Source organism: Catenulispora subtropica, assembly GCF_039531675.1.
Taxonomy (GTDB): Bacteria; Actinomycetota; Actinomycetes; order Streptomycetales; family Catenulisporaceae; genus Catenulispora; species Catenulispora subtropica.
The window spans coordinates 57,672-115,342 of record NZ_BAAAQM010000031.1 but is presented as its reverse complement, the minus strand read 5'-3'; the positions used below and the strand labels follow the sequence as shown (position 1 = coordinate 115,342).

At 70.9% G+C, this 57,671-nt stretch carries 42 protein-coding genes, 1 tRNA gene and 2 pseudogenes (2 of these 45 cut by a window edge); 13 read left to right on the top strand and 32 right to left on the bottom strand.

Annotated elements, in window-relative coordinates:
- The 3 genes in view from ABD466_RS25565 to ABD466_RS25555 are tightly spaced (at most 44 nt apart) and all read right to left on the bottom strand, a layout consistent with a single transcriptional unit that may run on beyond the window.
- Nucleotides 1–82, bottom strand: the 5' end (the start) of a protein-coding gene (locus ABD466_RS25565) for a hypothetical protein (protein WP_344659701.1). 83 nt of this gene lie to the left of the window's left edge; only the first 82 of its 165 coding nucleotides appear in the window; it begins with the start codon at nt 80–82; the stop codon falls past the left edge of the window.
- Nucleotides 83–110: 28 nt separating this feature from the next.
- Nucleotides 111–455 carry a PRC-barrel domain-containing protein gene (locus ABD466_RS25560; protein WP_344659700.1) on the bottom strand — a complete coding sequence of 115 codons (345 nt, stop codon included), beginning with the start codon at nt 453–455 and terminating at the stop codon, nt 111–113.
- A gap of 44 nt (nt 456–499) precedes the next feature.
- Nucleotides 500–787: a hypothetical protein gene (locus tag ABD466_RS25555; protein ID WP_344659708.1), complete on the bottom strand. Its 288-nt coding sequence runs from the start codon at nt 785–787 to the stop codon at nt 500–502.
- Here ABD466_RS25555 and ABD466_RS25550 point away from each other — a divergent pair.
- On the top strand, nt 731–1,210 hold the full coding sequence (locus ABD466_RS25550) for a DUF5994 family protein (RefSeq protein ID WP_344659707.1): 480 nt from the start codon (nt 731–733) through the stop codon (nt 1,208–1,210). The two genes, ABD466_RS25555 and ABD466_RS25550, sit on opposite strands and share 57 nt — an antisense overlap.
- Before the next feature lie 100 nt (nt 1,211–1,310).
- Here ABD466_RS25550 and ABD466_RS25545 read toward each other — a convergent pair whose 3' ends face one another.
- Nucleotides 1,311–1,808, bottom strand: coding sequence for a hypothetical protein (locus tag ABD466_RS25545; RefSeq protein ID WP_344659699.1), 498 nt, complete (start codon nt 1,806–1,808; stop codon nt 1,311–1,313).
- 332 nt (nt 1,809–2,140) lie between these two features.
- On the opposite strand from ABD466_RS25545, the gene ABD466_RS25540 reads away from it, so the two are divergent.
- Nucleotides 2,141–3,421, top strand: a complete 1,281-nt coding sequence (locus ABD466_RS25540) for an ATP-binding protein (RefSeq protein WP_344659698.1) — start codon at nt 2,141–2,143, stop codon at nt 3,419–3,421.
- A 140-nt stretch (nt 3,422–3,561) separates the two neighbouring features.
- A complete protein-coding gene (locus ABD466_RS25535) occupies nt 3,562–4,539 on the top strand; it encodes a recombinase family protein (protein WP_344659697.1) in 978 nt (325 codons plus the stop codon).
- Nucleotides 4,540–4,740: 201 nt separating this feature from the next.
- Here ABD466_RS25535 and ABD466_RS25530 read toward each other — a convergent pair.
- Nucleotides 4,741–4,824 (bottom strand) — tRNA-Leu (locus tag ABD466_RS25530).
- A gap of 438 nt (nt 4,825–5,262) precedes the next feature.
- Here ABD466_RS25530 and ABD466_RS25525 point away from each other — a divergent pair.
- A complete protein-coding gene (locus ABD466_RS25525) occupies nt 5,263–8,442 on the top strand; it encodes a SpoIIE family protein phosphatase (protein ID WP_344659696.1) in 3,180 nt (1,059 codons plus the stop codon).
- Nucleotides 8,443–8,449: 7 nt separating this feature from the next.
- On the opposite strand, the gene ABD466_RS25520 is transcribed toward ABD466_RS25525, so the two are convergent.
- Nucleotides 8,450–9,205, bottom strand: a complete 756-nt coding sequence (locus ABD466_RS25520) for a putative hydro-lyase (protein WP_344659695.1) — start codon at nt 9,203–9,205, stop codon at nt 8,450–8,452.
- A 421-nt stretch (nt 9,206–9,626) separates the two neighbouring features.
- Here ABD466_RS25520 and ABD466_RS25515 point away from each other — a divergent pair, with 421 nt between their 5' ends.
- Nucleotides 9,627–10,064, top strand: coding sequence for a cell wall-binding repeat-containing protein (locus tag ABD466_RS25515; protein ID WP_344659694.1), 438 nt, complete (start codon nt 9,627–9,629; stop codon nt 10,062–10,064).
- 43 nt (nt 10,065–10,107) lie between these two features.
- Nucleotides 10,108–10,653 (top strand): hypothetical protein, encoded by a 546-nt coding sequence (locus ABD466_RS25510; protein WP_344659693.1) that lies wholly within the window; start codon nt 10,108–10,110, stop codon nt 10,651–10,653.
- 18 nt (nt 10,654–10,671) lie between these two features.
- On the opposite strand, the gene ABD466_RS25505 is transcribed toward ABD466_RS25510, so the two are convergent.
- A complete protein-coding gene (locus tag ABD466_RS25505) occupies nt 10,672–11,115 on the bottom strand; it encodes a VOC family protein (protein ID WP_344659692.1) in 444 nt (147 codons plus the stop codon).
- 515 nt (nt 11,116–11,630) lie between these two features.
- Between ABD466_RS25505 and ABD466_RS25500 the strand changes: the two genes are divergently transcribed.
- The 4 genes from ABD466_RS25500 (at nt 11,631) to ABD466_RS25485 (ending at nt 21,266) form a co-directional block, all read left to right on the top strand.
- Nucleotides 11,631–14,399: an RICIN domain-containing protein gene (locus ABD466_RS25500; protein WP_344659691.1), complete on the top strand. Its 2,769-nt coding sequence runs from the start codon at nt 11,631–11,633 to the stop codon at nt 14,397–14,399.
- A gap of 250 nt (nt 14,400–14,649) precedes the next feature.
- Complete coding sequence (locus tag ABD466_RS25495) at nt 14,650–17,520, top strand: RICIN domain-containing protein (protein WP_344659690.1); 2,871 nt, start codon at nt 14,650–14,652, stop codon at nt 17,518–17,520.
- 146 nt (nt 17,521–17,666) lie between these two features.
- The gene (locus tag ABD466_RS25490; protein WP_344659689.1) at nt 17,667–18,974 is read left to right on the top strand and encodes an ROK family transcriptional regulator; all 1,308 of its coding nucleotides are present in this window, start codon (nt 17,667–17,669) and stop codon (nt 18,972–18,974) included.
- A 126-nt stretch (nt 18,975–19,100) separates the two neighbouring features.
- Nucleotides 19,101–21,266, top strand: a complete 2,166-nt coding sequence (locus ABD466_RS25485; protein ID WP_344659706.1) for a discoidin domain-containing protein — start codon at nt 19,101–19,103, stop codon at nt 21,264–21,266.
- A gap of 65 nt (nt 21,267–21,331) precedes the next feature.
- Here ABD466_RS25485 and pntB read toward each other — a convergent pair whose 3' ends face one another.
- From pntB to ABD466_RS25470, 3 genes and pseudogenes are all read right to left on the bottom strand, one after another.
- The gene (pntB, locus tag ABD466_RS25480; RefSeq protein ID WP_344659688.1) at nt 21,332–22,723 is read right to left on the bottom strand and encodes a Re/Si-specific NAD(P)(+) transhydrogenase subunit beta; all 1,392 of its coding nucleotides are present in this window, start codon (nt 22,721–22,723) and stop codon (nt 21,332–21,334) included.
- A gap of 1 nt (nt 22,724) precedes the next feature.
- Nucleotides 22,725–24,254 carry a Re/Si-specific NAD(P)(+) transhydrogenase subunit alpha gene (locus tag ABD466_RS25475; protein ID WP_344659687.1) on the bottom strand — a complete coding sequence of 510 codons (1,530 nt, stop codon included), beginning with the start codon at nt 24,252–24,254 and terminating at the stop codon, nt 22,725–22,727.
- A pseudogene (locus tag ABD466_RS25470) lies at nt 24,248–24,370 on the bottom strand (acyl-CoA dehydrogenase family protein); the annotation flags it as partial. The gene ABD466_RS25475 and the pseudogene ABD466_RS25470, both read right to left, overlap by 7 nt.
- A 194-nt stretch (nt 24,371–24,564) precedes the next feature.
- On the opposite strand from ABD466_RS25470, the pseudogene ABD466_RS44460 reads away from it, so the two are divergent.
- Nucleotides 24,565–24,909, top strand: a pseudogene (locus tag ABD466_RS44460) (N-acetylmuramoyl-L-alanine amidase); the annotation flags it as partial.
- Between the two features lie 253 nt (nt 24,910–25,162).
- The gene (locus ABD466_RS25465) at nt 25,163–25,510 is read left to right on the top strand and encodes a hypothetical protein (protein WP_344659686.1); all 348 of its coding nucleotides are present in this window, start codon (nt 25,163–25,165) and stop codon (nt 25,508–25,510) included.
- A gap of 222 nt (nt 25,511–25,732) precedes the next feature.
- Here the strand turns inward: ABD466_RS25465 and ABD466_RS25460 are convergent, their stop codons facing one another.
- From ABD466_RS25460 to ABD466_RS25445, 4 genes are all read right to left on the bottom strand, one after another.
- Nucleotides 25,733–26,575 carry a M55 family metallopeptidase gene (locus ABD466_RS25460; protein WP_344659685.1) on the bottom strand — a complete coding sequence of 281 codons (843 nt, stop codon included), beginning with the start codon at nt 26,573–26,575 and terminating at the stop codon, nt 25,733–25,735.
- Nucleotides 26,576–26,703: 128 nt separating this feature from the next.
- Complete coding sequence (locus ABD466_RS25455; protein WP_344659684.1) at nt 26,704–27,543, bottom strand: SAM-dependent methyltransferase; 840 nt, start codon at nt 27,541–27,543, stop codon at nt 26,704–26,706.
- Nucleotides 27,544–27,647: 104 nt separating this feature from the next.
- Complete coding sequence (locus ABD466_RS25450) at nt 27,648–28,454, bottom strand: class I SAM-dependent methyltransferase (protein WP_344659683.1); 807 nt, start codon at nt 28,452–28,454, stop codon at nt 27,648–27,650.
- Between the two features lie 102 nt (nt 28,455–28,556).
- Complete coding sequence (locus tag ABD466_RS25445; protein WP_344659682.1) at nt 28,557–29,036, bottom strand: DoxX family protein; 480 nt, start codon at nt 29,034–29,036, stop codon at nt 28,557–28,559.
- 368 nt (nt 29,037–29,404) lie between these two features.
- Between ABD466_RS25445 and ABD466_RS25440 the strand changes: the two genes are divergently transcribed.
- On the top strand, nt 29,405–30,364 hold the full coding sequence (locus ABD466_RS25440) for a Gfo/Idh/MocA family protein (RefSeq protein WP_344659681.1): 960 nt from the start codon (nt 29,405–29,407) through the stop codon (nt 30,362–30,364).
- A gap of 2 nt (nt 30,365–30,366) precedes the next feature.
- Here the strand turns inward: ABD466_RS25440 and asnB are convergent, their stop codons facing one another.
- The 18 genes in view from asnB to ABD466_RS25350 are tightly spaced (at most 49 nt apart) and all read right to left on the bottom strand, a layout consistent with a single transcriptional unit that may run on beyond the window.
- Complete coding sequence (gene asnB, locus ABD466_RS25435; protein WP_344659680.1) at nt 30,367–32,202, bottom strand: asparagine synthase (glutamine-hydrolyzing); 1,836 nt, start codon at nt 32,200–32,202, stop codon at nt 30,367–30,369.
- Nucleotides 32,203–32,204: 2 nt separating this feature from the next.
- Nucleotides 32,205–33,035 (bottom strand): alpha/beta hydrolase, encoded by an 831-nt coding sequence (locus ABD466_RS25430; protein WP_344659679.1) that lies wholly within the window; start codon nt 33,033–33,035, stop codon nt 32,205–32,207.
- On the bottom strand, nt 33,032–34,576 hold the full coding sequence (locus tag ABD466_RS25425) for an amino acid adenylation domain-containing protein (RefSeq protein ID WP_344659678.1): 1,545 nt from the start codon (nt 34,574–34,576) through the stop codon (nt 33,032–33,034). Before ABD466_RS25425 ends, ABD466_RS25430 begins: the two co-directional genes overlap by 4 nt.
- 49 nt (nt 34,577–34,625) lie before the next feature.
- Nucleotides 34,626–35,738 carry an acyl-CoA dehydrogenase family protein gene (locus ABD466_RS25420; RefSeq protein WP_344659677.1) on the bottom strand — a complete coding sequence of 371 codons (1,113 nt, stop codon included), beginning with the start codon at nt 35,736–35,738 and terminating at the stop codon, nt 34,626–34,628.
- A 10-nt stretch (nt 35,739–35,748) separates the two neighbouring features.
- Nucleotides 35,749–37,074 (bottom strand): TrpB-like pyridoxal phosphate-dependent enzyme, encoded by a 1,326-nt coding sequence (locus ABD466_RS25415; protein ID WP_344659676.1) that lies wholly within the window; start codon nt 37,072–37,074, stop codon nt 35,749–35,751.
- Between the two features lie 8 nt (nt 37,075–37,082).
- Nucleotides 37,083–37,370 carry an acyl carrier protein gene (locus tag ABD466_RS25410; protein WP_344659675.1) on the bottom strand — a complete coding sequence of 96 codons (288 nt, stop codon included), beginning with the start codon at nt 37,368–37,370 and terminating at the stop codon, nt 37,083–37,085.
- Nucleotides 37,367–38,698 carry an amino acid adenylation domain-containing protein gene (locus ABD466_RS25405; protein ID WP_344659674.1) on the bottom strand — a complete coding sequence of 444 codons (1,332 nt, stop codon included), beginning with the start codon at nt 38,696–38,698 and terminating at the stop codon, nt 37,367–37,369. The genes ABD466_RS25410 and ABD466_RS25405 overlap by 4 nt, the downstream gene beginning before the upstream one ends.
- On the bottom strand, nt 38,695–38,889 hold the full coding sequence (locus ABD466_RS25400) for an MbtH family protein (RefSeq protein ID WP_344659673.1): 195 nt from the start codon (nt 38,887–38,889) through the stop codon (nt 38,695–38,697). Before ABD466_RS25400 ends, ABD466_RS25405 begins: the two co-directional genes overlap by 4 nt.
- A 2-nt stretch (nt 38,890–38,891) precedes the next feature.
- Entirely contained in the window at nt 38,892–39,731 is an 840-nt protein-coding gene (locus ABD466_RS25395; protein WP_344659672.1) for a class I SAM-dependent methyltransferase, read from the bottom strand.
- 15 nt (nt 39,732–39,746) lie between these two features.
- Nucleotides 39,747–41,000 (bottom strand): MFS transporter, encoded by a 1,254-nt coding sequence (locus tag ABD466_RS25390; protein ID WP_344659671.1) that lies wholly within the window; start codon nt 40,998–41,000, stop codon nt 39,747–39,749.
- The gene (locus ABD466_RS25385; protein ID WP_344659670.1) at nt 41,000–42,196 is read right to left on the bottom strand and encodes a pyridoxal phosphate-dependent aminotransferase; all 1,197 of its coding nucleotides are present in this window, start codon (nt 42,194–42,196) and stop codon (nt 41,000–41,002) included. Before ABD466_RS25385 ends, ABD466_RS25390 begins: the two co-directional genes overlap by 1 nt.
- Nucleotides 42,193–43,443 carry a glutamate-5-semialdehyde dehydrogenase gene (locus tag ABD466_RS25380; protein WP_344659669.1) on the bottom strand — a complete coding sequence of 417 codons (1,251 nt, stop codon included), beginning with the start codon at nt 43,441–43,443 and terminating at the stop codon, nt 42,193–42,195. The genes ABD466_RS25385 and ABD466_RS25380 overlap by 4 nt, the downstream gene beginning before the upstream one ends.
- Nucleotides 43,443–44,438 carry a glutamate 5-kinase gene (gene proB / locus ABD466_RS25375; RefSeq protein WP_344659668.1) on the bottom strand — a complete coding sequence of 332 codons (996 nt, stop codon included), beginning with the start codon at nt 44,436–44,438 and terminating at the stop codon, nt 43,443–43,445. The genes ABD466_RS25380 and proB overlap by 1 nt, the downstream gene beginning before the upstream one ends.
- A gap of 5 nt (nt 44,439–44,443) precedes the next feature.
- Nucleotides 44,444–50,356 (bottom strand): amino acid adenylation domain-containing protein, encoded by a 5,913-nt coding sequence (locus ABD466_RS25370; protein ID WP_344659667.1) that lies wholly within the window; start codon nt 50,354–50,356, stop codon nt 44,444–44,446.
- 26 nt (nt 50,357–50,382) lie between these two features.
- On the bottom strand, nt 50,383–54,027 hold the full coding sequence (locus tag ABD466_RS25365; RefSeq protein ID WP_344659666.1) for a non-ribosomal peptide synthetase: 3,645 nt from the start codon (nt 54,025–54,027) through the stop codon (nt 50,383–50,385).
- Nucleotides 54,028–54,043: 16 nt separating this feature from the next.
- A complete protein-coding gene (locus ABD466_RS25360) occupies nt 54,044–55,309 on the bottom strand; it encodes a cytochrome P450 (protein ID WP_344659665.1) in 1,266 nt (421 codons plus the stop codon).
- Nucleotides 55,306–57,099: a non-ribosomal peptide synthetase gene (locus tag ABD466_RS25355; protein ID WP_344659664.1), complete on the bottom strand. Its 1,794-nt coding sequence runs from the start codon at nt 57,097–57,099 to the stop codon at nt 55,306–55,308. Before ABD466_RS25355 ends, ABD466_RS25360 begins: the two co-directional genes overlap by 4 nt.
- A protein-coding gene (locus ABD466_RS25350) for a hypothetical protein (RefSeq protein ID WP_344659663.1) crosses the window boundary here: on the bottom strand, nt 57,096–57,671 show its 3' portion. Its footprint extends 195 nt past the window's final position; 576 of the gene's 771 nt are visible here — the last part of the coding sequence; its start codon lies off the right edge, out of view; it ends in the stop codon at nt 57,096–57,098. Before ABD466_RS25350 ends, ABD466_RS25355 begins: the two co-directional genes overlap by 4 nt.

The following is a 57,671-nucleotide window of genomic DNA, read 5'->3' as shown; positions in this document are numbered from 1 at the left end:
GGAGGTAGAACAGGCCGTTGGCGACGGCGCCGATGATGCCGAGCACCACCGCGGCCAGGATCACAACAAGGAACAGGACCATGGCGCTCCTTCCCGGTCCAGAATGCCCGTCATCGGCGGGCGAGCTGCCGCTCCCCGGAGGCACCCGGCTCGTAGGGCAGCTCGTAGTGCTTGAACACGGCCTCCTCGTCCTCGAACGGCAGAACATCGTCCGTGCCGATCGCCGGACCGCCCTTCACGAGCGACTTGGCGTAGTTGACCTTGACGTACCCGGGTCCGGCTATCACGCCGTCCAGGGAAACGAAGACCAGGCGGTGCCTGGTGGGCAGGCCCACCTGAACCGTCGCCATCGTGGGTTCGTCCGTGCTGGTGTCGACGTAGACCGCTTCCAGAGAGCCGATCTTGTGCCCGCCGACGTCGACATTGCGGAGGAAACCCGCCGGATCACCCGGCACACCGATGGCGACAAGCCACAGGAGATCAACGGCGAGGCCGACGGCTATCCACCGGCTTCAGCACCGCAGTGTGCCAGCGCCTCGCGAAGCCGGTCGGTGAGGCCCCGGACCGGGCCGACGACCAGGGTGCCCTCTGGTGCCGCGGGAGCCGACAAGTAGGGCCGGACCGGTCTGACCGACTTGCGGGCCTGGATCTTCTCGCCGAGTTCGCTCAGTTCGGCAGCAGGGCAGGATGCGGCCAGACGGGGAAACAACCGCGCTTCCTCGTCGGCGACATGGGAGCGGGTCAGCGCCATCAGCTTGATGAGTGTCCGATCGAAGACCTCATCCATGACCGAGCGAAGCCGGGAACCGCGCTCCTGCGGCTGCAGACGACCGAGTCCCGTGAGGGCGTGCTCGACGGAGCTTGGTGGCCGCGTTCGCGCGATATCGGCGCCGAGTTGCCCGCCCTGGTCAGCGCACTCAGCGAGTATCTCGGCCCGATCAGCCGCGTCGGACTGGACGCGGCAGCTTGGGAAGACCTTCCGACCCGACTGGTCATCGACGAGCAGGTGGTGCACATCGACTCCTACCCGGCCGGCGACGACACCGTCCTGATCACCAGAGGCGACCGCGACCACTTCGCGCTGATGGTGGTGCCGCCGCAGGCGACGCCGGAAGCGGCGTCCGCGGCGATGGCCCGGGCTGTCCGGGCGGACAACCTCGCCGAGGCGAAACAGATCCTCATCGACACCGGCACCGATCGGGACACCTGATTCAAGCCCGCAGGCCGCGGGCGACGAGGGATCGGGCCGATGGCTGTCGGCCCGCCCCGGTTGCACGCCCTCCCCACGCACCAGGACGCGACGGCCACGGTCACAACCGCCGGCCCGCCGCGAGCCCCGCCGCGAGCCCCGCCGTGAGGTGGACGAGCGACGACGCGACACGCTGGGAAAGCCAGCCAAGGGCGAGCAACGCCCGCACCGTTCGTCTCCTCCTTCGCCCGGACGCGGTTTCGTCCGGCTTTCCCAGCGTCCATCCGCGGCCGACGTGTTCGTCGGCCTGTCGGTACGTCACGCTGAGCTGCCAATCCAGCGCTTCGCGAGCCTGCCTGTAGGCGCGCATCGCGATGCGGGCGCCGACGAGCCCGCCTTCCAGATCGGCGTAGGCCACGGCGATGGCCCCGGGATCGCGTCCGAGAAGAGCGGCGGCCAGATTCCGCCGCGCGGCATCGCAGCGGGCTGATGCGGCTTGCATCTCGGCTGCGGTCTGTTCGCACTCACCGTGCAGCGCCCGAAGCCACGCGTCCCGGACGACATCTTCGGCCTGCGCGACGACGCCGTCGGCAGAACCCTGAGACGATGCCGGCGCCATGGTCGCCCGGATCGGCGACCGGTGCGAGCCCTCGCGGCGCTGATGAAGTCTTCGCGGGAACGGGCACATGGATTTCCCCCAGCGCTGTCGTCGACGGAGGTGTCGACTGCGCGAAGGAGGGTCCGCTGTCAGGTTCCGGACGGCTGCCTCGCACGGACGCAGTCCGCACCAACTGACACGGCGCCGGGGGCTGGAGCGTCGCGGAACTGTCTCCAGTGTAGCGCGGCTGGTGGCGCGCCGGAGTCCTCGGACGATCGGGTTCACCGGGCGCTGCGGGCCGGTTCGCGGCGAAGCGCTCCCGGTGGTAAGACGAAGAGAGATCGGAGGCGGACATGTCGGTCTGGAGGTTGCGGGACATCCATGACGACGACCTGGACCAGGTGATCCGGCTATGGGATCAGGGGCGGCCGTCCGAAGTGCGCCATCCGGTGTTCCCCGTCTCGGAGGTCATCGCCGCCGCACGCGGCGGTCAGCCCGCCGTGGTCGCCGTGGCCGGACCCGAGCTGGTGGGCCTGGCCGTGGCCCGTGCCGACGGTGAACGGGCATGGATCATGCTGGTGGCGCTGAGCAAGGCGTGGCGGAACCAAGGACTTGGCAGCGCGTTGATCGCCGAAGTGGAGCGGCGGCTGCGACAAATGGGAGTGCGCCGGATCAGCGCCGTACTTCCCCCCGGAGCCACCGGCGCCTCAGCCCTGGAGAACTCCGGCTACCGGCAGGTGAGCGGTCTGATCTATTACGAGAAGGTGGAACGCCTTGGTGCCGGCGACGCCGGATTGCTGACCGAGCTCGGCGGGCGGATCCTCCCTAGCGGGCTGTGGGCGAGCCTGGCTGGAATGCGCGAAGCCAAGGACGCGATCGAGCAACGGATCGTGCTGCCTTTGGCCGAACCGGAGGCGGCCGAGCGCCACGGGGTGCGCCCGCCGAAGGCGGTGATCCTGTTCGGGCCGCCCGGGACGGGCAAGACCAGCTTCGCCAAAGCCGTCGCCTCGCGCCTGGGCTGGCCGTTCGTGGAGCTGTTCCCGTCGCGGCTGAGCACGGAGGCCGACGGCGGTCTGGCGGCGGCGCTGCGGCAGACGTTCGCAGATCTGGCGGGGTTGGAGAGCGTGCTGTTGTTCATCGACGAGGTCGAGGAGATCGCCGCCGTCCGCTCCGGCACAGCAGTCGATCCCGGGCACGGCGTGACCAACGAGCTGCTCAAACTCATCCCGGCATTCCGGGACCACGACAACCGGCTCCTGATATGCGCGACGAACTCCCTGCGCACTCTGGACCCGGCGTTCCTGCGCCCGGGCCGGTTCGACTACATCATCCCGGTCGGGCCCCCCGACGCCGGGGCACGCGCCGCGATCTGGCGGCGCTATCTCGGCCCCGCGTCAGAGACCGCGGATCTGGAGCAACTGGTGGAGGCCACCGAGATGTTCACCCCGGCCGACATCGAGTCCGCGGCGCGCAAGGGCGCTCAGCGCGCATTCGAACGCGAAGTCAGGACCGGCGTCGACGACCCGGCCGGCACAGAGGAATACCTGAGCGCCGTGGCCGACACCCGTCCCACCCTGACCGAGGAGGCGCTGGCCGGATTCCATGAGGACATCGAACTCTACGAGCGGGGGTGACGGATCTTGCTCCCGCACGAGTAGAGCCAGCGCCGCAGGTTGTGCCAGCTGCTCTGAGGCCGCTGATCCTGCGCCTGCCGAATTGAGTTTGAGACTCTGAAATGATTCAAACCGCCGACAACGTCGAGGACCTGATGGCCATGCTCGGGATCCTGGCCCGCCGCGAGGTCATCCGGGCCAGGCACCGCGTCATCGACGCCATGGCCGCCCAGGTGAGCGAGCAGGGCCGGTACGAGGGCGGCCGGGTGCCGTATGGCCTGCCTCTGGTGGATGGCAGGCCGCACCCCAACCGGCGCTGGGCCCGGCGTGGCATCTGTCTGCGGTACTTCGCTGTCGACCCGGCCACCGGGCCGGTCGTGGAATGGATGTTCTCGATGCGGCAGGAGGGACTGAGCCTGGCAAGGATCACGCGGGCTTTGAATGACGCCGCGATCCCGTGTCCATCCGCTGAGGACCCGGAGAGCAATCCGCACCGCACCGGCAAGCAATGGACTCTGGGCACGGTCCGGGAGATCCTGCTCAACCCCGTCTACACCGGCCGCATGGTCTGGGGCCGCAGCCGCACCGACCGCGAGCTGGCCGACCCGGACAACCCCGGCCTCGGCCACATCGAAGTCCGACGGCGCAACACCCCGGACAAGTGGGCAATCTCTCCACCGGGCACCCACCAGCCGCTGGTCAGCGACGCCGGCTTCATCGCGGTGCAGAACCCGCGCGCCGAGCGCGCCGACGCCAAGCACGACTACCGGCTGCGAGGACTGCTTCGCTGCGCGCTGTGCGAGCGCACCTTCGAAGGGCATTGGGTCAACCAGACGCCCGGCTACCGCTGTCGGCACGGCCACAACAGCGCCAAGGACCCCGCCACGCCTCGGCCGAAGAGCGTCCATCTGCGCGAAGACCGCGTCCTCGCGAAGCTTCCGCTGCTGCATCGCCTGCTTACCGCCGCCGAACCGGCGACGGCTATTACCGGCGCACCTGCCAGCGCCGCCCGCCCCATCACACCCAGCCCCGAGGAGGTGATCGACCACTTGCGCGGACGCGCACTCGAGCTTCGCTACGACCCCAGAACTCGGATGCTGGAGGCCGGCAACGAGCACCCGGTGCGCATCACCACCTGAACCCTCGACCATCGACACGTCGGACACGACCGCAGGAAGGAGGAGCAGGCAACGCACGACCCGTCGTCACGCACGGCTGTCGTCAAGGAACGCATTCGCTGGGAGGTGAGAGGAGGCACGAGCAGCGCCCGGGATGGCACGAGAAGATGCCCGGGTGCCAAAAAGGGCTGCCCGAAAGCAGCCCGATATGGGGTAATTGTGTGTCCGAGGGGGGACTTGAACCCCCACACCCTTAACGGGCACTAGCACCTCAAGCTAGCGCGTCTGCCATTCCGCCACTCGGACGAGTGAACTCGAGCCGGCCGGGGGTTTCGCCCTGGTCCCGCTCGCGTTGGGTCAACCATATCAAAAGTTGGGGGTCGTGTTTCAACACGGTTCGGGTGGCGGCGGGTGGGGTTGGTGGGCTCACTCTGACGGGTGATTGTTCGGACCTTTGGGGCGGGGGTGGGGGGTGTGGGGGTGGGGGCGGGGTTAGCTTCGGGTGGGTGCCGCTTACTTTCGGTGCAGGGACGGTGCGTCATTCGGAGTGTGTGGGAGTCGGAGTGGGGGCCCGCTCGGGCCCGGGAACGGTTCTTCGCCGGCGAGGGGGTCGGTGGGTGGGCCGCGGCCTCGGTGGGGGCCGGTGGTGGGCTGCGGGTGCGGTCCGCGATTCTGGAGTCGTGGGAGCGGTGCCAGGCGCGGGGGTTGGGTCCCGGGAGTGTCGATCTGCCTTATGCGCCTGGGGTGGAGTCCGAGGAGTTGTTGCTGCGGGCTTCGGCGCCTGTGTTGGAGCGGCTGCATCGGGTTCTTGTCGACACCAAGGTGAGTGTGGTGCTGACCGATGCGCGGGCGCGGGTGCTCGTGCGGCGGGCCGGGGAGCACGGGTTGAACCGGCATCTGGACGCGGTGCAGCTGGCTGAGGGGTTCAGCTACCACGAGGCGGATGCCGGGACGAACGGTATCGGCACCGCGCTGGTGGAGGGGCGCCTGGCGGTGGTGCTGGGTGAGGAGCACTTCGCGGACCGGTATCTGGCCTTCGCGTGTGCGGGGGCGCCGATCCGCGATCCGTTCAGTGGGCGGATCCGCGGCGTGGTGGACCTCACGTCCTGGAGTCGGGACGCCAATCCGTTGATGGCGGCGCTGGCGGCGGAGGCTGCGGAGAACATCGAGCTGCGGCTGCTGGAGCAGTACTCGGCTCGGGAGCGGACTCTGCTGGCCGAGTCGCGGAGGGGTGCGGCGGGCAGCGGGTCCGGAACGGTCGACGGCGGCGCGGCGGTCGGCGACGAGGCCCAGGTACGGATGGAACAGCAAGTGAGAGGGGGTGTCGGGCAGACGCGCCGCACAGGCGGCCGGCTCCCGGCCTCCGACGCGGCGCGCGACAGCGGGCTCATCCGAAGCAAGGCGGCCGAGCTGGTCGCGGCGGCCCGGCGGGACGTGGTGACGATCCCACTGACCGACGGCCGCCACGCGAAGCTGACGGCCCGCACCGGTCGCACCGCGGCCGGGACGGAGGTGGTCACGGTGGAAGCGGAGATGACCGGCGCGGAGCGGGGAGAGGTCACGAAGACACCCCTGAGGACCGCTTCGGCGGGCGGGATCCCGGGGCCGGTGCAGACGGTCGGAGACATCTGGGACCAGGCTGAGGACGCGGCGTATGGAGCCGGCGAATCCGGGGAACTGGCGTGGGTCGCCGACGGATCGTTGGCCGGCGCGAGCGCCAGCGCAAGCTCTGAGCTGACGTGGATCGGCGACGGATCGTCGGCGACTGCGAGCACGAGCACGAGCTCAAGGCCGAGTTCGACCGCAGCCGGGACGCACGTCATGGCGCCGCCGCTGGGCGGCTTACAGATGGCCCTGTCGACCGCGAGCGACACGCGTTCAAGCACCGAGACCCGAGCTGCGGTGTCCGTACCGAATCAGCTTCGGCCGACGTCACGCCACGTGGAAGGGGCAGCGGCGGACGCGAGTGAGAGCGAGGACAGGCGGCAAGGGCAGGGGCAGGGCCAAGGCCGAATCCAGGGCCAGGGCCAGGGCCAAGGCCGAATCCAGGGCCAAGCTCAAGGCCGAATCCAGAGCCAGAGCCAGAGCCCAGCTCAGTCTCACGATCGCGACGAAGAACCCGCTCAGAGCCGCTTCCACGAACCAACCGTCCCTCCCTTCTTGCCCATCCCACCCACCCCACCCGCCACCGCCATCTCCCTCCTCGACCCCGCCTCCGCCCCGGAGCTCGTCCTCGTCGGGGAGCCCACCGTCGGACGCATCGCCGTCGCCGCCCGCCAGCGGCTGGCGCTCCTCCTCTACGCCAGCGGCCGCATCGGTACCACGCTCGACATGGAGCTCACCGGCGGTGAGCTGGCGGAGATCGCGTTACCGGACTTCGCGCAGCACGTGGCGGTCGACCTGGCCAGCTGGGTGCTGGACGGGGAAGAGGGGCCTCCGCCGGGCGCCGAGGTGAAGCTGCGGCGGGTCGCCGTCCGTACTGTCCGTCTGGGCAAGGTCCATCGGCCGCCCGGGGCACACGTCGCCTACAACGCCGCGACCGCGCAGGCGCGCTGCATGGTGCAGCGGCGGCCGGTGTTGGACGCCGAGCTGACCGCCGCCACCGCGGGCAAGCGCTGGGTGGCCGAGGATCCGGACAGTTCGGTCATCGCCGCGCCGATCATCGTGCAGGGCACCGTGCTCGGGGTCGCGTCCTTCTATCGTTTCGGCAGCGCCGATCCGTTCGATGAGGACGACATCCGACTCGCCGGGGATCTGGCCTCGCGGGCCGCCGTCTGCCTCGACAACGCCCGCCGGTTCGAGCGCGAGCGGGCGATGGCGCTCGCCCTGCAGCGCAGCCTGCTGCCGCGCGCCTTCCCCATGCAGTGCGCGGTGGAGGTGGCGAGCCGCTACCTGCCCGCGCAGGAGGGCGTCGGCGGCGACTGGTACGACGTCATCCCGCTCTCCGGCGGCCGCGTCGCCCTGGTCGTGGGCGACGTCGTCGGGCACGGCATCCACGCGGCCGCGACCATGGGCCGCCTCCGCACCGCCGTCCGCAACTTCTGTGCTCTGGACCTCACGCCGGAGGACCTGCTCGGGCAGCTCGACGCGCTCGTGGAGTCGATGGACGCCGACGAGGCCGAAGACCAGCGCGGCGTCGGCATCATCGGTGCGACCTGCATGTACGTGGTCTACGATCCGGTCACCGGACTGTGCTCGGTGGCGGGGGCCGGCCACCCCTGCCCGGCGGTGGTGGGCCGCGGCGGTTCGGTGGACTTCCTGGACCTGCCGGTCGGTCCGCCGCTGGGCCTGGGCGGCTCGTCGTATGAAGCGGTGGAGCTGATCATCGACGAAGGCAGCACGCTTGTCCTGTACACCGACGGGCTCGTGGAGAGCCGCGATCAGGACATCGGAACCGGACTAGAGCGCTTAAGCGCGGTGTTGGAGGGGCCCGGCCGGGACCCGGAGGAGCTGTGCGCGGCCGCCATCGGCGGCTTGTTGCCCGCACGTCCCTGGGACGACGTCGCCCTCCTCGCCGCCCGCACTCGCCGCACCACAGCGGACCGCGTCGCGTCGTGGGACGTCCCGTTGTCCCCGGAGTCGGTGGCGTTCCTGCGGGCGGAGGTGTCCCGGCAGCTGCGCGCCTGGCGCCTGAACGACCTCGTGTTCACCACGGAGCTGGTGGTCAGCGAACTGGTCACCAACGCCATCCGCCACGCCACCGGCCCGGTCGAGCTGCGTCTGCTACGTGATCGGGCCCTGATCTGCGAAGTCGCCGACGGGTCGAGCGTCTCCCCACGCCTGCGGCGGGCGCAGACCCTGGACGAAGGCGGCCGCGGTCTGTTCCTCGTGGCCCAGCTCTCGCAGCGCTGGGGCACGCGTTACACGGCCCGCGGCAAGGTGATCTGGGCCGAGCAGCCGTTGCCGGCCCGCGGGGATTACTGATGACGCGTTAAGTCTGCTCGTGTACATCTGTGATGAACATATGGCCGGGTGCGTGAGTGATGGCGAACTCCGGGCGCGATGCCATGACCGCCGCCTGCAACGTGACGCCGCAGGCCCAGAACATCGGTACGTCTCCGGGTTCGAACATGGCGCGCTCGCCGAAGTCCGGGCTCGCCACGTCCGCGATCCCCAGTTCCGCGGGGTCGCCGATGTGCACCGGCGCGCCATGCGAGGCGGGCATCAGGGTCGTGATCCGCACCGCCGTGTCGACCGACGCCTCGGGAACCGGCCGCATCGACACCACCAGCGGACCGTGCACGCGGCCGGCGGCGCGGCACTGCTGATCGGTCACGTACATCGAGACGTTCCGTCCCGGATAGCGCCACGGCAACCCGGCCCGGGTCAGAGCGGTGTCGAACGTGAAACTGCACCCGACGAGGAACGCCACCAAGTCGTCCCGCCACACGTCCGTGACGTCGGTCGGCTCGTCCGCCAATCGCCCGTCCCGCCACACGCGGTACCTCGGTAGGTCGGTCCGCAAGTCCGCACCCGGCGCCAGCGGCGTGCCGGGCGACCCGGCGTCGGTGACGTCGAGGACCGGGCACGCGTCCCGGTTGCGCTGCGCGAACAGCAGGACGTCGTACGCCCAATCGGTGGACACGACGAGCAGGTTGGCCTGTGCGTGCCCGGGCGCGAGCCCGGACGTCGGTCCGCTCTCGCCCGACCGGAACGCGGCACGTAGTTCGGCAGGTGAATCCGCCATGCTTCGAACGCTATGCGCCTCCGGGCACAGTGACAACGGCAACCCTGACGGCAACCCCTGACGGCAACCGCTCGTCTACGCCGGCAACGGCCCGTCGGCTCCCGGCTCGATCAGTTCCCGCGTGATCGCGGCCGTCAGCCAAGCGCGATACCGCTCGGCGCTCCACGCCCGGTGCCGCCGCAGCAGGTGATACGTGTGCGGCGACCCGAGCGTGTAGAGGATGTCGGCGGCGGTGGCCGCGTCCAGACCTGGGCTTAAGACGCCGCGGGCGGCGAGACTCTCGGCGAAGGCCAGGTAGACGTCATGCGTGCCGGCCGCGCCCGCCGCCTACCTCGCGGCGCACGCAGGGCCGGATACGCAGCTCGTCGGCGTCGGGAGCCAGGGTGCCGCCGCGCTGCGGACCAGGTTTCCGGCGAGCCGTGTGCAGGTCGCCGCGGGGAGGACCGGTTCGCGGCCCGCCGTCGCCCAGACCTTCTTCACCGGCGTTCAGGCGCCGCACACCGTCGGCCTCGCCACCGGCCACAACTGGCCTGACGCCCTGGCCGGAGGCGCCCTCCTCGAAGCCGACAGCGGACCGCTGCTGCTGGCGGACAAGGCGACGACCCCCGGCCCGGAAGCGCGATACCTGCGCACCGAAGCCGCTGCGATCAACGAGGTCGTGGTGAACGGCGGCACCGGTGTCGTGCCGGCCGCGGCCGCGGCGGACCTGGGGGACATGGTGAGCGTGTTCGGGCAGTGGAACTACCCTTCGACAACCGGAGCGCCCCGGCGCTGCCGTAGCGGAAAAGCGTACAAACTCATTCGGATCAACCGAACCCGGATGAGAGTGTTGATTCTTGATCATCCCGCCCATCGCTGACAGCCTGGGACCGACCATCGGACCGACTGAAAGCAGCTCCACCATGCTCCGTCCACGTATCGGCACCCCCTTCGCCCACGCCGTCGCGGTCGCCGCCACCGGCGTGCTCCTCTGTCAGGCCGGCACCGCCGCGGCCGTGACCCGCGGGGCGGCCGACACCCGCTCCGGCACCGGCTCCAAGGGGCTCGTGGAGCAGCAGATCAACGGTTACACCGACGCCTGCGGACCGGCCGCGGCCGTCACCGTCGCCGCCGAGATGCTGTCCCGGATCGGCATCGGCAACGTCGCCCTGTACACCGGTCCCGGCCGCACCGGCAGGGGCTGCGTGGTGGTCACCGGCAACGGGCAGCCGATCGGCACCGACTTCCAGATCATGCACATGACCGCCGCGAACGTCGCCAACTACACGGACGAGCCGGTCGCGGTCTACTCCGACCTGACCGACAACCTCGACGCCGTGGTGCCCGCCCGGACGGACGCCGACATCACGCCGGTCGACGTGAACTTCGCCTTCTACCCGGAGGGGACCACGCCGCCGCCGGACGACCGAGGCCTGATTCCCACCGCGGTCTTCCAGTTCCCTTCCTGATACCGCCGTTCGGGCGGGTCAGTTGACGTCGAACTCGTTGCCCTCGGGGTCCTTCATCCCGACCGCGTAGTGGTCGACGCCCTCCTGGTCCATGACGACGGTGATGGTGGCGCCGAGACCGACCAGACGCTCGGCCTCGGCGTCCACTCGCTGCTTCCGCGTCGCGAGCGGTTCCGTCCGCTCGCCGCCGGCGTGGATGTCGATGTGCATCCGGTTCTTCCCGGACTTCCCCTCCGCCACCGCGTGGAACCAGATGGCGGGCCCATGGCCGTGCGGATCGCTGATCCGGTCCGCGCCGTCGGCCAGTTCCTCCTCCGGCAGCCCGAGGTCGCGGTAGTAATCGCGCCACGTGGCGAAGCCGCTCGGCGGCGGCGCGAGTTCGTAGCCGAGCGCGGCGGCCCAGAAGCGGGCCTGGCGGTCGGGGTCCGCGCAGTCGATCACCAGCTGGTAGCGGACGGACATCGGGATCCTCTCTCAGCCGCGTGGCCTTGGTGCCACCTGCCGCCATCGTGCCAGTCCCGCCTGACATCGAGCGCGCGGAGCGGGCCGTGCGCCGCCGTCACTCGGCGTCTGCGACGTCGCGCTGGCCCGACCCGCCGGACGCCGCCCCGCCCTGACGCGCGTCGCTCCGGCCAGCGTTGCACCGGCTCACGTCGCCCCGGCAAGCGTCGCCGGCGTGCTCGCCGGCCGGCCGCTGTTCTGCGCCCCACTCGGCCACGTCCGCCACAGCGCCGCAGCATCCATTCATCGGATTATTTCTGGGCTCTGTACTGACCGCCTTCGGCGGCGATCTCGAACAATCCAGCATGACATGCGGATTCACACGGCACCATGAACCCCCATCCCAAGCGGCCCGCCTTGACATCGGATGTATCGTGAGCCACGCGCCGAGGTCGACGCGTTCATCGCAGGCCTCGTATACCAAGCACCGGATGTCCGCACCACATCACAGCCCCATCCCTCACTGTGGAGGTACTGTGCGCCACCGGCTCCTGCCCGCCGCCCTGGCTGCGGCGGCTCTCGTCAGTTCGCTCTCCGCCTTCGGGCGGGCCGCGGCGACCACCAACCCGCCGCCGAACCCGATCGTCACGATCAGCGCCACCGACACCACGGCCCAGATCCTGGCCAAGGCCGCCGTGGTCACGCCGAACAGCCAGCAGTTGGCGTGGCAGCGGGAGGAGCTGACGGGGTTCATCCACTTCGGGCCCAACACCTACACCGGCAGCGAGGTCGGGTCCGGCACCGAGTCCCCGAACCTGATCCAGCCGACGAGTCTGAACACCGACCAGTGGGCGGCCGACTTCAAGAACGCCGGCTTCAAGAAGGTCATCCTGGTCGCCAAGCACCATGACGGCATGCTGATGTTCCCGTCGGCGTACTCGTCCTACGGCATCGCCGCCAGCAGCTGGGACGGCGGCCAGGGCGACCTCGTGAAGTCGTTCACGGACTCCGCCCACCGCCTCGGCCTGAAGGTCGGCATCTACCTCTCGCCCGCCGACCTGCACGAAGCCCAGTCCGGCGGCCGCTACGGCGACGGCAGCACCGCCAAGTCCGTGACCATTCCGAGCGACACCTCGGAGACCGTCGACGGCAAGACGTTCACCTTCACCTCGGACGACTACAACACGTACTACGAGAACACCCTCTACGAGCTCCTCACCCGCTACGGCACCGTTGACGAACTCTGGTTCGACGGCTACAACCCCACCAACCGGCCGCAGCCGTACGACTACCGCGACTGGTTCCAGATGGTCCGCGCCCTGCAACCCACCGCCGCCATGTTCGGCGGACCGGACCTGCGGTGGGTCGGCAACGAGAACGGCGTGGCGCGCGCCAGCGAGTGGAGCGTCGTCCCGCAGACCGGGACCGCCGACCCCGACGGCACCCGCAGCCCGACCTTCGGCGACACCGCGACCGACGTCGCCTCCGACGCCCGGATGACCACCCAGTCGTCCTACCTCGCCTGGAGCCCCGCCGAGTGCGACGCCCGGCTGGAGCCGACGTGGTTCTGGCATCCGAATCAGGCCCCGAAGACGCTTGACCAGCTGACGGCGATGTACTACAGCTCCGTCGGCCAGAACTGCCAGCTGCTGCTCGACGTCCCGCCCGACCAGAGCGGCCGCTTCGACGCCGCCGACGAGGCGGCGCTGGCCGGCTTCGGCCGGCAGATCGCCTCGACCTTCGCCACCGACCTCGCCCGCGGCGCGACCGTCGCCAACGACACCGGGACCACCAGCACCGCCGGCGACGATCCGGGGAACGTCGTCGACGGCGACGACGCCACCGCCTGGCAGCCCACCGGGACCACCGGCTCCCTGGTCCTCGACCTCGGCGCCGCCAAGACCTTCGACGTGGTCGCCCTCCAGGAGGACATCCAGATCGGCCAGCGTGTCGAGACCTTCGCCGTCGACATCTGGAACGGCAGCACATGGCAGCAGGCGGCGTCGGCCACCACCGTCGGTTACAAGCGCCTTCTCCAGCTGTCGAACCCGGTGACGGCCTCGAAGGTGCGCCTGCGCATCACCGGTTCCCGGTCCCTTCCGCCGGCGATCGCCACCGTGGGCCTGTTCTACGACGGCCGGGTCTTCGACCTGGCCGCGGGTACCCCGGCGACGTCGTCCTCCACCGTCTACGGCGGAGTCCCCACCCGCGCCGTCGACGGCGACACCGACGGCACCTGGGCTGACGGGTCGGTCTCCCACACCGACTCCCAAGCCAACGCGTGGTGGCAGACCGACCTCGGCTCGTCGCGGCGGCTCGGCAGCGTCGCGATCTGGAACCGCACCGACTGCTGCTCCGACCGGCTGTCGGACTACTGGGTCTTCATCTCCGACCAGCCCTTCGACACCGCGCTGACTCCGGCCCAGCAAGCCGCCCGGCCCGGGGTCTGGTCGAACCACCAGAGCACCAAGGCCGGCACTCCCACCCGCCTGAACGTCAACGCCACAGGCCGCTACATCATGGTGCAGCTGTCCGGGACGAACTATCTGTCGCTGGCCGAAGTCCAGGCCTTCGCTCCGAGCACCGATTTCTCGCTGTCCGCGAGCCAGCCGATGGCCTCGGTCCCAGCGGGGACCGGAACGACGTCGACCGTCGCGACGTCCGTCGTCCTCGGAAGCCCGGACGCGGTCGTGCTGTCCGCATCCGGCCTTCCGGCTGGAGCCACCGCGACCTTCAGCCCGGCCACGGTCACCGCCGGCGGCAGTTCGACCCTGACCATCCACACCGCACCCGACACTCCGGTCGGCGACTCGCTGGTCACCATCACCGGGACGGGCTCGCAGGATACGCATACAGCTCAACTCACGCTGAGCGTCACCGCGCCGTTGCTGACCTCCGGAGGCGTCTACGCGATCGGCCGGGCCGGCACCGGCCAGGTGATCGACGACCCCGGGTCCTCGACCGTTCCGTCGACGCAGCTGATCGTCTACGTGGGCAACGGCGGCACCAACCAGCACTGGATCGCCACCGCCACCGCCGACGGCGGCTACACGATCAAGAGCAGCGCGTCAGGACTCTGTGCCGACGTCACCGGGTCCTCGACCTCGCCCGGTGCGGCGATCATTCAGTACGGATGCACCGGCAATGCGAACCAGCGGTGGTATCCGGTCGCGACACCGGGCGGCTACGGCTTGCAGTCCGCATCCAGCGGTCTGTACGTCGGACCCGGCGGGACGGTGAACGGCCTGACCGTCCTGACCCAGCAAAGCACGCCGACCGCCTGGTCTTTCGCCCGGGTCGGCTGAGCTGACGTGGGTCCGGCCTGCCTCTCGCTACTGGAAGCTGCAACCCGGGCTCGGGGCATCCTCTGACAAGGGGCTGCCAGCGGGATCCACGTACAGGACATCCAGACATCTGATGTGTACTGCGAGAATCCGCGGCTCCGGCGAATGTGTCGCAGTTTTGTCCAGCATTCATCCGATGAAAGTCCTTGCTCCCTCGCCGGGCGCTAGGGAGCATCAGCAAGTGTCCCTACTCCATGGATGGAGTCAGCGCATGACACGTTCCTTCCTCCGCCTCCGTGCCGCTTCTGGCGTAATCGCCGGCGCGACGCTGCTGGCCACGGCCTTCGCCGCGCCGTTCGGTCCGGCCGCCCATGCGGCGTCGAGTACCACGGCGTGGCATGGTGGTGCCTTCACGGTCGACACGCCGAACCTGGTGCGCGAAGCCGACATCGTCCTGCAATCCCCGAACACCGACCCCTGGGCCTCGATGCCCTTGGGCAACGGCACCCTGGGCGCCGCGGTCTGGTCGGCCGGAGGCTTCACGGCCCAGCTCAACCGCACTGACACCTTCCCGGACCGGAAGTCGCCGGGCTGGCTCACCGTGCCCGGTCTGGCGCAGATCACGAACGCCGCCGACTTCACCGCCTCCGTCGATCCCTACGACGGCGTGTTGCGTGAGTCCGGCGGCGGGATGACCGCGACCGTCTACGTCCGCGCGGACAAGGACGAGCTGGTCGTCGACGTCGCCGGCGCGAATCCGGACACCCCGCAGACCGCGAAGATCAACCTCTGGTCCGGGCGTTCACCGGTGGCCGCGGCCTCCGGCCAGATCGCCACGCTGGCCGAGACCTGGGCCGACAACGTCGCGACCACGGGATCCGGCCAGACGTTCGGGTCCCTCGCCGCGTTGAGCGCCGGCGGCACCGGCGTCACGGCGTCGACGGTCGACGCGCAGACGGTGCAGGTGAGCTTCAAGCCGCACGCCGACGGGACGTTCCGCGTCATCGCCGGGGCGCCGCACTGGAACGACACCGACGCCGGCGACGCCGCCGACGCCGCCGCCACGCTGCTGGGAACCGACGCGTCGGCGACGTCGGCCTCGTTGCATAGCGCGCACCTGGCTTGGTGGCACAACTTCTGGAGCGGCCTGGGCCTGGTGAAACTCTCCTCCAGCGACGGTGTCGCGAACTACATGGAGAAACTGCGGACCCTGTATTACTTCACCAGCGCTGAGGAGTCCCGGGGCACGCTGCCCGGATCGCAGGCGGGCGTGGCGGATCTGTTCAGCTTCGATCGGGACAGCCACCGCTGGTATCCCGCGTCCTACTGGTTCTGGAACCTGCGCGGGCAGGTCGCGGCGAACATCGGCGCCGGGGCCTTCGCCCTGAACACGCCGCTGTACAACCTCTACACGTCCAACCTGGCCGACATCCAGGCCTGGACCACGAAGTACATGGGCGGCCGGTCGGGGATCTGCGTCCCCGAGACGATGCGCTTCAACGGCAACGGGTTCCAGGACGACGGCAGCCCGTTCAGCGACGCCTCGTGCGACCAGAACAACCCGCCGGGCCCGACGTGGAACGGCGAGACCGTGTCCACCGGCGCCGAGATCGGGCTGTGGGTCTGGCAGCAGTACCAGACCACCGGCGACCTCGGCTTCCTGCGGCAGAACTACCCGCTGATGCAGCAGGAGTGCCTGTTCCTGCTCGCCTACACCACCGTCGGCTCCGACGGGCTGCGGCACGCGGTCGCCAACGCGCACGAGAACCAGTGGGACGTCCAGGACCCGGTCAACCTGATCGACGCCATGAAGGCGCTGTTCCCGGCCACCATCGCCGCCGCGCAGGCCCTCGGCACCGACGGCCCGCTGGTCTCGCAGCTTCAGACCGCGCAGAACCAGATCCCTGATTTCCCGCGCACCGACGCCGCGACGCACCAGAAGCTGCTCACCGCCTCCTCCGACGCGTCCGGGACCGACGTCCTGGGCCAGTCGTCGCAGCCCACCGCGGCGGTGCACAACAGCGAGGACGACGACCTGGAAGCGGTCTGGCCGTACAACCTGATCGGCGACTCCTCGCCACTGCTCGCCCTGGCCCAGCGCACGTACACGCACCGCGTGAACACGCTCGCCAACGACTGGAGCTTCGACGCGGTCCAAGCCGCACGTCTGCGCCTGCCGTCCGAGGTCGCCGCCGACCTGACGGCGCTGACCAAGCACTACCAGACCCACCCCGACGGGCTGGGGGACCTGTGGGGGAGTACGTCCGGATCGTCCGACACCTATATCGAACAGGAGGCGAACGTCGCGCTCGCCGTCAACGAGGCTCTGATCCAGGACTACGACGGCGTACTGCGGATCGCGCCCGCGCTCCCCGCCGGCTGGGACGCCGACGGCACCGCCTTCATCCACGGCGGCGGCACCGCGTCGGTGCAGGTCCACGGCGGCACGATCGGCACGGTCGGCATCCACGCCGGGTCCACCGGCGGCATCACCGTCCGCAACCCGTGGCCCGGCCAGAGCGTCGAGGTCGTCGACGGCGGCGACGAGTCGACGGTCGTGGTCGCCCCGACGACCGCGGACCAGTTCTCGATCCCGGCCGCCGCTGGACGCACCTACCTGGTCCAGCAGGTCTCCGCTCCGGTTTCGGCGATGACCTACGCCCCGGTCACCGGCACCCCCGCGACGACGCCCAGCTCCCTCGGCGGCAACGCGGTACTCGGTACGGCCAAGGGCGGCCTGAGCGGTACCCATGTGCTGTCGACCTCTGGTCAGGCGCTCGACGATCCGGGCTGGTCGACGGGCACCGTCCAGCTCATCACCTGGCAGGCCAACGGCGGCACCAACCAGAACTGGATCCTCACCCAGCAGTCCGACGGATCCTACGAAATCAAGAACGCGTACTCAGGCCTCTGCGCCGACGACTACGGCGGTCAGACCACCGCCGGGACGCAGGTGATCCAGTACTCGTGCACGGGTCACAGCAACCAGCACTGGACCGCCGCCCTCCTGCCCAGCGGCGCTTACACGTTCACGAACGTCAACAGCGGCCTGCTCCTCACCACGGCGTCGACTGCGAACAACGCCATGGTGACGCAGCAGCCCGATACCGGGAGCGCGCTTCAGCAGTGGACCGTCCGCTGACCACCGCGAGGTGAACTGGTCACGCCCGGCGGATGCCCGCCGGGCGTGATCAGCCGCCCTCTTGACACCCGGCCGGTCTGCGAAGACTATCTAAGACGTCTTAACTTAAGACTCTTTAGAAACAGGCGGCCGACAGGAGCCCGGACATGGAGCCCACCCCTCGTGCGGTGACCGCGACCCGCGGGCACCGGGGCCTGTTCCAGGCCATGCCGGAGCGCCGGAGCCTGCCGGAGCGCACCAAGGCCCGGACCCAGGACAGCCGGCAGCACAACCGGTCGCTGGTGCTGGCCACGTTGTACCAGGACGGGCCGATGACGCGGCCGGAACTGAGCCGGGCCACCGGGCTGACCGCGCCGACGATCTCGGCGCTGGTGGCCGACCTGGAGCAGGACGGGCTGGTGGCCGACATCGGGCCGCGGGAGGGGACACGGCTCGGCAAGCCCGCCGGGCTGGTGCGGCTGGAGGACGGGGCGGCGACCATCGTGGCCCTCGACCTGTCGCACAGTGACCGGTTCACCGGGGCGGTGCTCGACCTGCGGGGCACGGTGCTGGACCGGGCCGAGGTGGAGATCGGGGACGCCGTCGGTCCCGAGGCCGACGCGCTGGTCCACCGGCTCGCCGCCGAGCTGGTCGGCAAGGCGCCGCGGCGGGTGCTCGGAATCGGGGTCGGGACCCCCGGTCTGGTCGACGACCAGGGGGTGGTGCGGCAGGCCGCGCACCTGGAGTGGACCGACCTGCCGATGGCGGCGGACCTGGCCGGCCGCTTCGGCGTCCCGGCGCGCGTCGGCAACGACATCAATCTGGCGGCGCTGGCGGTGCGGCACTTCCGTGAGGTCAGGGCCCTGAACCTGATGGTCGTCTCGATCGAGCACGGCGTGGGCGCCGGGCTCGTCGTCGGGGGCGAGCTGGTCGAGGGGGAGCAGTACGCGGCCGGGGAGATCGGTCACGTCACCGTCGAGGAAGACGGTGAGCCGTGCGTCTGCGGACGGCGCGGCTGCCTGGATCCGCTCATCGACGCCGGGAACCTGCGGCGCCGGCTGGCGGCTGTCGCCACCGCCACCGCCACCGCCACCGCCGCCGAGGCCGCTTCCAGCGTCCGCGCCGCCAATGACGCCGCCGGCAACGACGCCGCCGCCGCCACCGCCGCCGCCGGCAACGACGCCGACGCCGATCTCGACCGGCATCGTGACGAGGTGCTGGCCGCCGCCGGCCGTGCGCTCGGCGTCGTGCTCGCCCCGATCGTCAGCGTCCTGAACCTCAACGACGTCGTCCTGGCCGGGCCGGCCGAGCTGGTGGACGGCCCGTTCCTGGACGCCGTGCGGCGCACGGTGGCCGCCCGGACGCTCGCGCCCATCAGCGCTTCCGTGGCCATTCGGTCGACGGCCGGTGATCCCGACCTCGTCCTGCTCGGCGCCGCCGGCCTCGTACTGGCCTCGGAGCTCGGCGTCCTGTAGCTCTTACGCCCCGCATCTCATCACTTCACCTCGTTCCGGACTCGACGCCCGGTCCCGGTCCGTCCTGCCTGATTGGAGGCACCACCCGTGAGATCGCCATTCCCCGCGGCACGCCGTTCCAAGGCGATGGCCGCCGCAGCCACGGTCGCCGTCGCGACCCTGGCCGCGGCCGGCACGCTCACCACCCCGGCGTCGGCGACCCCGCCGAACGCCACCTACACGATCTCGGTCGGTTCGACAGGTACCTTCTCCTTCGGAACCGACAGCCCCGCCACCCCGTACATCGACAAGGACGGCACGTTCTACTTCCAGGAGTCCTTCTCCCAGTACGACGAGGCCACCTCGCCCAACCACTACTGGCAGTTCTACAGCGGCACGAACTTCGACACCGCCACGAAGAACACCGCCATCAGCGACGCGGTCGACCCCGCCAACCCCCAGGACAGCAACGCCAACACCACGTGGCGGTGCGACAACGGCCCGACCGGGGTGAACGCGACCGCCGGTGGCGGCTACTCGCTGCCGGACTATTGCGACCTGATCGGGACGTGGGTCGACCCGGACACCGGGAACTGGTACGGCCTGGTGCACAACGAGTTCACCGGGAGCCCGTTCGGCGACGGCCTGCACTACGACTCGATCGACTACGCGGTCTCCACCAACCAGGGCAAGGTGTGGGCGATCACCGGCCACGCGATCACCTCCCCGTACAGCACGCTGCGCAACGACACCTCGGCGTTCCCGAACCAGACCTACGACTACGGCGACGGTGACCCGCGGTTGTTCGTCGACCAGGCCTCCGGCTACTTCTACCTGGGCTACAGCACCCGGATCGTGCCCAAGGGCGGCGTGGGCGGCAGCACGGACTGGCTGGAGCACGTGGCGCGCGCGCCGATGTCCGGCAAGATGGCGACCGGGACGTGGCAGAAGTGGTACAACGGCTCGTGGTCGCAGCCGGGGGTGGGCGGCCTGGAGAGCAACGTGGTCCCGGTGACCTCGGCCGACGGCGACGGCTATACACCGGTCGCGAACGACTACAACCCGGCCAACATCGGCAACGTCGACCAGCAGATCGCCGCCGGGACTCTGCCGCCCAGCTCGCCGCTGGCCGTCATGAACATCTCCTACGACGCCTATCTGGGCTTGTACATCGCCACGCCGCAGTCGGACCAGTCCAGCAACCGGCCGCAGCAGTTCTACGTCACCGACGACCTGTCGACGCAGAAGTGGTACCTGGCCGGCGACTCCGGCAGCTACACCCAGGCGTCCTGGTACCGCTGGCTGGTGGACGGCGCGAACGCCACCAACTCCACGATCGTCGGCAAGACCTTCCGGTACTACTGCGTCATCGAATGCGGTAACTTCGGCGGCTACACCGACATCACCCTCAGCTCGACCTCCCCGGCTGCTCCGCCGGTCGACACGAGCAAGACGTACGTCATCGCCAACGGTTCCGGACAGGTCCTGGCCCAGGTTTCCGGCAGCACCGCGACCACGTCCGCACCGGCTGACGGCTCGACCCTGCAATCCTGGTCCTTCAGCAGCGACGGCGACGGTTCGTTCACCGTCACCAACGCCGCCACCGGCCAGGTGCTGGGCGTCAACTCCGCCTCCACGACCGGCCGCGCGTGGGGCACCGCGCCCACGGCGACCACCTTGTCCGGCGCTCCGGCCGTGGGCCAGCAGTGGTTCGTCATCAAGAACACTTCCCCGGCCGGCACCTTCCGCCTCGTCAACCGTTACAGCGGCCTGGTCCTGGGCATGTCCTCGACCTCCGGCCGCCTGATCGAGACCACCCCGACCCGCAACTGGACCAACACCACCGGCAGCGGCGTCGGCGGCACCCGCTCCGCCGCCGACCAGACCCTGACCTTCACCCCGTCCGGCACCACCGGCACCCCCACCGACCTGACCCTGGCCAAGCCGACCACCGCCTCGTCCGTCGAGCCGGGAACCAGCTTCACCGCGAACCTGGCGACCGACGGCGACGCGGCGACGCGCTGGTCGAGCGCGTACTCCGATCCGCAGTGGCTCCGCGTCGACATGGGTGCCACGCACCAGGTCACCGAGGTGAAGCTGTCCTGGGAAGCGGCCTACGGCAAGGCGTTCCAGATCCAGACCTCGAACGACGGCACCACCTGGACGACGATCTACTCCACGACCACGGGCACGGGAGGCGTCCAGGACCTGACCGGGCTGTCGGGATCAGGCCGCTACATCCGGCTGTACGGCACCGCACGCGGCACCGGCTACGGGTACTCGCTGTGGTCCTTCGACGCATACGGAACCTGATGTGAGCCCGGCCGGCCGGAGCACAGTGCTCCGGCCGGCCGTCGCCGTCACCCGCGGGGGTCCGATCAGAGCGCCTTGAGGATGTCCTCCACCCGCTCCTTCGCATCCCCGAACAACATCGCCGCGTTCTCGCGGAAGAACAGCGGGTTCTGCACCCCCGCGTACCCCGAGGCCATCGACCGCTTGAACACGATCACGTTCTCCGCCTCCCACACCGTCAGCACCGGCATCCCGGCGATCGGGCTGGTGGGGTCCTCGGACGCCGCCGGGTTCACCGTGTCGTTGGCGCCGATCACGAGCACGACGTCCGTCTCGGCGAAGTCCTCGTTGATCTCGTCCATCTCCAGCACGATGTCGTACGGGACCTTGGCCTCGGCCAGCAGCACGTTCATGTGCCCGGGCAGGCGGCCGGCGACCGGGTGGATGCCGAAGCGGACCTCGACGCCCTTGTCCCGCAGTTTGCGCGTCAGCTCGGCGACGCCGTACTGGGCCTGGGCCACGGCCATGCCGTAGCCGGGGGTGATGACCACGGTGCGGGCGCCGCGCAGCAGGTCGGCGGCGCCGTCGGCGGTGATCTCGCGGTGCTCGCCGTAGTCGCGGGCCTCGGCCGGGCCGGCCTCGATGCCGAAGCCGCCGGCGATGACGGAGATGAACGAGCGGTTCATCGCCTGGCACATGATGTAGGACAGGTACGCGCCGGAGGAGCCGACCAGGGCGCCGGTCACGATGAGCAGGTCGTTGTCGAGCAGGAAGCCCGAGGCCGCCGCGGCCCAGCCGGAGTAGCTGTTCAGCATGGACACCACCACGGGCATGTCGCCGCCGCCGATGGAGGCGACCAGGTGCCAGCCCAGGCCGAGGGCCAGCACGGTCAGGACGGCCAGCACCGCGCCGCCGGGGTCGCTGACGTAGACCACGGTGAGGACCGCGAACGCGGCCAGGGAGCCGAGGTTGATGAGGTTCTTGCCCGGCAGCATCAGCGGGCTGGAGGACATGCGGGCCGAGAGCTTCAGGTTGGCCACGATCGAGCCGGTGAAGGTCACCGCGCCGATGAAGACGCCGACCGCGACTTCGGCGGAGTGGATGCGGCTCAGCGACTCCAGGGCGTAGGTCGGGTGCTCCAGGTGGCCGGACCAGCCGACCGCCACCGCGGCCAGGCCGACGAACGAGTGCAGCAGCGCGATGAGCTCGGGCATGCCGGTCATCTCGACGATCTTCGCCCGCCACAGGCCGATCACCGCGCCGACGGTGATCGCGCCGAAGAGCAGCACGACGGGCAGGGCCTCGTCGGCGCCCTTCACCGCGAGCCAGACGGTGGCGGCCAGGGCCAGCGCCATGCCGATCATGCCGAAGCGCAGGCCGATCCGGGAGGTCTCATGCTTGGACAGCCCCGCCAGGGACAGGATGAACAGCAGCGCCGCGACGATGTCCGCGGCGGCGACGACGGATACCACGGACATGTCAGCGGTCCCCCTTGCTGAACATGGCGAGCATGCGCCGCGTCACCGCGAAGCCGCCGAAGATGTTGATGCTGGCCAGCAGCACGGCCGCGGCGGACAGGACCGTCACGGCCCGGTCGTGCGACCCGATCTGCACCAGCGCGCCGACGACGACGATGCCGGAGATCGCGTTGGTCACCGACATCAGCGGCGTGTGCAGCGCGTGCGCCACGTGGCCGATCACGTAGTAGCCGATGACGATCGCCAGCATCAGGGTCGCGAAGTGCGACGGGATCGGCGCCGGCGCGGTGGCCAGCACCAGGAAGAAGGCGGCCAGGCCGCCGCCGATCAGGCCCCACTTCACCGCGGGGTTCGCCGGCTTCTCCGCGGCCGGCGCGGGCGCGGCCGGTGCCCCGGGGGCCGCCGGGGCGGCCGACACCTGCACCGGTGGTGGCGGCCATGTCGATTCGCCTTGCCGGACCACGGTGATGGAGCGCTGGACCACGTCGTCGAAGTCCAGGACGAGGTGGCCGTCCTTGCCCGGGGTCATCAGCTTGAGCAGGTTCACCAGGTTGGTGCCGTACAGCTGCGACGCCTGCGCGGGCAGCCGGCCGGCCAGGTCGGTGTACCCGATGATGGTCACCCCGTTGCCGGTGACCACCGCCTGGTCCTTGACCGTGCCCTCGACGTTGCCGCCGTTGGCCGCGGCCATGTCGACGATCACCGAGCCCGGCTTCATCGAGGCCACCATCTCGGCGGTGATGATGCGCGGCGCCGGGCGGCCCGGGATGAGCGCGGTGGTGATGATGATGTCGACGTCCTGGCACTGGTCGGCGTACAGCTGCGCCTCCAGGGCCTTGTAGTCGGCGCCCATCTCCTTGGCGTAACCGGTGGCCGACACCTCGACCTCGGGCGACTCGATCGACAGGTACTCCCCGCCGAGCGACTTCACCTGGTCGGCCACCTCCGGCCGCGGGTCGGTGGCGCGCACGACCGCCCCGAGCGACCCCGCGGCGCCGATCGCCGCCAGGCCCGCGACGCCGGCGCCCACGACCAGCACCTTCGCCGGCGGGACCTTGCCCGCGGCCGTGACCTGCCCGGTGAAGAACCGCCCGAACACGTGCGCGGCCTCGACCACCGCCCGGTACCCGGCGATGTTGGCCATCGACGACAACACGTCCAGGGACTGCGCCCGCGAGATGCGGGGCACCGCGTCCATCGCCAGCGCGGTGATCGGGCGCGTGGCCAGATCCGCCACCAGCTCCGGGTTCAGCGCCGGGGACAGCAGCGCGACCAGCGTCGCGCCCTCCTTGAGCGCGTCGAGCTGCGCCGGGGCGGGCGCGTTGACGCCGAACACGATGTCGGCGTCCGCCACCGAGCCCACCGACGCGCCCGCCTCGGCGTAGGCGTCGTCGGAGAAGCTGGACGCCGCTCCCGCGCCGGGCTCGACCACCACGCCATAGCCCAGCTTCATCAGCTGGGCCACCGTCGCGGGGGTCGCGGAGACGCGTGTCTCCCCGGCCCTCGCTTCCTTGAGCACTCCGATCAGCATGGCAACTCCATGAGGGTTCCGAGCCGTGCACGGTGCCGTCCAGGTGTGCCGAGCTCGATCTGGTCGGCCTTGGCGCGCTTAAGATACAGGTGCTGGGGCTGCTTCCAGGGCATACCGGTGGTGACTATCACATCCGGATCGCTCTTCGCTCGCGTCGCCGCCGCGGCGTGTCGCCGGTCCTCGACCGTCATCGGGCCTCCTCTCCACGAACACAGGGTTCGAATATGCACATGCGCCCACCCCCACGGGAAGCCCTGACCCGGACGTGAACTGTCGACGATCTGTCGACGAACACTGCGACCGTTTCCCCATGACCGGATACCCGGGCGCCGCCTGGCGCGGACCCGTCCCGAACCAGGGCGGGACGATGGGCCCGATCCTCGGGCTCGTGCTGCCCATCCAGGAGGGCCCCGAGGCCGGGACCGACGCCTGGTTCCACAACCCGGCGTCCAAGGTCTCGGCGCACTTCGGCCATCCGAAGGCCGGCGGGCTCGACCAGTGGCCGGAGGTCGGGACCGTCGCGTGGGCCGGGGTCGGCGGGAACGACGACTGGGTCGGCGTCGAGAACGAGGGACATTCCGGCGACACCCTCACCGGCTCGCAGCTGGAGAACGTCGCGCGGCTGCTCGCCTGGCTGCACCGGGAGCACCGCGTGCCGGCTCGACGTCCTCCGGAACGGCCGCCCGCTGCCCGTCGGCGGGCCCCGGATCGGCAGGCTTCTCGCCCGTCTGATCATCGACGCCGGACGGACCGTGGCCCGCTGCTACGTGGGGTTGTGCGATCTGGTTGTTCGTCGACTTCAGCAACCCGGAGGGTCGGATGTGGGGCTGGGACCCGAACGTCAGGCGATCTGATCGGCCGACCCACTACGATCGCTGCGGCAAGGACCGTGAAGAGGGGGATGAATCGTGAGCGTAGAAGCGCTGGAAGAGCTTCCAGACGGGCCGGTCACCGGCCCCGACGGCGTTGCCGTTCGTCTGGGCGTCACCAAGACGACAGCAGTCGGCCCGCCGCTGGATGTCGGCCCTGACGACTTCGTCGCCGGTGAAGCATCGCTCGGGGCTCTGCTCTTGGTGAAGACGATGCGCCTGTTCCAGGTCCATGTACTTCGCGTCAAGCCGTGGACCGTGACCGTGATGTCGGCGGCCCCCGACTCGAAGGTCGTGTATCTGCGCCACCCGACGGAAGAGGAGGCCCGGCGAGCGGCCCTTGAGATCGTTCGCAGCGTCCAGACTCATGGGGTGGCGGGGTTCTGAGCCAGCACCGTGGCTTGGCCGCAGGCGTGCCGGTGGGCTGCGACCACGACACCGCCGCGTTCGCGGAGGCCGCGCTGGGTCACTGAACGATCTGCCGCGGGACGTGGTCAACTGGTGGATCGGGCCGAACAACAGTTCCGGCAGAGTCTTGAGGTATCCGCCCCGCACGGTTTCGACCACCTCACCGCCCCGGCCCGCATCGGGCTGGCCCAGGCCCAGGCCCTACTCGGCGATGCCTCGCGTGAGCATGACCAGGGTGACGAACGTGCGGTAGAGACGAACGGGGTCGTCGTCCACGAGATGGACGACCGTCGCGTCGTCCCGGTCCGGTGCGACCCGTTCGAGCCAGGTGGCCATCTCGGCCAGGTCCGGATTGCGGAGGCGGACGGTGAGTGTGGCCGGGAGTTCGATCCGGGCGGTCGGCTTCCTGTCCGCCTGACCGAGGGTCGCGACGGCGTCCCGTGCGGTCTGCTCGATGAGCTGGATCGCTCGGGACGGGTGCAAGCTCTCGGCGGCGAAGCGGGAGATCGACTGCTTGACCACGGCGGCGTGGGCGTCGGGCCAGAACGGGCGCAGCTCCGCCGCCGTGGTCTGGTCGCCGGTCACCAGGACCACGGGCACGCCGTGGCCCGTCGCCACCAGTGAGTTGATGCCGGATTCGGCGGCGAGCACGCCGTTGAGGCGGACTTCCGCGATCGCGGCCGGGTTGTAGGTGTGCGAGAGGGTCGCGGGTCCGGCGGAGGCCGAGCCGTGGTAGGAGACGAAGAAGACCGCGTCGAACGAGTCGTCGAGGCCCTGCATCATGTACAGCGGCTTGTGCCGGCCGGACAGGTAGGCGGCTCCCCCGTGCAGGAGCTCGGGGCGCAGGTTCGCCATCCGGCCGTGGGAATCGTTGACGAGGAACTCGTGCGGCCCGCCGGCCGCGTTCGCACCGTCGATCGCCGCGTTCACCTCGTTCTGGAGCAGGACGCGGTAGTGCTCGTAGTCGTGCTGGCCCGGCCGGCACTGCTCCCAGTCGACGACACCGGCCGTGCCCTCCATGTCCGAGGAGATGAAGATCTTCACCGGTGCTCCCTTCGTCCTGCGCGACCCGTCACACATCCATGACTCTGAGTTCGCGCTGCTCGACCCGGATGGTTACCGTCTGGTGCTGTTCTACAAGAAGTAGACACCTAGGCCCCGGCGGTCCGGACTCAGCGCTTGACCGCCACGCCCGCGTACATCGCGATGTCCTGGTCGCGGATCGGCGCGGCGTCGGCGTCCGGCCGCCAGTGGTGGACCAGGGTGACGCCGGGGTCGAGCAGCTCGTAGCCCTTGAAGAAGGCCTCGGTCTCGGCCTTGTCCCTGACCTGCAGCGGGATGCCGCGGGCGTTGTACTCGCGGCTGACGCCGCCGACGCCCACCGGGTCCGTGTCGCCGGTGAACACCGTCACCGCGAGGAAGCTCCCGGGGACCAGGGCGTCCATGAAGCGGCGCACGATGCCCTGCGGGTCGTCCTCGTCCAGGACGAAGTGCACGATCGCGATCAGGGACAGCGCCACCGGCCGGGAGAAGTCGATCACATCGCGCAGACGGGGGTCGCCGATGATCGAGTCCGGGTCGCGGAAGTCGGCGTCGATGTAGCAGGTGCGGCCCTCCGCCGTGCTGGACATCAGGGCTCTGGCATGCGTCAGCACGATCGGGTCGTTGTCCACGTACGCGACCCGCGCCTCCGGCGCGATCGCCTGCGCGATCTCGTGCACGTTCGGCGAGGTGGGGATGCCGGTGCCGATGTCCAGGAACTGACGCACCCCGTATTCCTCGGTGAGGCGGCGCACCAGGCGGTGCATGAAGGCACGCGTGGTCCGCATGGATATCGGCAGCGCGGGCCACGCCTCCACCGAGGCGTGCGCGGCGACCCGGTCCGCCTCGAAGTTGGTCTTGCCGCCGATCAGGTAGTCGTAGACCCGTGCGGAGTGCGGCACGTCCATCCGCAGGTCCACCGATGCATAGTCGTCCTGCGGCTCCTGCTGTGCCCGGGTCTCGTCCGCCATGGTGGTGCCTCCCGTTATCGCTGAGCATCGTTATCCGGCCGCCGCCCCGGCGGTCCTTACAGCGCATGGTAACGATGTTCCGGTGTCTAACGCAGAGGCCTCAATCACCGTGCCCTGAACAGCGTGACCGCGGCGACGTCTCCGACGACCGGCCTGAGCAGCGGCAGCGCATACCGGTAACGGCGCGGCAGCCGGGCGCGCACCGTAGCGGGCGGCCGGGTCACGGCGGACGCCCGCACGACCTCCAGACCCAGTGGCTCCAGCGTGTGCGGATCGTCGCACGGCCACGCCCAGAGCGCGGTCAGGTTCCTCTTGGCCGCCATCCGGTGCTGCTGATCGAGCATCCGTTTGGTGTAGGTGTCGAACACCAGCAGTGCGCCGGGAAACCGTTCGGCGATGCGGGTGAGCACCGTCGGTGCCTCGTCCAGGTAGACGAGCACTCCCTCGGCCACGAACAGATACGGACCCGGGCTCGCCGCCACGACCGCCATCCAGTCCTCGTCCAGCACCGAGGCGGCCACCATCCGGCGGCGGTCGGTGTCCTCGAAGAAGCGCCGCCGCAGTTCGACCGTGTCGGGCAGGTCCAGGTCGATCCACCGCGTCCGCCCGTTGTCGACCCGGTCGAACCGGGAGTTCAGGCCGGTGCCGAGCTCGACGACCGTCCCCTCCGGATGGTCCGCGAGGAAGCCGCGGACGAACTCGTCGAACACCGCGGTCCGCAGCACCGTGACCCCCGCGCCCCAGCCCCGGCTGTACCGCGCGGCGTCGAAGTCGACCGCCGCCATGATCTGGGCGGCCTTCGGGTCCCGGACCAGCGGATGCTTCCTGCGCGACTCGCGCGCCCGCCCGGCCAGCGGGATGAACAACGTCTGCTGGACCGCGCCGAGCTGGACCTTCACTGGCTCCGCCATGGGATCCGTTATATCGGGATCGCCAGGACAACGCACATGAAGGTGGGCCCGTCCCATTCGTACGACAGACCCACCACGTACCTCCTGGTGCGGCTGGAGTCCCTAGTCCATGCCAGGGGCCGCCGGCGTGTTCCGGGACGTCAGCCGCCGTGCCACACGGGCAACGTGCCCTTCGTCCTGCGATCGCGAGCGGGCCAGGAGCGCGTCGAGCGCCAGCGGGCCCGCGCCGATGATGGCGATCAGCAGGAACGACCACGAGAACAACGCGGCCTGTTCGCCGCCGTTGGCCATCGGCAGCAGCGCGTGCTTCTGGTGCACGCTGAAGTAGGCGTAAGCCATGGTGCCGGAGAGGACAATCGCGGCCGGCCGGGTCGCGAGGCCGAGCATCACCAGCAGCCCGAAGGCCAACTGGAGCAGACCCGCCACGCCGTCGGGCCATTCGGTCAGGGAGAGCGTGTGCCCGCCATAGGGCTTGACCGGGAAGCCGGTCAGCGTGGAGGCGCCATGGCAGGTCATGAGGAACCCGATCACGATGCGGTACAACGACAGGCCGATCGGTGGCAGGGACCTGAGGTCGCGCATGCGGCTTCACCACTTCCGTCTTGTGATCCGCCGGGGTAGGAGGCGGATGCCTGAGGTCGCCCGGACGGCCTCGTTGCCGTGGGCGGGAAGGTGTGTGCCGGTGGGAAGAACGTATCCGTTCAGGGCCCTGATGTGAATCGGGGATGAAGGTCTTGTGGGGCGGCTGTCTGGTGCGGGTCAGGGTGTCTGAGGGGGTCCGCGCGGCGACGGCGCACTTCGGCGGAAGGGAAAGGCCTGGCGGTGCGACCGGTCACGTGACGAGGCGTCAGAAAACCGAGGGTCCGAGTGAGGTGCGGGCAAGGGTGTGCCGTGCCAGTACGATATCCCGCGATACCCGGATGACTCCGACAGAACGGACCGTCGTAGCGATGTCTGACACTGATGAGCCGGTTCGGATCGCCGTGATCGCCGGCACCGGAACCGCCGCCAAGCGGGTCCTTCCGGCGCTCGCCTCCAGCCGGCAGGTGAGCATCTGTGCGATGCACGGCCGGTCCCAGGAGAAGCTGGCCGCGATCAGTACAGCCTATCCGGAGGTCGCCACCTTCACGGACATCGACGAGATGCTGTCCACCGCCGAGCCGGACGCCGTGCTCGTCGCCAGCCCGCCGATGCTCCATATCGATCACTGCATCCAGGCGTTCCGGTACGTGTCCCACGTGCTCTGCGAGAAGCCCCTCGCCGACGACCTGCGGGACGGCGAGGCGCTGGCCGAACTCGCGGCGGTGGACGGCCGGACGCTGGCCATCGCGCATCACCTCCGGCACCAGCAAGCCGCAACCTTCCTCCGCTCCCTCGTCGCGCAGGGATCGCTGGGCCCTGCGATCGCGGCTTCGGCTCGCTGGACCTTCGCCCTGAACAAGGCCTCGTCGAACGCCGCGTGGAAGCTCGCCTCGTCGGGGGCGGGGATCGGGCCCCTGCTCGACACGGGCGTCCACTGCGTCGACATGGCGGAATACCTGTTCGGGCGGCCGGCGGAGGCCGCTCGGCTCGCCTCCGAGTCGGGGCTCACCGGCAACCTCGTCATGCGCTTCGAGAGCGGCCCGCTGGTCGACGTGACCGCGTCGTGGGAGGCCGCCGCCACGGCGAACGACCTGTCCATCGTGTTCGAGCGTGGCAGCGTTCTGGCACGCGGCTTCTTCGCAGAGAAGAGCTGCCCGGCCATCACTGTGACCGGACCGGAGGGAGAGCTGCAGAAGACCTTCGGCGAGGAGAACCTCTACCGGAACGAGCTTGAGGCGTTCGCTGCCTCGGTCAGGGGACAGGCTGATGGTCGGGAACCGCTGACCACGGCTGAGGAGGCGTTGGCGGCGCTTCGGGCCATTCTTTAGTCCTACAGTCGTACGCGCACCCGATAACGCTCAAGCCACCCGTTCAGCTGCAGCAGATAGGAAAGGCTGATCGCGGGCGTGACCGCGGTGATCGGGCCCGGCAGCGCGTCGAGATCGGACGTGACCGCCGCCTGGACGCGCGCGCGGTCCAGGAGTTCGAAGACCGGGGCGGTGGTGTCGGCCAGGAGGCCCAGGACGAGGTCGCGCATGCGGTCGACGTAATGGTCGTTGCGGCTGGCCGGGTAGGCGCTCTTCGGTCTGTTGACGATCTCGGCCGGCAGCAGGTTCGTGCAGGCTTCGCGGAGGAGTGCTTTCGGCGTCGCGGCATGTGCCTTCAGAGCGGCCGGGACGTTGAACAGGTACTCGGCCAGCCGGTGGTCGGCGAAGGGGACGCGGACCTCCAGGCCCAAGGCTGTGCTGAGGCGGTCTTGGCGGTCGAGGAGGCCCGGCAGCCACCGGGTGACGCCGAGGTGGAAGACCTCGCGCTGGCGGCGGCGCTCGGGGCTGTCGCCGAGCAGGCGTGGCACCTCGCCGAGCGCCTCGTGGTAGCGGTCTGCTTCATAACGGCGGGGCTCGATGGCACGGCGGATGTCCTCACGGAGCAGGACCTCGGGTTGACGCCGGCCGTACATCCACGGGAAGGAGTCATGCGCGACATAGCCGGGATCGTTCTGCCAGAGGTAGCCCCCGAACATCTCGTCCGCCGCCTCGCCGGACAGGGCCACCGTGCAGTGGTCCTTGACCGACTGGAACAGCAAGTACATGGTGGTGTCGAGGTCGCCCCAGCCGGGGAGGTCGCGCGCGGTGAGGCCGATGTCGCGGTGGTCGACGAGGTGGTCCACGGTGACGGCGGTGGTCACGTGCTTGATGCCCAGTTCGGCTGCCACCAGGGCGGCGAAGGGTTCGTCGGTGCTCGGGCGCCAGGCGTCGGAGCCCGGGGCGCCGGACGACGGCGGGTTGACGGAGAACGCGACGAGGTCGCCCGTCAGCTCGCGCGCGGCCAGCGCGGTGACGGCACTGGAGTCGATCCCCCCGGACAGCAGAGACCCGACCGGCACGTCGGCCACCACCTCGTGGCGCACGATGTCGTCGAGCAACCCGCGGATGTGAACCGCACCCTCGGCGAAGTCCCGGACGTTCTCCCGGGCCTCAAGGCGCCAGTACGGCGCCTCGCGCAGCCCTCGCTCATCGGCGACGACCACACAGCCGGGCCGGACCTCGCGCATCCCCCGGAACGTTCCGTGGCCCGGTGTCCGGGCGCGCGGCACGGCCATCAGTTCGGCGAGTCCCTCGGCGTCCAGTTCCGCTGGCATGCCGGGGTGGGCGAGCAGCGTCTTGGGCTCCGAACCGAAGATGACACCGTTCCCCTCGCTGAGGCGCGCGTAGTAGAGCGGTTTGATGCCGAACCGGTCGCGCGCCAGCACCAGCCGCCGCTCCCGGTAGTCCCAGATAGCGAACGCGAACATGCCGATCAGCCGGGATCCGAGCTCGGTGCCCCACTGCAGGTACGCCGTCAGCAGCACCTCGGTGTCCGACCGCGTGGTGAACGACCAGCCGTGGCCGGCCAACTCGGCGCGCAGCTCGCGGAAGTTGTAGATCTCGCCGCTGAACACGATCGCGACCTCGCCGCCGCCGCGGTGCGTCCGCACCATCGGCTGCCGCCCGCCCTCGATGTCGATGACGGCCAGCCGGCTGTGGCCCAGCGCCGCGCGCGGACTGAGCCAGACCTCCTGCGCGTCCGGGCCGCGCGGCGCCAGCGTCCGCGTCATCCGCCAGACGACCTCGCCGCCCCGGCGCAGGTCCCGATCCCAGTCCACCCAGCCCGCGATACCGCACACCGTCACAGCCTCCTGATCTTGTCGTCGACGTACCTCAGCGAGAAAGGAAGCGCGCGGTCCAGGTACTCCAGGTCGTGCGACCCACGGCGCTCGTGGAACTCCAGGTCGAAGCCGGCCGTCCGGAGCTTCAGCGCCATCCGGCGGTTCATCTCCACGATCCGCGGATAGTCCTGCGCCCCGACGTCGGCGTAGACCGACAGCCCGGATGCCCGGCCGGAGTCGACCATCGCAGGCAGATCGTAAAGACGGCGTACAGCGCTCCCGGGCGGGCCCCACACCCGTTCGTGCGCCGCCTCGGTCGGAATCATGAAGTCGCGCTCGTCCCGCAGTCCGGCATACGGGTCGCCGACGCGCGACGGGGCCTCGAACGCCCCCGCGTGGCTCGCGACCACGGTGAACAGCCCGGGATGCCGCAGCGCCTGCATCAGGGCGCCGGCCCCGCCCATCGAGAACCCGCCGATCGCGCGGAGGCCGTGCCGCAGATGCACGGCGTAGTTCTCGTCGACGAAGGGCACGAGTTCCCGCACCAGGTAGTCCTCGTAGCGCAGCCCCCGGTCGTCGTTGATGAACCAGCGCCGGCCGCTCTCGGGCAGCACGACCACCAGGTCGAGCCCGCTCAGGTGCTCGACCAGCCTGGTCCTGGTCAACCACGTCGACCGGCTGCCACCGTATCCGTGCAGCAGGATCAGCACGGCGGCCTTCCGCTCCGCGGACAGGCACGTCTGCGGCACCAGCACGTCGGCCCGCTTGACGACGCCCAGCGCCGCACTCGGCCACTCCCAGGTCTCGATCGTGTGCGACGGCAGCACGTCCTTGCGCACCAGGGTCCTCATGAGCCCGCCGCCGCCATCAGGGATCGACGATCGACCTTGCCGGTGGAGGTGTAGGCGAGGCTCGAGACGACCTCGATCTTCTCCGGGACCATATACGTGGGCAGATACTCACGAGTATGCCGACGCAGGGCGCGCTCGTCAGGTCCACCGCCGCGCGCCGCCGTCACGAACGCGACGATCCGCGCGGTCCCGGCCTCGTCGGGCGCGACCACGCACACCGCCTCGGCGACCTCGGGCCGCAGTTCCAGCACCGCCTCGATCTCACCGAGTTCGATGCGATGACCCTTGACCTTGACCATCGTGTCCTTGCGGCCGACGTAGAGCAGGCACCCGTCGTCGCGGCGCCTGACGATGTCCCCGGTGCGATAGAACGAGCCGCGCTCGGTCTGGATCACGCTCGCGTCGGTCTTGGCGGGGTCGTTCCAGTAGCCGCGCATGACGGACGCGCCGCCGATGCACAGCTCGCCGGTCGCCTCGATCACCAGTTCCGTCGCGTAGGGGCACGGCCGGCCGATCGGAGGCGCCGCCGGCGCGTCCGCGGCGAGGTCTTCGGGACCGAGCCGGTGGAACGTGCACACGTTCGTCTCGGTCGGGCCGTACAGGTTGTAGAGCACGCTGCTAGCCGGCACCACATCGCGCAGAGCCCTGAGATGCCGCACCGGGTACTCCTCGCCGGCGAAGGCGACGACCCGAAGCCGCGTGTCGGCCAGCTCGCCGCCGCCCGCGGCATCGGCCATCCGCCGCAACGCGCTCGGCACCGAGTACCACACCGAGACGTCCTGCTCCCTGACGAAGCGCACCAGGCCCGCGCCGAGCCCGGTCCAGCTGTCCGGCACCAGGGCCACCGAGCCGCCACACGCCACAGCGCCGAAGACGTCGAGGATGGACAGGTCGAAGTGCAGGGGCGCATGACTCGACAGCACGTCCGCCGCCGTCAGCTCGAGCTCGCCGGCGGCCCAGTCGACGAAGGCCCGCGCGTTGGCGTGCGTGAGCACGACGCCCTTGGGTGTCCCTGTGGAGCCCGAGGTGTAGAGGATGTAGGCCACGTCGTCGGGTGAGGTCGGCACGTAGACCCGCTCGGCGCCCGCGTACTCCGTCAGCGCTTCCTCCCACTCCGCACCGACACAAAGCACTGAAACCCGCTCCATGAGCTCCGGAGCACACGCCCGCAGGCTCTCCGCGCGCTCCGGCGTGGTGATCAGCCACGACGCCGCACAGTCGGACAGCACCGCGGCGGCCCGCCGTGGCGGCCCGGTCGGGTCGATCGGCACATACGCCGCCCCGCTCCGCAGCACCGCGTAGATCGCCGCGATCGCCTCGACCGACTTGTTCAGCCAGATCCCGACCCGCCCGAGGCTCTCCTCGGACCTGGACGGACCCCGCTCGACGAGCAGGCGCGCCACACAGTTGCTGATCTCGTCCAACTCGCCGTACCCGACCCGGCGCTGGCGCTCGCTGACGGCCGTCGCCTCCGGATCCCGGCGGACCGCTGCCGCCCACAGGGCGGTCAGAGTTCCGCTGTTACCTTCGGGCTTTGTCACAGGTTCACCTCTGTCATCCCTGTCATCCCTGTCATCACTGTCATCACTGTCATCTCAAACCGAGCTTCCCGGCGATGACCTCGCGCTGCATGTCGGAGGTGCCGGAGGAGATCCTGGTGCCGAGGGCGTCGCGCAGACGCCGGTCGATGCCGGCGTCGCGGGTGTAGCCGGACGCGCCGAAGATCTGCATGGCGTCCTCGAAGGTCGACACCGCCGCTTCGCTCACATGGAGCTTCACCAGTTCCGGCAGGAAGGACGGGGCCGCCCGCGGGCCGCGCGGCCGCGCCAGTTCCCAGGCGGCGGAACGCACCAGGGCCCGGGACGTCTCCAGGCGGTGCTGCATCTCCACGATGCGGTTCGCCACCGCCTGGAACGAGCCGATGCGGCGGCCGAACTGGCGCCGGCTCCGGGCCCGGTCGACGCACTCCTCGATCTGGCGTTCCATGGCGCCCAACAGGGGCGCCAGTATCAGGGTGCGTTCCCAGGCCATCACGGTGCCGAAGATTTCAGAGCCCTGTTTCTCGGCTCCGAGCAGACCCTCCGGTCCCACGCTGCATTCCTCGAGCACCACCTGGCCCCATGGACTGGATTCCAGCCCCGCCTTCGGCTGCTCCGGCTCCACCCACAGACCGGGGTTGTCCCGCTCCACCAGGAAGGCGGTCACCCCGGTGAAGCCGAGTGCCCGGCCCAGTGTCGCGTAGACCAGGAACACGTCAGCCTCAGGCGCGTTGGTGACGAACCGCTTCCGGCCGTTGAGCACGTACCCGTCGCCCTCCCGCCGCGCGACGGCGCGCATGGCGAGCGCGTCGGAGCCCGACTCGGTCTCGGTGATGGCGTGCGCGCCGATCAGCCGCCCTTCGGCCAGGCCGGGCAAGAACGCGTCCCGCTGCCGATCCGTGCCGTAGCGCAGAACCGGAACCTCCACCGCCCACATGTGCGCCCCGGCCCGGATGAGCAGACCGATGTCCCGGCAGCCGTACCCGAGACCTTCCAGGGCGTACGCGCAGGTGAGCGGGGAGTGGCCGAGACCGCCGTACTCCTCCGGGATCGGCAGCGCCATCACCTGGGCCGCCGCGAGCGTCTTCCAGTCCGCGCCGTCGTCCGGACAGGCGCGGAGGACGTCGTGCACCTCCTGCTGCTCCGGGGTCCACGCGAGGTCCATGACAGGCTCCTCACACGCTCGTCGTCGAGAGCCTGGCCAGCGCCAGCTCCACCTCGGCGTCGGCGGCGGAGTCGGATTCCAGCAGGCCGTTGAGGTACTTGTCGTAGGACCCGAGATCCATCAGCCCGTGCCCGCTCAGGTTGAACAGGATCGTCTCCGGTGTGCCGGTCTCGCGCGCGCGTACCGCCCGGTCGATGACGTGCGCGATCGCGTGCGCGGACTCCGGCGCCGGGATCAGCTGCTCGGCCCGGGCGAAGGTGACGCCCGCCGCGAAGACCTCGCTCTGGCCGAGCGCCACGGCCTCGATCAGGCCCTCGTGGTACATCCAGCTGATCACCGGAGCCGCCCCGTGGTAGCGCAGCCCGCCGGCGTGGATGGGGGAGGGGATGAAGGTGTGGCCGAGCGTGTACATCTTCGACATCGGGGTGTTGCCGAGGGCGTCGTGGTGGTCCCACGTGTAGACGCCCCGCGTCAGCTTGGGACAGGACCTGGGCTCGACGGCCACCAGCCGCGTGGGGCGCCCCGTGATCCGCGCCTGCCGGTGGAAGGGCATGGCGATCCCGGCGAAGTTGCTGCCCGCGCCGAGGGCGGCCACCACGGTGTCGGGGTAGTCGCCGAGCGCCTCCATCTGCGCGACGGCTTCCTGCCCGATGACGGTCTGGTGCAGCAGGACGTGGTTGTCGCCGCTCCCGGCCGAGTACCGGATCCCCTCGCCGTCCTGGGCGAACTCGTGCGCCTCGGAGCTGGCCACGGACAGGCTGCCCGGGCAGTCCGGGTCGTCGGCCAGGATCGACCGCCCGGCCTCGGTCGTCACGCTCGGGCTCGGCACCACGTGCGCGCCGTTGAGCTCCATGAGGACGCGCCGCTGCGGCTTCTGCTCGTAGCTGCACCGGACCATGTAGACGGTGCACTCCAGGCCGTAGGCGGCACAGGCCATCGACAGCGCCGTACCCCATTGCCCGGCGCCGGTTCCGGTGACCAGCCCCCGGACACCGGCCTTCTTGTAGTAGTACGCCTGGGCGACGGCCGAGTTCAGCTTGTGGCTGCCGGAGGGGCTCGCGGCCTCGCATTTGTAGTAGATCCGCGCCGGGGTGTTCAGCAGACGCTCCAGCCGGTGGGCCCGCACCAGCGGGGTCGGTCTCCAGCGCTCGTACTGGGCCCGGACCTCGGCCGGGATCTCGATGAACGGCTCGTCGCTCACGCTCTGCCGGTAGATCGACAGCGGCAGCTGGGGCCGGATGCCGTGCGATCCCACCTGGAGCGCGGGCCGCCGTTCCTCGGCGACGTAGCCGGCCAGTTCGGCGACGACGTTGTACCAGTGGGTCGGGACGCTCACGGACGCGCTCATGAGAAGCTCGGATCCGGGACGAGGCCGGCCGTCCGCAGCTGGCCGTGGACCAGGTCGACCAGGCTGCCGACGTCGACGAGGTCCGCGGTCATCACGGCCTCGTCGTCGATCTCGCAGGCGAAGGCCTTCTCCAGCCCGGCGATCAGCCGCAGCAGCGTCAGCGAGTCCAGGCTGATCGGCGTCGAGTACAGCGGGATGCCGTCGTCGACCTCCGCGGCGTCCATGTCGATGTCGAGGATGTCGACCAGGACCTGCTTGACGCGGGTGGATATGTGTTCTGTCATGGGAGTCTCCCGGAAGCGACGGGTTCGCGCGGGACGACGAAGGCGACGAGCCGTCCCCGCCGCTCCGTCACCACCGCCTGCGCGACCTCTGGATGGGACTGCAGGACCGTCTCGACCTCGCCGGGCTCGACGCGGTAGCCGCGGACCTTGATCTGGTGGTCGGTGCGGCCGACGACGACCAGCCGGCCGTCCGGGCGCAGCCGCCCGACGTCGCCGGTGCGGTAGCGCCGGCCGGCCGGGTGCTCGACGAAGCGCGCGGCGGTCTGCGCCGGATCGCCGAGGTAGCCGTCGGCCAGGCCGACCCCGGTCACGAACACCTCGCCCCGCCCGCCGGGCCCGACCTCGTTCCCGTCGGGGTCCAGCACCAGGATGCCGGCGCCCTCGACGGCCGGGCCGACGGTGATCTCCTCGCCGGGGCGCAGTTCGCCGCCGGTGCACCAGACCGCGGCCTCGGTGGGCCCGTACTCGTTGTAGAGCCGCGCCGGGGACCGCGCTGCGAAGTGGTCGGTCACCAGCTGTTCGGGGCAGGGCTCGCCGGCGACGACCAGGACCGCCGACGGGCCGCGGACCGGGCCGTCCAGGCGTTGCAGGGCACTGTGATAGTGCGACGGCGTCATCGCGGTGTGCGAGATCGGGATCGCGCCGCTGAGCATCGCGTCGACCGAGGCCATGATGCCGTCGAGTGAGGCGGGCGCGAACTCGACGGCGCCGCCGTCCGCCAGCGCCCACCAAGTGCAGCCGATGGCGGCGTCGAAGGTCACCTGCCAGATCATCAGGAGCCTGCGGACCGGCTCGGTGTAGAGCCGGGACCGGGCCAGGACGGTGCCCACGATCGCGCGGTGGGACACGACGACGCCCTTCGGCTCCCCGGTCGAACCGGAGGTGAAGACGATGTAGGCGGTGTCTTCGGCGGTCGTGGACCGGTGTGGCCGATCCGCGCTGCGGGCGGTGAGGCCCACGCCGCGATGCAGCGGGGCGACGCCGGCCAGGTTCCCGTACCGGTGCTCGGCGGTCAGCACGGCCGCCGCCCGCGTCCGGGCCGCCGACTGCCGCAGCCGGTCCCACGGTGCGTCCGGGTCGATCGGTACGTAGACCGCGCCGGCCTTGTAGACCGCGAGCTGCGCCACCAGCGACGCGCATCCGCGCTGGAAGCCGCACAGGACCGACCGCCCCGCCGTGAGACCGCCCTCGATGAGCTCGAGGGCGGTCCGGTTCGCGGCTTCGTCCAGCTCGCGGTAGGTCAGGCTGCCGTCCTCGCCGATGACGGCGAGAGCGTCCGGGACCCTGTCCGCTTGCTGTTCGAACAGGTCGATCAGGGTGGGACTCATCCGCCCGAGCTTCCGCGGACGCTCAGGGGACGCATGTCGGTCCAGAGCTCCGCGATGCGGGCCAGACACGCCTCCTTGTCTCCTTCGAAGCCCGCGTCGCGCCACCCGGACGGGACCGGGCGGTCGGCGGGCCAGATCGAGTACTGCTCCTCGTCGTTCAGCACGACGATCTGCTTGTCCTTGGTGTCCATGGTCAGCCCGCCAGCTTCACGGCCTCGACGAGGATGTGGTAGCCGAGGTAGTTGAACGGCGGCACGTCGCCGAGGTTGCGCTCCAGGCTGCGGACCACGCCGGCCACACCGCTGTCGGCCAGGACCTCGTCGGCCAGCCACGCCGAGATCGGCGAGTTGCCGCGCAGGTGGGTCATGACCAGCCCGGCCTCGGCGAAGTACGCCTTGAGCTCGTGCGGGCTGAAGCTGTGCCAGGGCGCGGTCAGGTCCTCGCCGCCGCGGGTGTTGGTGAACAGCAGCTGTCCGCCCTCGACGTCGGTGATGTCGACGGTCGCGAAGCGGTCGCCCTTGAAGAACTGCTCGAACAGGCTGTTCTTGACGCAGATGACCAGCCGGCCGCCGGGCCGCAGCACGCGGGCCGCCTCGGCGAAGACCCGGCCCCGGTCGGCCAGCGGGATGTGCATCAGGGCCAGCATGCTGGTCACGACGTCGAACGAGTCGTCCTCGAACGGCAGCGCGGCCATGTCGCCCTCGTAGAGGTCGGCGACCAGCCCCTGTTCGGCCAGCTTGGCCTGGGTGACGTCGAGCATCGCCCGGGAGATGTCCAGACCGCTCACGATGGCGCCGGCCTCGGCCATCGGCACGGTGAACCGGCCGGTCCCGCAGCCCATGTCGAGGACCTTCCGCCCGGACGCGATCTTGCTGAGCACGAACTCGTGCTCGGACGCGGTGAAGCCCTCGTCCGTGGGCCCCGAGCCCGGGATCCGCTCGTCGTACTCGGCGGCGATCTGCTGGTAGACCGAGCGGACGAGGACCTTCTGCTCCTCGGTGGTGTCGCTCGGCGCGGTCTCGAGAATGGTCACAGTCTTCCCCAATCGTTATGACAGTGCACGGACGGTGGTGGGCGGTTCGGGTTCGGTGGCGGCCGGTCCCGCGAGCCGCAGGGCGACCAGGACGGCGGGGACCAGCAGGGACGAGCCGGCCAGCGCGAAGCACCAGCGCAGCGACAGATGGGTGAGGACGAGGCCGATGCCGGCCGCGCCGGCGGCGTTCCCGGCGTTGAAGGCGCTGTTGACCCAGGCGCCGGCCTCCGTGCCGCGCCCGATCGCGCCCAGCTCGCCGGCGATCAGGTACGCGGTGGTGAGGATCGGCGAGATGAGCAGTCCGACGGCGGCCGCCGCCGCGACGAACAGGACCATGTTCCCGGCGTGACCGGCCACGGCGCAGAACAGCCCGAGCGGAGCCGCGAGCAGCGGCAGGCGCGCCCGCTGACTCCCGCGCCAGGCGCGCGAGCCGTACGCCAGCCCGCCGACCGCGCTGCCGACCGCCATCGCGGCCGTGACCCAGGAGACCCCGGCCGCGCTGCCGTGCTCCGTGGCGAACGCCACCATGAGCAGGTCCAGCGCGCCCAGACAAAGACCGAGCCCGGCGGTGACCATGACCGGATCGACCAGTCCGGTCCCGGCCCACAGACCGCGGTCCGAGGACGCCGCGGGAGCCGGTCCCCCGACGACCGGATCAGTGCCCGATGATGACGCCACGGCCGGCGAGAAGGCCAGGGCCGCGGTGCCCCCCAGGAGCAGCGCCGCGCTGACCACGACGCCCGCCGCGGGCCGGCCGAACGCCGTGCAGGCACCGGCCACCAGCGGTCCCACGACATACAGCAGCTCCTCGCAGACCGCGTCCAGGGAGAAGGCCCGCTGGAGCAGCTGCTCATCGGGGACGAGGCGGGTCCAGAGCGTGCGCATGAACGGGCCCAGCGGAGGCACGCACGCCCCGCTCCCGGCCGCCGACAGCCACACCGCGAACCGAGGGGCGCCGGGCTGCCACGCCAGGGCGGCGACGACACCGAGCAGCGCCGCACACAGCCCGGCCATCGGCAGCAGCACCCGCCGCGGGTCGAACCGGTCGAGCAGACGCGCCCGGTACGGCGCCAGCACCGAACTCGTGAGTCCGAACAAGGCCAGCGTCGCGCCGGCGGCGGAGTACGATCCCGTGGACCCGCTGACCGTCAGCACCAGCGCCAGGAACACGACTCCGTACGCCAGCCGTCCCACCAGTGCCGCCGCGAAGGTCGGCACGGCGTGCGGCACGGCGAGCACAGCCCGGTACGACGCGGTCGTCTCCGTCATCAGCGCCCTGTCTCCAACCCTGAGGTCTCCTCGATCAGGTCGCAGACCGCGTGGATGCCGCGCAGCAGCCGGTCCTCCGGCTCGGCGCCCACCGACACCCGGATGAACCGGTCGCAGGACTGCCCGTAGGCGAGCCCCGCGACCGTGCTCACCCGGTAGCGGCGCAGCAGTTCGTCGGCGAACTCGCTGGACGTGAGCCGCGAGGAGCCGAGCGAGGGGAACAGGTAGAAGGTGCAGTCTCCGGGCAGGCACGAGACACCGCGCGCCGCGAACTCCGCGGCCATCCGGTTGCGCAACGCCACCATGCGGCGGATCTGCGGCCGGGTGCGCGCCAGCACCGTCTCGAAGTTCTCCGCGAGGTACTGGCACAGGATCGTCGGGGCGCACGTGATCATGTGCTGCTGCAGCTTCATCAGCTGCCGCATGAGCCGCTCGTCGGCGATCACGTAGCCGATCCGCCACCCGGAGATCCCGAAGTTCTTCGACATCGAGTTGCACACGATCGTGTGCTCCTTGCCCGGGTCGAACGTCCCGGTGCGCGGGTAGGGAGCGTCGTCGGGCACGAACTCGCTGTAGACCTCGTCGGCGATCAGCGCCAGGCCGTGCGCCTCGGCGAGCTCGTGCAGCCGCAGCAGCTCGGCCGCCGGCATCCGCCGCCCGGTCGGGTTGTGCGGGTTGTTGACGATGACCGCGCGCGTGCGCCGGGTGATCCGGGCCGCGATGTCCTCGACCGTGCCGTCCCACGGCACCGCGACCGGCACGCCCCGGCACAGCCGGACCTGGTCGTGGTAGCTGACCCACATCGGCTCCGGGACGATCACCTCGTCGCCCGGCTCCACCAGCGCCAGCAGTGTCATGTAGAGCGCCGACTTGGATCCGGCGGTGACCATGATCTCGGTGTCCGGGTCCACCGGGGAGCCGGAGGTCTGCTCGTGGTACTTGGCGAGTTTGTCCCGCAGCAGGTGGACGCCGAGGCTGTGCGAGTAGCGGTGGGCGTCCGGGCCCAGCTCGTCCAGGGTCGGCATCGGGATGTCGAACAGCGCCTCGCCGAGCGAGAGCGTGATGACGTCGGCCCCGGCCGCCTTCAGCTCGTAGACCCGGTTGTTCTGCTTGATCGACGCCGCCTGCGCGACCGCGTCGAGCAGGGCCGAGTGGCGCAGCGGCGCCAGCGTCGCGGTCGCTCCGGTGCCCGTCACAGGACCCGCACCTGCCCCTCGCCCCACACGACGTTCTTCACACAGGTCAGCGACTCCAGCCCCATCGGACCGCGGGCGTGCAGCTTCTGCGTCGACACCCCGATCTCGACGCCGTAGCCGAACTCGCCGCCGTCGGAGTAGCGGGTCGAGGTGTTGACGAAGACGCTGCCGGAGTCGACGGACCGGGCGAACCGGCGCGCGACGGCGATGTCCCCGGCCACGATGCCGTCGGCGTTGCCGGTGCCGTAGCGGTCGATGTGATCCAGCGCCTGGTCGAGGCCGTCGACGACGCGGACCGCCAGGATCAGGTCGAGGTACTCCGTGGACCAGTCCGCGTCGAGCGCCTCCACGGCCTTCGGCCACGCCTGCCGGGTGCGCTCGTCGCCGCGGATCTCCACGCCCAGCGCGGACAGCTCGTCCAGCGCGCCGGGCAGCCACGTCTCCGCCAGGTCCCGGTGGACCAGGAGCGTCTCCATGGCGTTGCACACGCTCGGCCGCGAGGTCTTCGCGTTGACCACGATGCTCGTCGCCATGGCGGGATCGGCGGAGGCGTCGACGTAGGTGTGGCAGTTCCCGTCGCCGTCGATCACCGTCGGGACCTTCGCGTTGTCCCGCACCAGGTTGATCAGGCCGGGGCCGCCGCGCGGGACCACCAGATCGACGAAGTCGCGCGCGTGCAGCAGCTCCAGCACCGAGTCGTGCGAGGTGTCGGCGATCAGCTGCACCGCCTCCGCGGGCACCTCGTCCTGGTCGGCCAGCACCCGCCCGATCACCGCGGCGATCGCGGCGTTGCTGTGCCGGGCGATCGACGAGCCGCGCAGCACGGCTGCGTTGCCGGACTTCAGGCACAGCGCCGCGACGTCCGCGGTGACGTTCGGCCGCGCCTCGTAGACCACGGCCACCACTCCGAGCGGTTCGCGCACCTGCTCGATCAGCAGCCCGTTGGGGCGGGTGCGGCCGCCGGTCACCGCGCCGACCGGGTCGGGCAGGCCGACGATCGTGCGGATGGCCCCGGCCATGCCGGAGATCCGCTTGTCGGTCAAGGTGAGCCGGTCGATCAGGGTGTCCGACGTCCCGGCCTCCCGGGCGGCCTCCACATCCAGCGCGTTGGCCGCCTTCAGCCGCTCCCGCTGGCCGTCGATCGCGGCGGCGAACTGCTCGAGCACCCGGTCCTTCACCTCGGTGGGGGTCAGGCGCAACTGGCGGGCCGCGGCGGCGGCACCGCGGCACAGATCGGTGACGGTCATCAGGAGGCCTCCAGGAAGCTGACGTATTCGGACGGGGGGACCGCCGTCCGCCGGATGCGGCCGCGGGCGATCACCTCGCCGCCGGGGACGGCGAGGTCGACGACGTCTCCCTCGGTGAACCGCCCCGCGGTGCGGATCACCGCCTCGCGCGGCACCGGCTCGTCCGCGGCGACCAGGCGCCGGGTGCCGGGCAGGCAGACGACGGTGCCGGCGGGCGGCTCGCCGAAGGCGAGCCACAGGCGTTCGAGCCCGTAACCGGGGACCGTCGAGCGCGGATGGACGATCGTGCCCACCGACTCCCCGCGCAGCAGCCGCGGCAGCGCGCCGGGCTGGTGCGCGCCGACGATGGCGGCGCTCGCACCCGCCGTGGTCGCGATCCAGACGGCCCCCAGCTTGCTGACCATGCCGCCGGTGCCCGGACCGCTCCCCGTCGCGCCGGCCAGGCGTTCCACCTCGACGGTCATGCCCTTGATCTCGGGGATGAGGCGGGCGTCCGGGGCGGTGCGAGGGTCCTTGTCGTAGAGCCCCGGGACATCGGTCAGCAGCACCAACATGCGCGCGCGAAGCAGGGCGCTGAGCAACGCGGCGAGGATGTCGTTGTTGCGCACCCGTACCGCGTCGTTCTCGTTGACGACGGGGATCACGCCCTTGTCGAGCGCGTGTTCCAGGGTGGCCCGCACCCCGGGATGATGGCGGGGGTCGACGAGATCCACCGGAGTGAGGAGGAACTGCGCCGCGGTGAGTTCGTGGTCTGCCAGACGCGTGCGCAACGCCTCGAAGAAGGGCCCCTGGCCGAGCGCCGCCGCGAGCTGCCGTTGTTCCGCACCCACGGCCCGGCCCAAGGCGATCGCGCCGGAGGCCACCAGCACCGGTTGCAGTCCGGCCCGGACCAGGCCTGCGACCTCCTCGACGAGGACGGCCGCCCTGTCCGGGTCCACACGGCCGCCGGCGACGAGCGAGGAGGTGCCGACCTTGACGATGATCCGCTCGGCCATCCCGGTCACCGCCTTCCCGCGGCGACGGGCAGCGGGCCCAGGTGGAACACGAACCGACGGGGGATCAGCTCGGCGGGCAGCCCGCCGTCCTGGAGAGCCAGCTCCAGCGAGGCGGTCAGCGCCCGCTCCAACTGCGGAGCCAGCACCCTCACGGGATCCGGCCGGTCGGCCGCTGTGAGCGGTGCGCTGAGGGTGTAGTGAGACGGCCGATCGCCGGGCAGGAACGCCACTTCGAGGGTGCCGTCGGCGTCACCGTGCCCCCAGCCGATCCGCGTCGACCAGCCGTGGCGCGCGCCGAGCCGCCACAGCGCCTCCGGGTCGAAGGCGCCCGAGGCGGCGACGGTGTCGCCGAATCCGTAGCCGTCCCGCAGGTCCAGCGCCTCAGTGAGGCGGGCGTTGGCCAGCCGCCGGTAACCGAACGGCCGGGTCTCGGCGGCCAGCCGTCGCTCGATCGCGGCCGGGCTCGCCGGTGCGTCGGCCTGCCACCGCGTGTCGTCGGCCTCGACGGCACAGCCACCGTGCACGATCACGTCGTAGCGGAACAGCGCCATCTCGTTGACCGCCGTACCGCGCCGGGGCGCGACCTCGACCGCGCTGACCCGGTCGTCCTGGTTCAGCAGCTCGCTGAAGAACAGCGGATCGACGCTCAGCTCGCTGTCGGTGCCGAGTGCCCTGCCGACCGCGGCGGCGACGTCCTCGTGAGCGGCGTGGGCGCCGTGCCTTCGCTGCTCTCGCAGGCTGAGGAATGCCTCCAGCAGAGCACTGTTACGCAGGTCGCCCAGGAAGATGTGCCCTCCCGGTCGAAGGACGGACAGCGCTTGGTCGAGGAAGCGGTGGAGGTACGCGAGCGAAGGGAAGTACTGCGCCACCGAGTTGAGCACGATCGTGTCGTACGTCCCCGGCACGACCGTCGGCGCGTCGACGGCCTCGGCCTGGTGGATCGCCACCGCGGTCGGCACGCCGGCCTGCGCGAGCCGCGCCGCGGCGCGCTCCAGCGGCTCGATCGCCGAGTCCGCGTAGTCGGTCGCCACATAGACCGCCGGCGCGGCGCGCTCGCACAGCGGACGCACCAGCAGGCCGGTCCCCGCGCCGACTTCCAGCAGACGCTCCGGGGCGAGCGCCAGCACACGGCCGACCGTCGCCTCGACCCATTCGCGCATGTCTTCCGGCGGGATGTTCGACTGGGTGAAGCTGTCGACCCAGCCTTGCAACGCCGCGTCCTCGCCGGTGCCGTCCGCGTCCGGCACGTAGGTGCTCTCGAAGACGAAGCGCCAGGACTCCATGAAGTCTTCGAAGTCTTCTGCGTTGATCTGCTCCTCGGGCACCAAGTGCGCGATGAGCTCAGGGCGGCCCTGGTCGTCCTGCCCCACAGTGACCTCCGCCGCCCGGATCTGCGGATGCGCCACCAGCGCCGCCTCGACGCGCTCCACGTCCACCTTCTCGGCGGGAACGAGCAGATCCGGGTCCTGACTCACCTCACGCAACAGCGCGGCATAGTCCTCGGCCAAGCGTGCCACCGCCTCCGGTTCGAACAAGTCCGTGTCATAGATGAGCTCTCCCGACAGCCCGTCCCCCCGGCGCATCAGATCCAGCGACAGATCGAAGCGGCTGCTCGGGATGTCGAGCTGGACCGACTCCGCTGTCACGCCGTCGACCCGGAACACCTCCGCGCCGGTCTCCTCGAACAACTGGCAGGTGACCTGGACCAGGGGGTTGAGGCTGAGCTCCCGGTCCGGGTTGACCGCCTCGACCATGCGCTCGAACGGCAGCTCCTGGTGCGCGTACGCGGCCAGGGCCGTGTCCCGCACCTGGTCGAGGAACTCCACGAACCGCCGCTCGCCGCCCAGGTCCGCGCGCATCGGCAGGATGTTGACGAACAACCCGACCAGATCCTCCAGCTCCGACCGCGTCCGTCCGGCGACCGGCACCCCGACCAGCAGGTCGCGGCGCCCGGTCCAGCGGGCGAGGAGCACCTCGAAACCGGCGAGCAGGGCGCTGAACAGCGTGGTGTTCCGGCTCAGCGCGAGCCGGGTCAGCTCCCCGGTCACGTCCGCCGGGACGGTGAACGCGACCGTGGCGCCGCGCCCGGAGCGCACCGGCGGCCGCTCGCGCATACCGGGCGGAGCAAGCTCGGCCGGCGCGTCGGCCAGCTGACCGCGCCAGTAGGCGAGGTGCTCGGCCAACCCCGTCTCGTACTCGGCGCTGCGCTCCCAGGCGGCGAAGTCCTGGTACTGGATCCGGGGCGCGGGCAACTGCGGCGCCCGGCCGGCCAGCAGGTCGCGGTAGTGGGCCGCGACCTCCGCGAGCAGGACCTTGACGGACCAGCCGTCGCAGACCACGTGGTGCGCCCCGAAGACGAGCAGATGGTCGTCGGCTCCGAACGACAGCACGGCCGCCTCGCACAACGGTCCCGCGGCGAGGTCGTAGGCGCGGCGGCCGACGTCCTGCACGAAGTCCTCGGCACGCCGCCACGCCTGCTCGGCCGGAAGCCCCGCCAGGTCGAGGCGGACGACCTCCCGGCCCCAGTCCGGCGAGACGGACTGCAGCAGGTGGTCGTCGCCGAGGTCGTAGGTGCTGCGGAGCACATCGTGCCGGGAGACCAGGACGTCGAGGGCCTTCGCCAGCGTCGGCACGTCCAGCACGCCGCGCAGCCGCACCGCCTCGACCATGTTGTAGCCGGTGTCCTCCGGCGCCATCAGCTGGGTGAGCCACAGCCGCTGTTGCGCGGTGGAAGCCAGGGCCCTGTCACCGTGCTCCAGTGCGGGGATCGGCCGGTTCTCGGCGGCCCGCTCGACCAGTTCGGCGGCGAGCCCGGCGACCGTCGGATGCTCGAACAGGCTGCGCAGCGACAGGTCGCAGCCGAGGCCTTCGCGGATCCGCGTGATCAGCTGGACCGCGGACAGCGAGTGGCCGCCGAGGCGGAAGAAGTCGTCGAACCGGCCCACGCCGTCGACGCCGAGCACGGCCGCGAAGATCTCGGCCAGATCACCCTCGACCCGGCCGACCGGGGCGACGAACTCCTCCGAGCGCAGCGAGGCCGCGTCCGGCTCGGGCAGCTCGGTGGCGGCGACCTTGCCGCTGACGTTGCGAGGGATCTCCGACACCTCGAGCACCGCGGTCGGCAGCATGTATTCGGGCAGCCGCTGGGCCAAGTGCTCCCGCAGTTCGCTGCTCGGCACGACGTCCCGGGCCACGATGTAGCCGACCAGCCGCAGGTTCCCGTGCCCGTCGCGGCGCGCGACGACCGCGGCGTCCTCGACGCCGGGATGCGCGAGCAGGGCGGACTCGACCTCGCCGGGATCGACCCGGTAGCCCCGGATCTTCACCTGCCCGTCGGCGCGCCCGACGAACTCCACCACGCCGTCGGCGCGCAGGCGCCCCAGATCCCCGGTTCGGTACAGCCGCGCGCCCGGCACGGAGCCGTGGGGGTCCGGGACGAAGGACGCCGCGGTCTTGGCGGGATCGTTGAGATAGCCCAGTGCGAGCTGCGGACCGGACAGGCAGATCTCGCCGACGACGCCCACCGGCACCGGCCGCCCGGCCGCGTCGAGCAGCGCCACCGCGCAGTTCGCCATCGGTCGTCCGATCACCGGGCCGCTGTCGCCGGTCACCATCGCGCCCAAGGCGTCCACGGTGAACTCGGTCGGTCCGTAGAGGTTGAGCACCTTGGTCTCCGGCAGCGCCGCGAACCGCGCCCACAGCGACGGCCGCATGGCCTCGCCGCCGAGCACGAACCGCGTCGGCGCCGGCGTCGCGTCCAGCAGGCCGAGGCCGACGAGGTGCTCCGCGAACGACGGAGTCGCCTCCAGCACGTCGATTTGTCGCGCGCGCAGACCGGCGAGCAGCAGGTGCGCGTCGCGCGCCGTGTCGTCGTCGAAGACGGACAGCAGGTTGCCGTCCACCATCCAGAGCAGCTGGTCCCAGCTCGCGTCGAACGCGACCGACATCGTGTAGGCGACGCGGAGCCGGCGCCGCGCATCGGTCGGCGCCATGGCGCGGTAGTGCGAGGCGCGGTGCGAGTGATACAGGTTCGCCAGCGCGCCGTGCTGGACGACGACGCCCTTGGGGGTGGAGGTCGAGCCGGAAGTGAAGAGGATGTACGCAGGGTCCTGCGGTACGGGGGCCGCGACGTCGTCGGCCGGCCGGATCCGCTGAGCGGACGCCTCGGCGAGGTCGACCAGCGGCAGGTCCAGCCGTGCGGCGGCGGCTCGGGTCGCGGCGTCGGCCACCACGACGGTCACGGCGGCTTCGTCCGCCATGGCGTGCAGCCGCTCGAACGGGTTCGCCGGATCCATCGGGACCAGAACGGCCCCGGCGCGCAGGACGCCGAAGACGCCGACCGGGAGCAGCGCTGAGCGCGTGGCCAGGAGTGCCACCCGATCACCGTGGACGACGCCGCGTGCCGCGAGCTCGGCGGCCAGCGCATCGATCGCCTCGCCGAGCTCCTGATAGGTGAGCTGCCGTCCGGCGTCCTCGACGGCGACATCGTGCGGCCGCGCCGCGATCTGATCGCACAGGGCGCTCACCACGGTCGCGTCCGCCGGCACCGGCACGGTCTCGCCTCGACCGAGCTGCTTGAGCGCCGCCTGGTCGGCCACGGACAGCAACGGCAGAGCGGACACCCGGGTCTCCGGGTACTTGGTCGCGGCGGTGAGCAGGACCAGGAAGCGCTCCGCGAACCGGACCACGGTCTCCCGGTCGAACAGGTCCGCGTTGTAGTTGAACGACGCCCGCAGCGCGGGGCCCTCCCGGAACACGTCCAGCGCCAGATCGAGGTCGGTCCAGGGCTGTGCTTCCTGGACGCGCTCGGCGGTGGTGCCTTCCAGCGCCAGCGCCGCCGCGAACGTGTCGTCGAGGTACTGGAACATCACCTGCACCAGCGGATTGACGCCGAGGGTGCGGTCCGGGTGGACGTCCTCGACGACCCGCTCGAACGGCAGCTCCCCGTACTCCTGGCCGTTCAGCACGCTGGAGCGGACCCGCAGCAGCAGATCGTGGAACGTGGGGTCGTCGCGCATGTCGCCGCGCAACGGCAGGGTGTTGACGAGCATCCCGACCAGCGACTCGGAACCGGCCTCGGTGCGGCCGCTGACCGGGTAGCCCACCAGGACGTCCCGTTCCCCGCTCAGCCGGGCCAGCAGGACGTGGTAGACCGCCAGCAGCACGATCGACAGGCTCGACCTCGTCACGCGCGCCAGATCCTCCAGACGCGCGGTCAGCGCCTCGGAGACCGGGAACTCGTGGACGTCGCCCGCGGAGAAGGCCGTCGCCCGGCGGGGCCGGTCGGCGGGCAGCGTCAGCACCGTCGGGGCGCCGGCCAGGTGCCCGCGCCAGTACCGCAGGCACTCGTCGACCCGCGTCTCGTCGAGCCACTCCCGTTCCCAGACGGCGTAGTCGGAATACTGGAGTTCCGGCTCGGTGAGGCCCGAGGGCTCCCCGTTCAGGAAGCTGCGATACAGGCTCGACAACTCGGCCAGCAGCAGACCCATCGACCAGCCGTCACAGACGATGTGATGCGCGGTGACGACGACGTCGTACCGGTCCGGACCGAGTTCGGCGACGTGCACCCGCAGCAGCGGGCCCGTCCTGAGATCGAACGGCTTCGCCAGCGCCGCCCGGCGGAACTCCGGCACGGCCGCGGGTTCGACGCGGGACACCTCGAACCCCGGGCGAGCGTGATCGTCGTCCGGAGCGGCCACCACCTGCGTGATCGCGTCGTCGGCCTGCTCGAACCGGGTCCGCAGCGCTTCGTGGCGGACGCAGAGCTCCCGGGCGGCCCGCTCCAGCACGGCCGTGTCGAGCCGCCCCGAGACCGTGAAGATCTCAGTGACGTGATACGCGGTCGCCTCCGGATCCACCTCCTGCAGCAACCACAGGCGTCGCTGCGCGAACGTGGCCGCGTGCCGCTCCGGCTCCATATCGAACCCCTCACTCAAGCTCGGCGTCACTGGTCGGCGGGCCGGTCCGGGTTCCCGGACCTTCTGCGCAGTGCGGGCCGGGCCCGCCGCACCGGTCTCAGACGTCGGGTGAAGCCCTCGACGGTGGGCAGGTCGAACACATCGGTGACGGAGAGCTCCAGGCCGAGCTCCGCGCGGATGCCGTCGAGCAGGCGCGGCACGACCAGCGAGTGGCCGCCGATCTCGAAGAAGTTCTCGTCCACGCCGACCGACTCCCGGCCGAGCAGGTCGGCCAGCAGCGCGCACAGCCGCTTCTCGGTCTCGGTCTCCGGTTCGCGGCTCGGGGACGCGGCCGCGGTCGGCGGCGTCAGCGCTGTCAGGCGCCGCTGATCCACCTTGCCGTTGGGAGTGGTGGGCAGGCTGTCGAGGACGAAGACCTCGGCCGGGACCATGTAGGCGGGCAGTCGCCGGGCGACGAACGCCTTGACCTCGCGGGGATCGAGGCCGACCCCGTGTTCGGCTCCGAGATAGGCGTTGAGCCGCACGCCGGCGTGCTCGGTCCTCGCGGCGAGCACGACGGCCTGCGCCACACCCGGCACGGCGCGCAGCGTCGCCTCGATCTCGCCGAGTTCGATCCGGAAGCCGCGGATCTTGACCTGGGAGTCGTTACGGCCCAGGAAGCACAGCAGGCCGTCGTTGTTCCAGCGGGCCAGATCGCCGGTGCGATACATCCGGCTCCCCGGCGGCCCGAAGGGATCCGGGACGAACCGCCGCGCGGTCTCGACCGGACGGTTCAGGTAACCGCGCGCCACCGCGTCTCCGGCGATGAAGACCTCGCCGGGCGCGCCGAGCGGAACCGGACGCAGCTGCGCGTCCAGCAGATGGATGCGCGTGTTCCAGATCGGCGCGCCGATGGGCACGGTGCCGCCCTGCTCCCCGACCGGCCGCTCCACGGTGTGCCCGGTGGCGGCGTGGGTCTCGGTCGGGCCGTAGTAGTTGTGCAGGCGGCGCCGGGGCTCCGCGTCGAAGAACCTGCGCATCGCGCCGCTGAGGACCAGCGCCTCGCCGCCCTGCACGACGTGCCGCAGCGCCGGCAGGGCGGCGTCCTGGCGGGACGCTTCCCGGCAGACCAGATCGATCAGGGCGCTCGGGGCGAACAGCTCGGTGACCCGGTGCCGGTCGAGCCACGGCACCAGACGGCCCGGGTCGCGCCGGATCGCGTCCGGCGGGACCGCGAGCGTCTTGCCCGAGGTGCCCGCCGACAGGATCTCCTGCGCGGCCGGGTCGAAGCTCGTCGACGCGAACTGCGCGGTGACGCTGTCCGGTTCGGCCGGCACGACGGAGCCGTGCCAGGCCAGCAGGTTGACGATCGGCGCCGCCGGCATCACGACGCCCTTCGGACGGCCGGTCGAGCCTGAGGTGTAGATGACGTAGAGGGGGTGCTCCGGCCGCAGCGGCGTCAGGCGTTCGGCGTCGGCCAGGTTCGCCGCGCTCTCCGCGGCCACGCGCCGGGCGAACTCCGCATCGTCCACGGGCTGGAGCGCTGTGCCGGCCGGGAGCCGCCCGGCGGCGGCCGCAGTGGTCAGCGTCAGGATCGGGGCGGCGTCGTCGAGCATGGCCGCGATCCGGGCGGCCGGATAGTCCACGTCCACCGGGAGATAAGCGGCGCCGGTCTTCACGACCGCCCAGAGCGCCACGATCAGATCGAGGGAGCGGGGCAGGGCGAGCGCCACGATCCGTTCCGGGCCGGCACCCTGACGCACCAGATGCCGAGCCAACTGGTTCGCGCGCGCGTTCAACTCGGCGAACGATGCGGCCTCGTCCTCGTAGACGACCGCGCGGTGGTCCGGAGTCCGCGCGGCCTGTGCCTCGAACAGCCGGGGCAGGGTGTCGCGGGCGACGGCGTGCGTCGTGGCGTTCCACGCGGCTGCCAGCTCACGCTCGGCGTCGGCGCGCAGCTCGATCCGCCCGATCGGCGTCTCGGGGGCGGCGAGGCCCCGCTCCAGCATCGCGACCAGGTAGCCGGCGATCCGCTCGATCGTGGCGCGGTCGAACAGGTCGGTCGCGTACTCGATGAAGCCCGCCGTGCCGTCGCCGGCCGTGTTCGGCGGTGTCAGGTTGAAGACCAGGTCGAAGCGTGCGACGCCGAGCCTCGAGTGCTCCGGCGCGACCGTGAGTCCCGGGATCTCCAACGGCGCGCTCGGGCTGTTCTCGAACACGAGCATGACCTGGAACAGCGGGTGGTGCGCGAGGGAACGCTCCGGGTTGAGGGCCTCGACCAAGGTGTCGAAGGGGAGCTCCTGATGGGCGAAGGCGTCGAACGTCAGTTCCCTGACGCGGGCCGACAGCTCCCGGAAGCTCGGGTCGCCCGTCGTGTCGATGCGCAGCACCAGCGAGTTGGCGAAGAAGCCGACCATGTCGTCGAGGTGTTCGTGGACGCGGCCCGCGGTCGGCGTCCCGATGGGGATGTCGTTCCCGGCCCCCAGCCGTGTCAGCAGAGCCGCGAGCGCGCTCTGCACGACCATGAACGCACTGGCGCCGGCGCCGGCGGCCATCTGGTCGACGGCCCGGGTCAGCTCGGGGCTCAGTGAGAACTCGAAGACGGCGCCGCGGTTGCTCGCGCGCGCCGGGCGCGGCCGGTCCGCGGGCAGTTCGAGCCGCTCGGGCAGGCCGTCCAGCACCTTCGTCCAATACGTCAGGTCCCGCGACGTCACGCTCTCGGGATCGTCGGCCGACCCCAGCACCTCGCGCTGCCACAACGTGTAGTCGCTGTACTGCACCGGCAGCGGAGCCGGAGCCTGTCCGGCGTAGGCCTGCGCCAGGTCGCGGTGCAACGGCGCCATCGACCAGCCGTCGCAGGCGATGTGGTGCACGACGAGCAGCAGGATGTGCTCCCGCGGTCCGAGGGCGACCAGCTCCGCGCGCAGGGGGACGTCGGTTCTGAGGTCGAAGCCGCGGCCTTCGAACGAGTCCTGATACGCCGCGAGGCCGACCGGGTCGAGGTCGACGGTGCGAAGCTCGGGGAGGGCCTCCTCGACGCTCACCACCTTTTGGAAGGGTTCACCGGCGGACTCGGGGAAGACCGTGCGCAAGCTCTCGTGCCGCTCCACCAGAGCCCTGAGAGCCTTCCACAACGCCTCCTGGTCGAGGTCGCCGCGCAACCGCAGCGGCATCGGGATGTTGTAGGTCGGCGCGGCGCCTTCCAGCCGGTTGATGAACCAGAGACCGCGCTGCGCGGGGGAGAGCGGGACGGCGTCCGCAGTCGTGGAGCGCTTCAACGCGGGAAGCGGAGCGCTGCGGGCGTCGAGCAGCCGGGCGAGATCCTCGACGGTCGGGGCGTCGAACACCTCGCCCACCGTCAGCTGGTAGCCCATCCGGGAGCGCACCCTGGACACCAGCCGCATCGCCCGCAGCGAGTCGCCGCCCACGACGAAGAAGTCGGTCAGGACGCTGAGGTTCTCCAGGCGGAGGACCTCCTCGAACAACGCCAGCAGATCCCTTTCCAGCCCCGTCCGCGGCCCCGGGCCGACCGGCCCGGACGGCACCTCGATCGCGGCCAGCGCGGCCCGGTCGATCTTGCCGTTGCGCGTCGTCGGCAGGCTCGTCATCGGCACGATCACGTCCGGCACCAGATACGCCGGAAGCTTCTCGGCCGCGTAGGCCCTCAGATCGGTCGCCCACCCCGTTGTCATGCTGTCCCTCCGGGGGTCAGGCGCCGGTCTCGGCGGTCTCGGCGATCTCGGCGATCTCAATGGGCAGCGAGGTGAAGCCGAGGATGAAGTTCGACCGCAGCCGGACCGGGTCGCCGGCCAGCCGGAACCCGAGCCCTGAGTCCCGCAGCGCGCAGACCGCCTCGGCGAGCTCGACCAGTCCGGCCGGCGCCCCGATACAGCGGTGCACGCCGCTGCCGAAGGACAGGTGGCGGTTCGGCGAGCGCGTGATGTCGAAGCGCTCCGGCTCGGGGAACTGCGACGGATCGCGGTTCGCCGACACGTTCCACAGCGTGACGACGTCCCCGGCGGCGATGGCCGTGCCGGCCACCACGACGTCGCGCAGCGCCACCCGCTGGACGTAGGCGTTGGTGGAGCCCCAGCGCAGCATCTCGTCCAGGGCACCGGGCAGCAGCGCCGGCTCGGCGCGCAGCCGGTTCCATTCCCGCGGGTTCTCCAGGAAGGCCAGGAAGCCCGAGCAGATCGTGTAGGACGTCGTCTCGTTGCCGCCCACCGCGATGTTCATGCAGTTGTAGAGCAGCTGCGCCTCGGTCAGCGGCTCGCCGTTGATCTCGGCCCGCTGCAGCATGCCGATGACGTCGTCGTCCCCGGTGGCGTCGCCGCGCTCGTCGAGCAGGTCGGCGAAGAACTCGAAGATCTCGCTCTGCGCGTGGGCGAGCCGCAGACGCTCGTCGCCCGAGAGGTCGCACAGCGCCGCGTCCCGGTAGCCGACCATCCGCCGCGTCAGGCCGACGACGTGGCGGGCCTCGGCCGCGCCGATGGTGAACATCGCCATCAGCGCGCCGATCGGCAGCAGCGGGGCGAAGTCCAGGGCGAAGTCGCAGCCGCCCGCCTCGCGCAGGTCGCGCACGGCGCGGGTCAGCAGCGTGCGGACGCTCTCCTGGATGCGCTGGACCATCGCCGGGGCGAACGGCGGATGCATGACCTTGCGCAGGATGCGGTGGCGCGGCGGGTCCGAGGCCACGAGCATCTCGCCGGAGGCCGTGTCGCCGCCCTGCCGGAACGAGCCGCCGAGGATGGCGCCGTGCATCGAGCTGAAGGTGTCGTGGTCGATGTAGGCGGCGAGGATGTCGTCGTAGCGGGTCAGCGCCCAGAACTCGGTGCCGTCCGCGGAGGGGTTGCGGTAGACCGGCGCCTCCTCGCGGAGGCGGCGGAAGGCGTCGTGGTGGCGGTTCGCGGCGAAGAGTTCGACGTCGGTCAGGTCGATGGTGGTAGTGGCGGTGGCGGTGGCGGTGGCGGTCATGAACCCGCCCCCGGCTCCGTGCGCGCGTCGAGCACGGCGGCCAGATCACGCAGCACCGAGTTCTCCAGGATCACCCCGATGTCGACCGCCACCCCGGTCTCACGCTTGATCTGCTGGCGGACGCGGAAGGCCAGCATCGAGTTGCCGCCGAGGACGAAGAAGTCGTCGGTGACGCCGATGTCCTCCGTCGCCAGCAGCGTCGACCAGATCTTGGCCAGCAGGCGTTCGGCGGGGCTGGCCGGGGGCTGGTGGGCGCGGACGCGGGCCTCGTCGGACTCCAACAGCTCGATGAGCGCTTGCCGGTCGCGCTTGCCGTTGTCCGTGGCCGGGATCTTGGTGAGGATCACGATCTTGGCCGGCACCATGTGGTCCGGCAGCTCCCGCTCGGCGAACGCGCGCAGCTCCGCGGGCTGCAGCGGGCCCCGGCGGACCACGAACGCGACGAGGTTGCGGTCCTGGTCGTGGCCGTGCGGCAGGACGGCCGCGTCCCGCACCTGCGGGTGGCGTTGCAGGACCCGCTCCACCTCGCCGGGCTCGACCCGGTATCCGCGGATCTTCACCTGGTGGTCGGCGCGGCCGACGAAGTCCAGCATCCCGTCGGGGAGCACGCGGACCAGGTCGCCGGTCGCGTACATCCGGCCGCCGTCGGCCTGGAACGGATCGGGCAGGAAGCGGGAGGCGGTCAGCGACGGATCGCCGAGATAGCCGCGTGCGACACCGCGGCCCCCGACGTGCAGCTGGCCGACCTGGCCCGGGGCGACCGGCTGCGACGCTTCGTCGAGCACGTAGATGTGGGCGCCTTCGACGGCGGTGCCGATCGGGATGCTGGACGCTTCGGGCGCCACCGCGGTCACCTCGAAGGCGGTGCACGCGGTGGTGGCCTCCGTGGGGCCGTAGAGGTTGAAGAAGCGGCCTGAGAAGCTGCCCGCCAGCAGGTCCCGGCAGGTGCCGGCGAGGATCGCGTCGCCGCCGGTGTGGAGGATCCGCAGCGGGGAGAAAGCGTCCCGGTCCTCGCGCACGACGTGGTTCACGGCCATCGTCGGCACCAGCATCGCGGTGATGCGCAGGCGGCGCAGGGTGCGGCGGAGGTCGGAGGCGAGGAGGTCGGGCAGCGCGGGGAGCACCACGATCTGGGCGCCGTGGGCGAAGGCGCACCAGGTCTCGAAGTGGAAGGCGTCGAAGGAGGGGCTGGCGATCTGGCCGACCCGGTCGTCCGCGGTGAGCTCGGGCAGCGCCTGGTTCCGGGCGAAGCCGACGATGCCACGGTGCTCCAGGACGGTCGCCTTGGGCTGTCCCGCGGAACCGGAAGTGAACAGGATGCAGGCGGCGCTTCGAGGGTCTGCGACGGCGGGGACGAAGTCGGCGGTTTCCGTCAGGTCGTATTCGTCGTACGGGGTCAGCGCCCGGACCGTCTCGGCCGTGGCGTCGGCCGTCCAGTCGCGTTCGGTGAGCACGACGCGTGCGCCGCTGGCGTCGATCATCGCCTGACGGCGGGCCGCCGGATACCGGGGGTCGACGGCGACGTAGGCGCCGCCGGCCTTGAGCACGCCGAGGATGCCCGCGAACAGGCCGACACCGCGGCGCAGATGCAGCGCGACCGGTGCTTCCGGACCGACGCCGGCGGCGCGCAGGTCGCGGGCGACGGCGTCGGAGTAGGCGTCCAGCTCGCGGTACGTCAGGGTACTGTGGTCGTCGACCACGGCCGGCGCCGCGGGCTGCCGCTCCACCGCGCGGGCCCACAGGTCGGTGAGGGTGTCGGTCTTCAGACTCACCGACAGGGTGACAGTCATCGCGATCCTCCGTCGAAGGGGGCGGCCAGGGTGTCCAGGACGAGGCGCCGGGTGGCGGGGTCGGCCAGCAGGTCGTCGCGCGTCGTGTCGATCCGCACCGACACGGTCGTGCGGGCCCCGGGCCAGGGCTCGACGGCGGGCTGGTCGCGGGACAGGAAGCTGACGACGTCCGCGTCGAAGGCCGGGTGGTCGGTGCGGTGCGAGGCGGCGAGGTAGGCGAGCCAGTCGAGGAAGCCGTCCAGCAGCGGGGCCATGGCGTCCTCGGCGTCCAGCAGGTCCTGGTCGTCGGGTTCGCCGTCCGCCGCGTCGGCGATGCTCCGGCGGACCTGCTCGATCAGGTGGGCCTCACAGCGCTTGAGGAAGTCGTCCGAGCGGTCGGCCAGCAGGTCGGTGTGCCACCAGGAGGGCAGGCCGACCGGCTCTCCGGCGACCGACTCCAGGAGAAGGCGGTATTCGGTGCCGACGACCTGGGGCGTGCACAGCTCGCCGTTGAACAGCAGCAGGCGCGGGCAGCCGACGCGCAGGGCCACCTCCTGGCCGAGGGCGGACGCGCCGCAGTAGGCGAGGACGGC

Coding starts and splice junctions, on each gene's coding strand:
- ABD466_RS25550 (WP_344659707.1), top strand. CDS start 731: ATGGGAGCGGGTCAGCGCCATCAGCTTGATGAGTGTCCGATCGAAGAC.
- ABD466_RS25555 (WP_344659708.1), bottom strand. CDS start 787: ATGGATGAGGTCTTCGATCGGACACTCATCAAGCTGATGGCGCTGACC.
- ABD466_RS25545 (WP_344659699.1), bottom strand. CDS start 1,808: ATGGCGCCGGCATCGTCTCAGGGTTCTGCCGACGGCGTCGTCGCGCAG.
- ABD466_RS25540 (WP_344659698.1), top strand. CDS start 2,141: ATGTCGGTCTGGAGGTTGCGGGACATCCATGACGACGACCTGGACCAG.
- ABD466_RS25535 (WP_344659697.1), top strand. CDS start 3,562: ATGCTCGGGATCCTGGCCCGCCGCGAGGTCATCCGGGCCAGGCACCGC.
- ABD466_RS25520 (WP_344659695.1), bottom strand. CDS start 9,205: ATGGCGGATTCACCTGCCGAACTACGTGCCGCGTTCCGGTCGGGCGAG.
- ABD466_RS25510 (WP_344659693.1), top strand. CDS start 10,108: ATGCTCCGTCCACGTATCGGCACCCCCTTCGCCCACGCCGTCGCGGTC.
- ABD466_RS25505 (WP_344659692.1), bottom strand. CDS start 11,115: ATGTCCGTCCGCTACCAGCTGGTGATCGACTGCGCGGACCCCGACCGC.
- ABD466_RS25495 (WP_344659690.1), top strand. CDS start 14,650: ATGACACGTTCCTTCCTCCGCCTCCGTGCCGCTTCTGGCGTAATCGCC.
- ABD466_RS25490 (WP_344659689.1), top strand. CDS start 17,667: ATGGAGCCCACCCCTCGTGCGGTGACCGCGACCCGCGGGCACCGGGGC.
- ABD466_RS25485 (WP_344659706.1), top strand. CDS start 19,101: ATGGCCGCCGCAGCCACGGTCGCCGTCGCGACCCTGGCCGCGGCCGGC.
- pntB (WP_344659688.1), bottom strand. CDS start 22,723: ATGTCCGTGGTATCCGTCGTCGCCGCCGCGGACATCGTCGCGGCGCTG.
- ABD466_RS25475 (WP_344659687.1), bottom strand. CDS start 24,254: ATGCTGATCGGAGTGCTCAAGGAAGCGAGGGCCGGGGAGACACGCGTC.
- ABD466_RS25455 (WP_344659684.1), bottom strand. CDS start 27,543: ATGGCGGACGAGACCCGGGCACAGCAGGAGCCGCAGGACGACTATGCA.
- ABD466_RS25450 (WP_344659683.1), bottom strand. CDS start 28,454: ATGGCGGAGCCAGTGAAGGTCCAGCTCGGCGCGGTCCAGCAGACGTTG.
- ABD466_RS25445 (WP_344659682.1), bottom strand. CDS start 29,036: ATGCGCGACCTCAGGTCCCTGCCACCGATCGGCCTGTCGTTGTACCGC.
- ABD466_RS25440 (WP_344659681.1), top strand. CDS start 29,405: ATGTCTGACACTGATGAGCCGGTTCGGATCGCCGTGATCGCCGGCACC.
- ABD466_RS25430 (WP_344659679.1), bottom strand. CDS start 33,035: ATGAGGACCCTGGTGCGCAAGGACGTGCTGCCGTCGCACACGATCGAG.
- ABD466_RS25420 (WP_344659677.1), bottom strand. CDS start 35,738: ATGGACCTCGCGTGGACCCCGGAGCAGCAGGAGGTGCACGACGTCCTC.
- ABD466_RS25410 (WP_344659675.1), bottom strand. CDS start 37,370: ATGACAGAACACATATCCACCCGCGTCAAGCAGGTCCTGGTCGACATC.
- ABD466_RS25405 (WP_344659674.1), bottom strand. CDS start 38,698: ATGAGTCCCACCCTGATCGACCTGTTCGAACAGCAAGCGGACAGGGTC.
- ABD466_RS25400 (WP_344659673.1), bottom strand. CDS start 38,889: ATGGACACCAAGGACAAGCAGATCGTCGTGCTGAACGACGAGGAGCAG.
- ABD466_RS25390 (WP_344659671.1), bottom strand. CDS start 41,000: ATGACGGAGACGACCGCGTCGTACCGGGCTGTGCTCGCCGTGCCGCAC.
- ABD466_RS25380 (WP_344659669.1), bottom strand. CDS start 43,443: ATGACCGTCACCGATCTGTGCCGCGGTGCCGCCGCCGCGGCCCGCCAG.
- proB (WP_344659668.1), bottom strand. CDS start 44,438: ATGGCCGAGCGGATCATCGTCAAGGTCGGCACCTCCTCGCTCGTCGCC.
- ABD466_RS25370 (WP_344659667.1), bottom strand. CDS start 50,356: ATGGAGCCGGAGCGGCACGCGGCCACGTTCGCGCAGCGACGCCTGTGG.
- ABD466_RS25365 (WP_344659666.1), bottom strand. CDS start 54,027: ATGACAACGGGGTGGGCGACCGATCTGAGGGCCTACGCGGCCGAGAAG.
- ABD466_RS25360 (WP_344659665.1), bottom strand. CDS start 55,309: ATGACCGCCACCGCCACCGCCACCGCCACTACCACCATCGACCTGACC.
- ABD466_RS25355 (WP_344659664.1), bottom strand. CDS start 57,099: ATGACTGTCACCCTGTCGGTGAGTCTGAAGACCGACACCCTCACCGAC.